This is a genomic window from Pseudoalteromonas sp. SR41-1 (genome assembly GCF_014164015.1).
In the GTDB taxonomy this organism is placed as follows: domain Bacteria; phylum Pseudomonadota; class Gammaproteobacteria; order Enterobacterales; family Alteromonadaceae; genus Pseudoalteromonas; species Pseudoalteromonas distincta.
The window spans coordinates 1-57,671 of sequence record NZ_JACJEK010000012.1 but is presented as its reverse complement, the minus strand read 5'-3'; the positions used below and the strand labels follow the sequence as shown (position 1 = coordinate 57,671).

Sequence of the window (57,671 nt, the reverse complement as noted above, 5' to 3'; positions counted from 1 at the left end):
TGGTGATGAACTACAACAGCTAACGCCTCTGGCCTTTTGTCGACAATAAAGTCAAAGTACTCGCCTATAGTTGAATTTGTTAAAGGTGTGCTTTGTATACCTTTAAAGTAGCTTTGGGATAACGGCAAGTGATTTGTTTGCTCTACTTCTTTTACCGGGGTAGTGTGTGTGTGCATTGCTCTCTCCATGAAAATGTGTGTGAGTTATGTAAACTACAAAGTTAAAATAAACACATATTGTCGACAAAGAGAAGTGCAGTTAGACTAATGTATTATTAGATTAATAAAAGCTAATACTACTTTTTAGACACAAAAAAACGCGTCTTACAATGTAAGTACGCGTTTTTAAACGAGTAATGAGTTTACATTTCGTCGCTGCGGTATGTTTTTTTCATGATATAAACGTAAGCGTTTACAAAAGCATTTTCTTGGTACTTTTTAAGGCCCGTTTCTTCAAAATCAATAGGGATGGGGTTGCGTTTTAACTGCTCTTTAACTTCAGTTGTAGTAAATAAACGTACATCTAAGTTGTCAATTAATTGAATTGCAGTTTCCATTTTAAAGCCTTTTGCACTGCCAGCAAATTTACCTTTAGGCTGACGCTCACGAATTGCAACAGAATCAATTTGGTAATCTTGCATTAGTTTTGCAAAATCGAATTGAAATTTACGCATTACTTCAGTGTCGTTACCGTTACCTAAGGTAAAGCGTGTTTGGCGCACATCGCGAATATCAAATACGTCATTATCTTTACTTAAAATACAAAGTAGTACATCACTACCGGTAATTTCTACACCACATGTTCTCATGTCTATTCTCTAAAATAACTTAATTACGCAGTATTATACGCAACGCACATTAAAATGCGAGTGTGGGTATAGCTGTAGGCGCGTAATTAATGCATTGATGCTTTTATATTTTAATAAAATGATTTTTTTGCTTTAAAAGCTACATTTTGTGGATAAAACGGGTCGATTTCACCCCTTTAAACTTGTAATTAAATGCGCGGCACGCGACAATATATCTTTGTAGTTGAATAGACTCCTCATCTACATATATTAGTCAATGCTTATTCGTAAAAGCGTTGTCGAGTCATTCTCATTTAATTTATTAAAAATACACGTGATACATTGTAGGTGTCACCACTGTAGCAAGGATTTATAATGCCAGTTATTACTCTTCCAGACGGAAGTCAACGTAGTTTTGAAAACCCTGTAAGCACGCTTGATGTTGCAAACGACATTGGTCCTGGTTTAGCTAAAGCGACCATTGCGGGCCGTGTAAATGGCGACCGTGTTGATGCATGTGATTTAATTAGTGATGACTCTCGTCTTGAGATCATTACCGCTAAAGACGATGACGGCCTTGAAATCATTCGTCACTCTTGTGCTCACTTAATCGGTCATGCAGTTAAGCAACTTTTCCCAGACGCAAAAATGGCAATTGGTCCTACCATTGATAACGGTTTTTACTACGATATCGATATGGAACACTCACTATCACAAGATGATCTTGAAGCAATTGAAAAGCGTATGCTGCAACTTGCAAAAACCAACTACGACGTAGTGAAAAAAACAGTAAGCTGGCAAGAAGCACGCGATACATTTGAAGCGCGTGGCGAAACATACAAAATAGAAATTTTGGACGAAAACATCGCTAAAGATGACCGTCCTGGGTTATATCATCACGAAGAATATGTAGACATGTGTCGTGGACCTCACGTTCCTAACATGAAATTTTGCCAAAACTTTAAAATAATGAAAGTGGCGGGTGCATATTGGCGTGGTGATTCAGAAAACAAAATGCTACAACGCATTTACGGCACCGCGTGGGGCGATAAAAAGCAACTTAAAGCGTATTTAAAGCGCCTTGAAGAAGCTGAAAAACGCGATCACCGTCGTATTGGTAAAGCGCTTGATTTATGGCATTGGCAAGAAGAAGCGCCAGGCATGGTATTTTGGCACAACGATGGTTGGAGCATTTACCGCGAGCTTGAAGAATTTGTACGTGAAAAATTACGCGAATATGAGTACGAAGAAGTAAAAGGTCCAATGATGATGGACCGTTCACTTTGGGAAAAATCAGGTCACTGGGAAAAATATTCAGAAGCAATGTTTACCACTGAGTCTGAAAAACGTGAATACGCAATTAAACCAATGAACTGCCCTGGTCACGTGCAAATCTTTAACCAAGGTTTAAAATCGTACCGTGATTTACCACTTCGTATGGCTGAATTTGGTTGTTGTCACCGTAATGAACCATCAGGTGCGCTACACGGTTTAATGCGTGTACGTGGCTTTACACAAGATGACGCTCACATTTTCTGTACTGAAGAGCAGATAATGGACGAAGTGTCAGCGTGTATTAAGATGGTTTATGATACATATGAAACATTCGGATTTGAGAAGATTGTAGTTAAGCTATCTACTCGCCCAGAACAACGCATTGGTGAAGACCATATGTGGGATAAAGCAGAGCTTGCTTTAGCTGATGCACTTAAGCTAAACGATATTGAATTTGATTATCTTCCGGGCGAAGGCGCGTTTTACGGTCCTAAGATTGAATTTACTTTGTACGATTGTTTAGACAGAGCGTGGCAGTGTGGTACAGTGCAATTAGACTTTGCATTACCGGGTCGTTTAGGTGCTACTTATGTAGCAGAAAATAACGAGCGTCGTACACCTGTAATGATACATCGTGCTATTTTAGGTTCTATTGAACGCTTTATTGGCATTTTAACTGAAGAGTACGCTGGTTTATTCCCGACGTGGCTTGCACCAAAGCAAGTGGTAATTATGAATATTACCGATAAACAGGCTCCTTATGTTAAAGAAGTTGTACAAAAATTAAATAAACTTGGAATTAGAGCCGCTGCTGACTTGAGAAATGAGAAGATTGGCTTTAAAATCCGTGAGCATACACTGAAGCGTATTCCATATTTACTTGTTGTTGGCGATAAAGAAGTTGAACAGCAAGAAGTAGCAGTGCGTACTCGCACAGGTGAAGACCTTGGCAAATTTAATGTTGATGATTTTGTAGCTAAAATTAGTGAAGAAATTAAAAATCGACAGTAAAAATCGAGCGTGTAAGGCATTAACAAACAGCCATTTACACGCTTATATTATTGATATTCTTGGAGGAACGTACTATTAGAGGCGGCAAGAAAGGGCAACAAACAGCTCAAAAAAATCGTATTAACGAAGAAATTACAGCGCAAGAAGTTCGTTTAATTGACATTGAAGGCGAACAAGCTGGAATTCAGTCATTACAAGACGCGCAAACTATGGCCGATGCAGCGGGTGTTGATCTTGTTGAGATCAGTCCAAACGCTGAGCCGCCTGTTTGTAGAATCATGGACTACGGTAAGTTCATCTTTGAAAAAAGCAAAGAACTAAAAGAGCAGAAGAAGAAGCAAAAGCAAATCCAGATAAAAGAAATCAAATTCCGTCCTGGTACGGATGAAGGTGATTATCAGGTTAAGCTTCGCAACTTACGTAAGTTCTTAGAAGCTGGTGATAAAGCTAAGATTACTATCCGCTTCCGTGGTCGTGAAATGGCTCACCAAGAAATTGGTATAGAATTATTAAACCGTATCAAAGCCGATTTAGAAGAGCTTGCAGTAGTTGAGTCTTTCCCAAATCGTGTTGAAGGCCGCCAAATGGTTATGATGATGGCGCCTGTTGCTAAAAAATAATTTTTAAGCGATAATACGCACCGAAATTAGCTCAGGTCTGCAAGCAATATGCGAATATTCACCTGAGTTAACCGGTCTTAAAGCAAGATTGCGGCATTTATGTTGGGTCTTCACCGGAACATGGCAGTAAGTTAGGCCTAAAAGTGGAGCTATAGAAATATATCTCACGCCTGCTTACTAATTTAAAAGCAATACAATTGGAGTTATTGCAATGGCTTATAAGCTAAAAAGTCACAGTGGCGCTGCTAAGCGTTTCAAAAAGACTGCTTCTGGCGGTTTCAAGCGTAAACAAGCGCATCTTCGTCATATTCTGACTAAGAAAACTTCTAAGCGTAAGTTACACCTACGTCCTAAGATGATGGTTCATAAAAATGACCATGGTCTAGTTTCACGTATGTTACCGTTCGCTTAATAGGGGTTTTTAGAAATGGCAAGAGTTAAACGCGGCGTTGTCGCACGTGCACGTCACAAAAAAGTTTTAAAACAAGCAAAAGGTTACTACGGAGCACGTTCACGTGTTTACCGCGTAGCTTTCCAGGCTGTTACTAAAGCGGGTCAATACGCTTACCGTGACCGTCGTGCGAAGAAACGTACTTTCCGTCAATTATGGATTGCACGTATCAATGCTGCTTCACGTCAAAATGGTCTGTCTTACAGCCGTTTTATCAATGGTCTTAAAAAGACTTCTGTAGAAATCGATCGTAAGATCCTTGCAGATATCGCTGTTTACGACCAAGTTGCATTCGCAGCGCTTGTAGAAAAAGCAAAAGAAGGCCTAGCCGCTTAAGCTTTTTTATATAAGTATTAAAAAGGAGCCTATGGCTCCTTTTTTTGTGCCTGTAATTTAGTAACTTAACCCAATGAGTAATACTAATTCGCTTAATTAAATGATCTATTTTGAGGGCGGAAAAACGTGTTGATAGCTAGGTAAAAAATTCGCTATTTAGTTGTTCTCGGCAATTGCTCCTGCATTGCTCTACCTTCTGCATCCATGCAGTCATAAATGAGAGTTTTTTAACGCAGGTAGCGACATGTTTAGCCCCGCAAAATGATTAAGTATTATTGCACATTGGTATAATACTTAATAAGGTTATAAAGCCTAAAAAAACAGGTGTGAATGATTGAAATGTATTTTGCTGCATTTTTTTGTTGAATCACCGCAGTTTCCTCATTATAAAAAATTTAGTTGATATAATTTATATAATTAAGGCGTTTGTTAGAGAATTATATGTTTGCAAGTTTACTAATTTTATCTGCAAGTGTGGCGTATGACGCACACTTACCTCCACTCATTGAGTGGCAGGGGAAAAGCGTAGAGCTTTTACAAAAACAAGGCCCGTTAACTACTGACTTTGAGTTATCTGCAGGTGAAGCGTCGCCCGATTATGCAAATACAATGGCATTTGTAGATAGGTTAGTTGCTGCAAACCCTACTCAGTTTCAATCTCAAACCATTGGCTATAGTAATAGTAAGCGTGCAATAAAAATGCTAATTGCCAGCGAGCAAGGTTTTTTTGAAGCAAGGCAAATGGCTAATAGCACTAAGCCAACTATTTTTATCCAGGCAGGAATACATTCTGGTGAAATAGACGGTAAAGATGCCATGTTCATGTTACTCAGAGATATAGCGACGGGTAAGCGCCGTGACATTTTAAAAAAGGTAAACATATTATTTATTCCTATTTTAAATGTAGATGGCCACGAACGTAGCAGTGCGTTCAATCGCATTAATCAACGGGGCCCTGCAAAAATGGGCTTTAGAACAAATGCTAATAACCTTAATTTAAATCGTGATTTTACTAAATTAGATACCCCAGAAGTTAGAAGTGTTTTAAAGGTTATTAACGACTACAACCCAAATTTATACATTGATGTACACGTTACCGACGGCGCAGATTACCAATACGATGTGACTTATGGTTACAATCCGGTATTTTCGAGCGAATCGCCTGCGGTATCAGATACATTAAACCAGTTTTTTAAACCTCTCATTGACGATACGCTAGCGAAGCAAGGACACATCCCAGGACCACTTGTTTTTGTTATGGACAAGCGCGACTTTAAAAAAGGGTTAGCGGGCTGGGTTGCTACGCCACGTTTTTCAAATGGTTGGGGGGATTTAAAGTCATTGCCGACTATTTTAGTCGAAAATCATTCATTGAAGCCTTACAAGCAACGTGTATTGGGAACTTATGTATTTTTAGATGGTGCTATTACTGCGCTATCAAAGCACAGTCATGAATTAGCTAATGCAGTAAAGAAAGAACAAGAATTTGTTCCTAAACAGCTAATAGTAAAGCGTGGCTATGCCAAGCAAGCTGATACGATTGCGCAGTTTAAAGGCATTGAATATTCATCAAGCATGAATTCACTTTCGGGTCAAAATGAAGTGAAATATTTGGGTAAAGCACATACATATACTGACTTACTTATTTATTGGCAAAAAGATGTACAGCATACAGTTGAAGTACCTAAAGCTTTTTTTATTCCTCCTGTATATAGCAACATTATTGAGAAACTAAAGTTACATGGTGTCTCTATTAATAAACTTGAAGGGGCAAACACACAGCCTTTGAAAGTTGCAAAGGTGGCTGAATACACGTTTGATAAAGCACCATTTGAAGGGCGTTTTAGAGTATCAGCAACTTTTGATTACGTCCCTGCTATAAATGTAGATTTAGATGGTTGGTATCAAGTCAATACTCAACAAAAAGCAGGTGAGCTTGCTGTGCATTTATTGCACCCAGAAGCTCCTGATTCATTTTTTGCGTGGGGTGAGTTTAATACTATTTTTCAGCGTACCGAGTACATGGAAAACTATGCGCTAATTCCGTATGCACGCCAAATGCTAAAAGATAACCCAAAGCTTGCGCTTAAGTTTGATGAAAAACTTAAAGATAAATCATTCGCGAGTGACGCAGAAGCTCGATTAAACTGGTTATATGAACAAAGTCCATTTTATGATCAAGCCTACTTAAAGTATCCAATACTTATGTCATTCGAAGAAGAAGTTGTTATTCCAGATCAAAAAAGTAAAGAAATTTAATATGGAAATCATAACTATACCTGTCACTGCCTTTGCACAAAACAGCCGTATTATTTGGTGTAGCGAAACTAAACACGCTGTGGTTATCGACCCAGGTGGCGACACTGATAAAATAATAACGGTCCTTAATGAGCATAAACTAGCATTAAGTGCTATTTGGTTAACGCACGGGCATTTAGATCATGTGGGTGGGGCTGATATTTTACGAAATCAATTTAACGTACAAATTATTGGTCCACAAAAAGATGAGTACTTTTGGTTTGAAAACTTACCTATGCAAGCACAGATGTTTGGATTTAAACCCATTGAACCGTTTTATCCGGATATTTGGCTAAACCATAATGACACCGTGAGCGTAGGTAAACTTAGCTTTTTAGTGAAACATTGCCCGGGGCATACACCCGGTCATATAGTGTTTTACCAACCAGACTATGAGTGCGTTATTGTCGGTGACGTTATTTTTAAAGGCTCAGTAGGGCGCACTGACTTTCCTAAGGGGAACAGTGAACAACTTATAGAGTCGATTAAGACGCATATTTTAACCTTACCTGATAATACTAAAATATTGGCAGGACATGGTAGCGACACTACGGTGGGGTTTGAAAAGAAAACAAATCCTTTTATAAGTGGTAAGTTTGGTTAAGTTGCTTATTTTAAGTTTACAAACTGCATAAACATTAAAAATAAGCAGACTGAGTTTTAAAATGGTTGTATAATTTAACCAGTTTATTTGATAAATAAGAAATAAAATGTCTCTAAATCACGTAGATCGCCAAATATTGGCACTTTTACAACAAGATGCTAGTTTATCAACCGCAGAAATTGCAGATAAAGTAGGCTTGTCTCAATCTCCATGCTGGCGTCGAATCGCTAAGCTAGAGCAAGATGGTTATATAAAAAGCAAAGTGGCTCTTTTAGATGAGAAAAAACTTGGCTTTGATATGCTTGTATATGCACATGTGCGTTTATCAAATCACGGTAAAAAGAATCTTGCTGAGTTTGAAAAGCTGATCATGAGCTACGACGAGGTAACAGAGTGTTACACTATGGCTGGTACCATGGACTTTATGCTACGCATAATTTCACAAGGCATAGAAGGGTATGAGCATTTTGTGCGCGATAATTTACTAAGCTTAGAATACGTCCAAGAAGTACATTCTAATGTAACAATGACATGTGTAAAACGCAGTACTTCCCTTCCTTTGTAAAAGCACTTCTTTTAAAAGCTAAACCATTTTTAGTTTAGCTTAACCACATAATGATAATTGTTAACTGAGCGCTAATTTGGTAGAATTTAGCGCTTTTTTTGATACCCATTACACCATTTGAGGACCTCAATGTTTAACTTACTCAGTAGGGCGCCTAGCTCTGCTAAAAACGATATTCTATCTGGATTAACTGTGGCGTTAGCCTTAGTCCCAGAAGCAGTTGCGTTTGCCTTTGTTGCAAATGTAGAACCTTTGGTTGGTCTATATGCCGCGTTTATCGTTGGTTTAATTACGGCTATTTTTGGTGGTCGCCCTGGTATGATTTCAGGTGCAACCGGTGCACTAGCTGTTGTTATGGTAAGTTTAGTGCTTGATCATGGTGTTGAGTATTTATTTGCGACCGTATTGCTCATGGGCATACTGCAGATACTCGCGGGTGTATTTAAACTCGGTAAGTTTATACGCATGGTTCCTCATCCGGTAATGCTTGGTTTTGTAAACGGCTTAGCTATTGTTATATTTTTAGCCCAATTAGGACAATTTAAAGTGCCTGATGGTATGGGCGGACAAGAGTGGATGACAGGTAATCCATTATTTATCATGCTTGGCTTAGTTGCATTAACCATGGCAATAATCCACTTTTTGCCAAAATTGACTACAGCAGTGCCTTCATCTCTAGTTGCTATTGTAACTGTAACTGGATTAGTGATTGGGTTTGATTTAGAAGCGCATACAGTATTAGATTTCTTAAAAGGAATGACAGGCGACGAAACAGCAACAATCGCTGGCGGCTTACCTGAATTTCATATTCCTATGGTACCGTTTACTTTCGAAACGCTACAAATTATTTTTCCTTATGCACTTATTTTAGCGGCTATTGGTTTAATTGAATCATTATTAACGCTTAGCTTAATTGATGAGATTACAGAAACCCGTGGTCATAGTAATAAAGAATGTATTGGTCAAGGTGCTGCAAATATTACCTGCGGTATGTTTGGTGCAATGGGTGGTTGTGCAATGATTGGTCAATCAATGATCAATATAAATTCAGGTGGTCGCTCTCGTTTATCAGGTATAAGCGCTGCACTTATGCTACTTGGTTTTATTATTTTTGCCTCTAGCTTAATTGAAATGATCCCATTAGCCGCACTTGTTGGTGTTATGTTTATGGTAGTACTTGGTACATTTGAATGGGCAAGCTTTAAAATGATGAAGCGCGTACCATTATCTGATGCATTTGTAATTGTTCTTGTGTCGGGCGTGACGGTTATTACTGATTTAGCGATTGCTGTATGTGTGGGTGTTATTGTATCGGCTCTAGTATTTGCTTGGCAGCATGCGAAGCAGATATATACAACTAACTACATTGATCAGGAAGGCGCTAAGGTGTACGAACTACATGGTCCGTTATTCTTTGGCTCTGTTAAAAACTTTTCTGAGTTATTCGATGTGAAAAATGATCCTAAAAATGTGATTGTTGAATTTAAACACAGCCGCGTATCTGACCACAGTGCAATAGAAGCAATTGATACACTTGCTGACAAATACACAAAAGCAGGTAAACAACTTCATTTACGTCACTTAAGTAAAGACTGTACGCAGTTGCTTCATAAAGCACGAGATTTAGTTGAAGTGAATGTGATTGAAGATCCAACCTACAAAGTAGCATCAGATAAACTAGCTTAATTTACACAAGGCTATTGATATTTAAAAAGCGGAAGGCGGATAACCTTTCGCTTTTTTAGTGTCTCGACTATTTGTTTGCGGTAAGACTCTTAAAAAGCAAGGCAAGCTGTAGTGCTATGCAAACTCATAAATCTATATAATAAGACTACCTAATTTTGTGAAAATTAGCCCTACATAGGTAAAAATAATAAAAATAACAAACGCCTATTTTATGGAATTAGCTTTAACTTTAACCATACGGAGTAAACATCTATTTTGAACTGGCAATCTTTAGTCGATAACAGGCAACGTTTTTTTTGGCTTTTGCAAATCGCGGGCTGGATTGGTTACGCGTTAGTAAATTATATCGGCTCTAAAGTATTTGAAATGCGTGATATATATGTATTTGTTATTTTATTGAATGCTTACGCTGGTTGTTTGATGACAGTGCCGCTTAGGTATATTTACCGTAAAATTTGGAATGCCTCGCCTTGGGTGTTAATGATTGTAGTATTTGGTGCCTCTTATATAACGGGCACTCTATGGGCTGTCGTTCAAAAATTCAATCTATGGGAAATATACCGCCATGGTTATAGACCAGAGGAGTGGTTTTATTACCTGCAGCAAGGTTTAGATTCGGTTTATATTATTTTATGTTGGAGTGGTTTGTACTTTGGCGTTAAATATTATCAGTTATTACAAAGTGAGCGACAAAAAGCATTAAAGGCCACAACGATGGCACACGAAGCGCAACTAAAAATGCTCAGGTATCAGCTCAACCCCCATTTTCTATTCAATACACTTAACGCTATTTCTACTTTAATTTTGGTTAAAGAAAACAAAGATGCTAACTTAATGGTAGCAAGGTTAAGTGACTTTTTACGTTACACACTTAATACCGATCCAATTAAAAAAGTACCGCTTGAGCAAGAGCTACATGCTCTCATGCTTTATTTAGAAATAGAGCGCGTCCGTTTTGATGAGCGATTGAAAGTAAATGTAGATATTAGCGAGCAAGCAAAAGAGGCTTTAGTACCGAGCTTAATTTTGCAGCCAATTATAGAAAACGCGATTAAATATGCCATTGCCCATCTGACAGAAGGTGGTGTAATTGATATTAAAGCACAAGTATTTGCGAATGAATTATTACTAGAAGTGGGTGACAACGGCCCAGGCACTGAAATACTTGATGGCCAATTAGTTAACGCTCAAGGTGTAGGTGTTGCTAACACCAAAGATAGATTAAAAACGTTGTATGAAAATAATTATTCGTTTGTATTATCACATAATACGCCAAGTGGATTAAAAGTTAATCTGCGAGTACCTTTTGAGAAGGCTGTGAAAAATGACTAAAATAAAAACACTCATTGTTGATGATGAACCGTTAGCGCGAAAAGGTTTAGCGGTAAGACTTGAAGAATATTCTGATATTGAAGTAATTAAATTGTGTAGTTCAGGCGCTGATGCAATTGAAATGTGCCAAAGCGAGAAAATCGATTTGGTTTTTTTAGATATTCAGATGCCAGGTATGAATGGCTTTGAGGTGGCAAGAGCGCTTAGCGAAAGTACAAAAGTATTACCTGCTATTGTATTTGTAACTGCTTTTGATCAGTTTGCTGTAAAAGCATTTGAAATTCATGCTCTCGATTACATTTTAAAACCCGTTGATGATAACAGATTAAAACAGGCGGTAGAAAAAGTGCATACTTATTTAAAAACGCAGCAAGACAACGCCCATAAGAAAAAACTAGCGAGTTTTGTAGCAGGTATTACTGGTAATAATTGCGAAGAAATATTAAAAAAATTAGCCACTGGCGATACCTTAACAGATAGACGTTACCCAGAATCGCTTGCAGTAAAAGAGCAGGGTGAAATTATACGGGTACCTGTAGCGACTATCCAATGGGTTGATGCTGCAGGTGACTATATGTGTTTACATTGTGAAGATGGACAAACGCATATACTTCGTAAAACAATGAAAGAGCTTGAGCAAGAGCTAGACCCTCAGTTATTTGTGCGTGTACACCGCAGTGCGATAGTAAACACAAAACAAATTAGTAAGCTGGTTACACAAGTAAGTGGCGAGTATTTATTAGTACTTGAAAACGGACAAGAATTAAAAGTGAGCCGTAGCTATCGAGATAAGGTTAAAGCGGCATTAGCAAGTTAAAGCCAACGCTTTTATTACAGGTACAAAAAATGCGAGCTAAGCTCGCATTTTTTATATTTAGTAATTATACCAATCCGCAACAATACTTAGTTATTTTGCGGGGCTAACGTGTCGCTACCTGTGTTAAAAAATTCTCATTTACGACTGCATGGATGCAGAAGGTAGAGCAATGCAGGAGCAATTGCCGAGAACAACTAAATAGCGATTTTTTGAATAGCTATCAACACGTTTTTCTATCCTCAAAATAGATCACTTAATTAAGCGAATTGGTATTAATTATGCGACAGTTACAATTTTCATTGTGTTAGTTGCGCCCACAGTTTCCATTGAGTCACCGTGAGTAATAATTACTGTATCGCCAGACTGTAAAGAACCTTGAGAAACTAAAGTATCAAGTGCCGCTTTTACCATACCGTCTTTTTCAGTTTTTGTAGAATCAAAAAATACTGGGTAAACACCACGATAAAGTGCTGTTTGACCTAATGTACTCGCATGGCGTGAAAGCGAGTAGATTGGTAAGCCAGAGCTGATACGTGACATTAATTTAGCCGTGCTACCAGATTCAGTAAGCGTGATGATAGCTTTAACAGAATCTAAGTGATTAGCTGCATACATAGCAGAAAGTGCGATAGATTCTGCATTGTTAGAAAAACGACTATCTAAACGATGCTTAGAAACATGCGTTTCTTTTTGAGATTCAGCACCTAAACAAACACGTGCCATAGTCGCAACTGTTTCTTCAGGATAATCACCAGCAGCTGTTTCAGCTGAAAGCATTACAGCATCTGTTCCATCAAGAACAGCATTTGCAACATCCATAACTTCTGCACGTGTAGGCATAGGGTTATCGATCATCGATTCCATCATTTGCGTTGCTGTTACTACAGTACGGTTTAATGAACGAGCACGACGAATAATTAGTTTTTGCTTGCCCATAAGAGCTGCATCACCAATTTCAACACCTAAATCACCACGGGCAACCATTACAGCGTCAGACGCTAGAATGATGTCATCAACAGCTTCTTGTGTTTCAACGGCTTCAGCACGTTCAATTTTTGCAAGTAGTTGTGCTTTTGAACCAGCAGCTTCAGCAAGTGAGCGTACGTAGCGCATATCGTCGCCACTACGTGGGAATGATACGGCAATGTAATCTACGTCAATTTCAGCGGCAGTTATTAAATCTTCTTTATCTTTTTCAGTAAATGCTGGAGCAGTTAAGCCACCACCTAAACGGTTAATACCTTTATTGTTAGATAAAACACCGCCAACAGTTACAGTACAATGTACTAAGTGCCCAGCTACTTCATCAACAGTTAGTTGAATAAGGCCGTCATTTAGGAGTAATAAGTCGTTAGGGCTAACGTCGTTAGGTAATTCTTTATAATCAATACCTACAGAGTTAACATCGCCTTCGCCTTTTTCCATTTTTGCATCAAGAGTGAACTTTGCACCCACAGAAAGCGTTACTTTACCTTCTTTAAAAGTAGAAACGCGGATTTTAGGGCCTTGAAGGTCAGCAAGAATAGCAATATGCTTGCCTAATTTTTTTGCAATATCGCGTACAGCTTGCGCACGGTCTTTATGATCTTGGGCAACACCATGTGAGAAGTTTAAACGTACTACATTAGCCCCAGCGATAATAATTTTTTCTAAGTTGTTATCTCTATCGGTAGCAGGTCCAAGGGTAGCGACTATTTTCGTGCGTCTTAGCATCAATTTCTCCTGTTTGCTTGGTGAAAGCATGTTGACGTTATTTTGTTGAATTAAAATATCTATATTAGATTAAAATATTTTAATTATGTGCAAACTTCAAAGGTTTGCCACTATTTTATACAAAACTATTGTGTCATCATTATGACACCGGTGTCAGAATGCGTCAATGATCTTAATTTCAATTAGCGTTGCTTTTAGTCACCCCGAGAGCATTGATGTTTGATATAATTACGTAGCTTATTTATCTGTAATAAAAAAGCATGTTGTATGGGCTCATAGTTAGTATTTTATGACTGTATGAGTATAATGCACGCGGTATTATTTAATTTATACACTGAATTTTCTAACCAAATAGTTGTTACCGAGGAGGACACTAGATGCAAGTTGCATTAGTAGGGTTAGGCGTTATGGGAAAAAATCTTGCCCTAAACTTGATTGAAAAAGGGATAACGCTAGTCGCTTATGATAAAAACCCACATGCGGGTGAAGAGTTACTAAGTTGTGCCAAATCACAAGGCATGGCTGATAGGCTTCACATTGTCTCTGATTTAAGTGACATGGTAAGGCGTTTAGAGGCACCTCGTTCTATTTTATTACTTGTTCCAGCTGGTGAGTTAGTTGATACAGTTTGTAATGAACTTGTAGAGGCCGGCGTTAATTGTAACGATATGATAGTCGATTGCGGCAATAGTAATTATAAAGACGGTATAACGCGTAAACTCAAATACCAAAATAAATTTGAATTTGCCACTATGGGAATTTCTGGCGGTGCAGAAGGCGCTCGCCATGGTCCTGCAATGATGGCAAGTGGTTCTGAAGGTGGTTGGGAACGTATTGAGCCATGGTTTGAAAAAGTAGCTGCTAGCTATAATGGCGATTCATGTTTTGCACGTGTTGGCCAATCAGCAAGTGGTCATTTTGTAAAAATGGTTCACAACGGTATTGAATACGCACTGATGCAACTTATTGCAGAAGTGTACCAATTACTTCGTTTAGGTACTAATCGTTCTCCAAAAGAAGTAGCTGAGATATTTAATGACTGGTCAGAAGGTCAATTAAATAGTTACTTACTGTCTATTTCTAGCCATATATTGTCACTTGAAAATCATAATAATGTACCGCTTGCGGACTTAATTGATAATAAAGTTGGCGCTAAAGGCACTGGTCTTTGGACTGCGCAAAATGCACTCGAACTTGGTATTGCTGTCCCTTCACTTGTTGCTGCTGTTCAAGCTCGTCATTTAACTAATGCATGCAACACAACGGCTGCACAAGAGATGACATATGCATCTAAATCAACGAACAATGTTGAAATTGATTTAGAAGAGCTAAAAGACGCGTTCTTACTTGCAAGCTTACTTGCGTATCGTCAAGGTCTAGCGCTAATTAAAGGTGCATCACGTACTCATCAGTGGAAAGTAGATTTATCTAAAACGCTTCAAACGTGGCGCGCTGGTTGTATAATTCGTGCTGACTACCTTGATAGCGTTGCACAAGGTGTTGAATTTATTGACACTCTTGAAAAAGAGTCTAACTCTTTGCGAAAAATTACCGGTCAAGCAATAATGACTGGTTTAGCATTCCCTGTATTGGGAGCTACACAAACGTATTTAGCAACATTAACTACACCGAGTAATGGGCATTTAGTTCAAGCCCAGCGTGATTACTTTGGTGAGCACGGCATAAAAACCCACAGTGGTGAAATGTGTCATTTAACTGATTTAGTAGATATAGACGCTAAAGTTAGATAAAAAACAGTTGTTTAAAACTATAAAGGCACGCTATTTAGCGTGCCTTTTGTATTTTTAGCCTGTAAAAATTAACGGCTCAACTCACCACGTAAGTTATCTTGCATTAAATGACGAATCGTTTCGATTTCAAGCTTTTGGCTAAATAAATAATGTAACTTAGTTAAACATGCTTCAAGGGTCATATCGTACCCACTAATTACACCAATATTTAATAGCGCATTACCTGTTGCATAGCCACCCATGTTTACATGACCTTTTAAACACTGAGTTAAGTTAACAATTACGACGCCACGTTTACTTGCTTCTTCGAGTATTGACAAAAAGCTCGGATCTTGTGGTGCATTACCTACACCAAAACTCAGTAGCACCAGTGATTTGATATTGCCATTGACCAAGCTTTTAACTACCTCTTGGCTAATGCCAGGATACAAATAAAGCACCCCGATAGGTTGAGGTGTAATAGGTGTAACTTGCAGCTCATTTTCAACATATGGGCTAAGCTGACCTTTAATAAGTTGAATATTAATACCCGATAACGCGAGAGGGTCTAGATTCGGCGAGGCAAAAGCATTAAACCCATCCGCGTGTGCTTTAGTTGCTCTATTACCTCTAAACAGTTGGTTATTAAAAAAGAGACTTACTTCAGCAATAGGATAATTTGCAGCTAAATACATGGCATTAAGTAAGTTTACTTGGCCATCAGAACGTAATTGTGAGAGCGGAATTTGTGAGCCGGTTACAATCACTGGTTTAGTCAAATTTTCGAACATAAATGACAGCGCTGAGGCTGTATACGCCATAGTATCAGTGCCATGGAGCACCACAAAACCATCATAATCTTGGTATTTATCTTTGATATCATTAGCAATGAGTTGCCAATGCTCTGGTGACATGTCTGAAGAATCTATAAGAGGGCAGTATTCGTGAATATCAAACAAAGGCATTTCATCACGATTAAATTCTGCGTTATTCACTACGGTTTCTGTTAAAAAACCTTCAGCTGGAATATAGCCTCGACTCGATTTTTTCATACCTATAGTACCGCCAGTATAAGCGATATAAATGCGTTTACGTTTCATAAAAAAAGCCCAGTAAAAAAACTGGGCCTAGTATAACGTTAAGCAGCTTTAAATACAGCTGATTAGGTGAAGCTATGCACTTTTATTGTGCAACGTTACACACTAAACAGCGTGCGTATACACCTTGTGGATCGTTGTAATCTTTAAGGTTTTCAACTTCAGTACTTAATTGGTTAATAACACTTTGTAAATTAGCTTGTGTTGCTAACACAGATGTTTTTTGTGTTTGCAAACCAAGCATTGATTTAATAGACGCATTACCAAAAATGTTTTGAATCATTTTTTCTTGCGAGCTTAAATCTTGTTTAATAGTTTTAACTTCATAATGATTAAGCTTGGCAAGTGCAGCAGCGGCTTCAATCGCACCTTGTTTGTCGCCTAGCTTATCAACCAAACCTAGTTCAAGTGCTTGAGATGCAATCCATACACGGCCTTGGGCAATTTTGTCAACCTGCTCAGGCGTCATATTACGCGCATCAGCAACAACATTTAAAAAGCGACCGTATGCTTCCTCAACGTTCATTTGAATTACTTGACCCATCTTTTCATTTAGTGGACGAGTGATAGAAAAGCCAGCCATTTCAGTTGTTGCAACGCCATCTGAATAAACACCAATTTTCGATAAGGTTTTCTCAAATGTCATAAAGGTACCAAATACACCAATTGAGCCTGTAATTGTACTTGGTGCTGCCCAAATTTCGTTTGCAGCAGAGGCAATCCAATAACCACCTGATGCAGCCACAGAACTCATTGAAGCAATAACAGGTTTACCAGCAGCCTTAAGGGCTAATACTTCAGCACGAATAACTTCAGAGGCAAACATACTACCGCCACCAGAGTCGATACGTAGTACAACCGCTTTAACTTTATCATCAAGGCGTGCTTTACGAAGTAGGGCAGCTGTAGAGTCACCCCCAATTTCGCCCGCTTTACGCTCACCATCAACAATCGTACCTTTAGCAACAACTACCGCTACTTTTTCGGTAATAGGGTTATCAATTTCAATAGGCGGTTTAATTAAGCTTAAGTATTCACGAAATGAAACTTGCTTAAATGTCTTACCATCTTCTTGTGTGCCCACTAAATCAATTAATTGTTTGCGAACTTGCTGATTTGTTTTTAAAGAGTCAACCCACTGGTGATCAAGTGCATATTTACCTGCATCGCCATCGGCAGCTTTCATTTTTTCTAGATATACGTCCATTGTTTCGTCAAAATTTGACTCATCAAACGGGCGAACAGCGGCAACATCTTGTTTGTATTCGCTCCAAAGAGCGCCTAACCAAACGCGGTTAGCTTCTTTGGCTGCATCGGACATGTCGTTACGAATAAAAGGTTCTACTGCTGACTTAAATGTACCAACACGGAAAATATGCTGCGTGACTTCAAGCTTTTCAAGTGCATCTTTAAAGTAAAGCGGGTACATGCCATAACCTTCAATACCTACGCTGCCGTATGGGTGCATAGCTATTTCGTCAGCATGCGATGCAATATAGTATTGTGCTTGAGTATAGTAATAACCCGATGCAATTACTTTTTTGCCAGCTTGCTTGAAGGCATCAATAGCCTTTGTAATTTGCTTAAGTTTATTTAAATGTGCTTTAGGCATCTCTTGTAAATCAAGCAATATCACCGAGATACGATCGTCTTTAGTCGCTTCGTTTATTACTTCAACAATATCGTCGAGTAATATTTCGCTTGGTGCTTCAGAACCAGAAGTTGCATCACTAATTGCGGCTTCAACTGGGTCTATATATGTTTTCTCTTCAACAATAGGGCCATTTAAGTTAAGCCTGAGTACAGAGCCATTTTCAACTATTATTTGATCATCGTCACTTGAGAGTGACACAAAGAAAACAATTACCAGTAATAAAAACAAAATGTTTAGTATTAAGCGACGAGAAAAATTAATTCCAGCCCAAATACCTTTAAATACCTTTGCTATCAAAATAGCTCCTTAATTTGGTACAGTTAATACATTAGTTCCATCTTAGCCTAGAATAAAAATAAATTTAACTGCTAAATCGTAACGAAGTGTTTATGAACCTATATAAACGTAAGTTTTTACTGCTATTTTTAATTAAATGCATGCACATATTGCTTATTACTTGCCATTAAAGCAGAATTAGCTAATGTATACAGGTTAGACCAGTTAACGGGGCACAAGATGTTAGAACAACAATTACAACTAAAACACACACAATTACGTAACCGCTTGGTTATGGGCTCAATGCATACAGGCCTTGAAGAGGGCTGGCATAACCGCAAACGCTTACGTGCATTTTATGAAGCACGTGCAAAAGGTGGCACCGCGATGTTAATTACAGGCGGATACAGCCCTAATTTACGTGGCAAGCTAACACCAATTTCTTCTTCATTTAATAGTTATTACGATGTGTTTAAGCATCGCGCTTACACAGATGCTGTGCATAAACACGGTGGAAAAATTTGTTTGCAATTATTACATGCTGGACGTTATGCATACCATCCTTTCAATCAAGCACCAAGTGCAATAAAAGCACCTATTAATCCTTATAAACCTAATGCGATGTCGCTTGGCTCGATTAAAAAAACAATTAAAGACTTTGCGCATTCTGCCTATATGGCTGAAAAAGCCGGCTACGATGGCGTAGAAGTCATGGGTTCTGAAGGGTATTTGATTAATGAGTTTATGGCGCCTCATACCAATAAACGCGATGATGAGTTTGGTGGCAGCTTAGAAAATAGAATGCGACTTGCACTTGAAATAGTTAAAGCTGTAAGAGCAAAAGTATCTGAAAAATTCTTAATTATTTTTAGATTGTCGGTCATTGATTTGATTCCAAACGGTTCAACACCAGAGGAAGTTGTTATTCAGGCTACCGAACTTGAAAAAGCGGGTGTTGATATATTTAACACTGGCATTGGTTGGCACGAAGCGCGTGTACCGACTATTGCGAGTATGGTGCCACCGGGTGCATTTAAAGAAGCATCAAAACGTTTAAAAGACGTGGTGAGCGTGCCAGTTATTGCTGTTAACCGAATTAATACTCCAGAAATTGCTAACGATATTTTAAATGCGGGCGAGGCTGATTTAATTTCGATGGCACGTCCATTATTAGCTGATCCTGAGTTTTTTAATAAGTACGTAAACAATCAATCTAAACAAATCAATATTTGTATTGGCTGTAACCAGGGTTGTCTAGATCACGTATTTAAAAATAAACGTGCTACGTGTTTAGTTAATCCACAAGCTGCATTTGAGCTAGATTACCCGCTAGAGCAAGCAGCTAAAGCTAAAAATGTATTAGTTGTCGGTGCAGGTCCTGCTGGTTTATCAGCAAGTTGTTACTTGGCTCAAAAAGGGCATAACGTCACGTTAATTGATCAAAAATCGCAAATGGGCGGTCAATTTAATTTAGCCATGCAAGTACCGGGTAAAGAAGACTTTAACCATACACTTACTTACTTCACTAATGAGCTCGAGCGATTAAAAGTAACTGTGGAGCTTAGTAAAGCTTACGACGATTCAATGCTTAAAGATTATGATGATATTGTTTTTGCAACAGGCGTTAGGCCGCGTGAAGCCTCTATTAAATGTAGTGATGATAAGCGTGTGTTTGCTTATGACGAAGTCATACGCGGCGAAGTAGAACTGGGCAAATCAATCGCTATTTTAGGTGCTGGCGGTATTGGTTTTGATATGGTTGCTTTTTTAAGTGAACATAAATCACAATCTATTAGCGAGTTTAAAACGCAATGGGGGATTGAGTGTGATGCACAACCTCATAAAGACGAGCGCCAATTGTATATGTTAAAACGCAGTTCGGGTCGTTTTGGTAGTGAGCTTGGTAAAACCACTGGTTGGATACATCGCCAAGTTGCTAAACAGCATGGTGTTAAACAAATTGCTGACTGCCAATATCAAAGTTTTGATAAGAATGGGTTAACAATTAATGTTGCTGGAGAAGTTCAAGTACTGCCGGTAGATACTGTTATTGCGTGTATTGGTCAGGTTTCTAATAGCGAAGTGCTAGAAGGTTACACAGATAACGCAAAAGTGCATGTGATAGGCGGAGCTAAATTGGCTGCTGCAATTGATGCTAAACGCGCTATTTTTGAAGCTCTACAAGTGGCGAGAAGTATTTAACCTTTGTAAATAAATTGAAATAGTTTATCAATCTATACGGTCTTTTTTGTTTATAGTCTATAACTTAATAAACATTGAACACACAGGATACGCATGAATAAACTAATCAGTTTTTATAACACAATATTGGGTAAACTATCGTTTTTAGATGGTTTACCTGCTTTACTATTTCGCTTAATTTTAGCTCCCGTTATGATCATCGCAGGTTATAACAAACTTGCTATAAGTACTGAAACAGAAGGCTTTCTAAATAACTTTTTAGCATCGCCTGATGTCGTTCAATGGTTTGGTAATAGTGAATGGGGTTTAGGCTTACCATTTCCTGATTTACTAGCCTTCTTAGCTGGATGGAGTGAATTTTTAGGTGGTTGGTTGTTATTATTTGGCCTTTTAACTCGCTTAGTCAGTATCCCGCTTATGTTCACAATGGTTGTAGCGGCTACTTCAGTACATTGGCATAACGGGTGGTTTGCAATAGCGCCGACTAATCCAGAAACAAGTGCTGCGCAAGTACTTGATTGGTTATCTATCCCAGGTGCAAAAGAAAGCCTCGAAAACTCATTAGAAGTACAAGACAGGATAGGAAAAATTCGAGACTTAGTTGAAGAGCACGGCTTTCCTGATTACCTATACGAAAAAGGTAAACCATCTATTTTAAATAATGGCATAGAATTTTCGGCAATTTATTTTGCTATGCTCTTAAGTTTATTTTTTATGGGCGGTGGGCGTTTTGTTAGTTTTGATTACTGGTTAAAGCGAAACGTTATAAAAAAATAGCGCATTAAATGTATTTTATTAACGGCTGCATAGTTGACCCTTTGCGGCCGTTTTGCATTTTAATTTCTCGGTATTTATTATTTAAGGTTTTAAATGTTACTCTATCGTTTTGAATTTTGAGGAATCGTTATGAACGCTATCGAGCTTTTACTTACTCGCCAATCAGACTCTAAACTAACAGAGCCGGGCCCTACGCCTGAGCAGCTCGACATAATTAAGCAAGCAGCATTACGTGTTCCTGATCATGGCTGTATAGCACCGTGGCAGTTCATCATTGCTCAAGGTGATGCACGCAATATACTGGGTGAAATTTACCATCAAAGTGCAGTGGCAGAGCAACAGACAGAAAAAGTAATTAACCGTGCTAAAGAGCTTCCCCTTCGTGCGCCTATGATTGTAATAGCAATTGCTAAATATCAAGAACACCCAAAAGTTCCTCGTATCGAGCAGGTACAAAGTGCAGGCTGCAGTGTATTAGCAATGCAACAAGCTGCATTTGCTCAAGGTTTAGGTGGTGTTTGGCGCACAGGTTACTTTGCACAAAGTAGAGCAGTCAAAAAAGCGCTTAACTTACATGAGCAAGATGAAATTGTAGGGTACTTATACATAGGTACTCCTCAAGTTGAGTGTAAAAAGTCACCTCGCCATAAACCAGAACATTATTTTAGTAATTTGTGAAATAGTATGAACTTTATGCAATTTGCATAGTCATAATTCATTAAGGTTACAAAGAGTAATATAAAAGAGTTAGTGGTTTGGCTGTGAGAAGCGCTTGGAAGCACAAAAGTTAATAATTCTTCTTCAGTTTGTTTTTTAATCGGTTGTTTTTTGATACATTATGGAAAGTCTTAATAAAAATAACGATAAAGAAGACGAAAACAATGGGAAATTTATTTTTACAGGAAAAAGAAAACTGGCTTGCGTGGTCAATTTGGGGAATTGTTGGTGCTTTTGTAACCTTGTATGTTGCAATGAGTACAAATGCAGCGCATTTTATAGCAGGCTCTGCAATAGGTATGCTAATACTGTTAACTTTGTGGATGCAACAGTCTAAACGTTTTGACTTTGGACGGGCATTTAAAGTGTGTTGTTATGTTTTAGCGCTAAGTGTACTCCCCGCTTTTATGTTTGTAATAGTGCCAAGTGATGATTTAAATCGATTTGACTTAATTTTTCAAAGTGTAACATTCGCGGCATTGAGTTTATTGGCTTGTTTAATTTGTTCTTGGATTGCTCGCAGGCCTAAACAATATTACTGAGTATTGAATTAATAAGCGTGTTGAAGTAATTAGCTTAACAAAAGAGCAATGTGACTTGTTTTTAATCGTTTAATTATTATTTACGATTAATTTATATTTAGCTCTTTACAAGTAACACGTTTAACCATATTATTCGCGCCGTACGGAGAGATGGCAGAGTGGTCGAATGCACCGGTCTTGAAAACCGGCATGGGTTTATAGCCCATCTAGGGTTCAAATCCCTATCTCTCCACCATTATTTAAAAAAACCGCCTTATAGGCGGTTTTTTGCTTTGTGGAGTTTAATTAATGACTAAAGCAACAAACCTATCAACCTCACAGCTATTAATAAAACATCTTTTATTATGGGTGGTATTTGGTTACTGCTATCAAAGTGCTATTAGCTTGTTGGCAAAAATGGCGGTCGACGCACAACCAGAATATCCATTAATTACCGCTTTTGCTTATGGTCTTGGTTTTAATATTTTGGCTGCCCATCTTATTACTAAATATGATAAACATTGGCCAGTAATTGGCTCTGCTTTTATTGGTTTAGTAGGCTTAGTTGCAGTGCCATTTTTATTGTCTGGTGAATCTGGATTATTAGCTATTCCTTTACTTGTTGGAATTTTATTCACTTTACCGCTTTGTAGTTATATTGTTGGCCTAATTAAGCTAAAACTCAGCAAAAACTAGCCCCAAACGGGGTTTATTTTGTGATAGCATATACGTGTCTTTTAACTAACAAAACGTGAAAAACACATTATGTCAGATAATTTTACTACAGATGCTGAAAAAGCAAGTTACGGTATTGGCTTACAAATGGGTGAGCAACTTAAGTCTAATCCTTTTGAAGGCTTAAACCTAAATTCAGTATTTGAAGGCATGAAAGATGCGTACGCTGGTAGCGCATTTCAAGTTGAGATCCCTGAGATTCAAGCTGCATTCGAAAAGATTAACGAAGAGATCCAAGCTCGTCGTGAAGAAGAATCTAAAGTACTTTCTGCCGAAGGTATTGCATTCTTAGAAGAAAACGCAAAACGTCCTGAAATCACAGTAACTGAGTCTGGTCTTCAATATGAAGTACTAGCGACTGGCGAAGGCGAAAAGCCAACAGCTGAGTCTACAGTACGTGTTGATTACCACGGTACACTAATTAACGGTACTGTGTTTGATAGCTCATACGAGCGCGGTCAACCAGCTGAATTTCCAGTTGGTGGCGTGATCAAAGGCTGGACTGAAGCATTACAAATGATGCCTGTAGGTACTAAATGGCGTATCTACGTTCCTCATGAGCTTGCTTATGGTGAACGTGGCGCAGGTGCTGCAATCGCACCTTTCTCAACGCTTGTATTTGACGTTGAACTACACGAAATCATTTCTTAATTTAAATAAATTTTAAAATTAAGAGTTTAAAAAGCCGTATTCAATCTGAATACGGCTTTTTTGTGTCTGTAATCTAAGTGTTTTATACCAATTCGATTAATTAAGTGATCTATTTTGCGCTAAGAAAATAGGGTTGATAACAAGGCAAAAACTTTTTTAACTAATTGTTATCACTAATTGCTCCTGCATTGCTCTACCTTTTGCATCCATGCAGTCGTATATCATAATTTTTTACGCAGTTAGCGCAAAGTTTAATCCCTTGAATTGATCAAGTATTATTGCCGATCGATATTATATATTCTAAAAATAAAAAAACCGCATTAATAAAATGCGGTTTATAAACTAAAACTACTTTTAATTATTAAAAATAGCCACGAACACCAAAGCGGAAGTTTCTGCCTGGTAGTGGGGCTTTATCTTTAATAAATGAGCTATGTACAAAACCTAACTCATCAGTAATGTTATCAACGTTTATATACAGCTGTGCATCGACACTGCCTAAACCTAATTGGTAATTAGCTTGTGCATCAAATAACGTATAGCCATCAGTTTGAGTTTCAAAGGCAGTTACATCGTTTTGATCAAAGTAATGAGTACCCGTTAATGTTAGTTGTAAGTCACCTAAATCGTACTGTAACTCAGAGCCTAATTTATTGGCAGGGATACGTGGTAAATTACCTTCGTCGTCTTTTAGTTTTGCACGAGTTGAGTCACCAAATACTTTAACCATAGCGCTTGGTGTTACTTGGTAATGCGCGTCAAACTCAATTCCATAAAGCTCTGCGTCTTTACTTGTAAACTGATAAACCGCAACAGCATCGTCATGTGCACCAATAGCTGATTCTAAACCATCTTCTTCATCGTAAACTAACCCCGTATTTTCTTGAAAATAAAAGTTTTTGATATCGTTATAGAAAAAGTTAACGGTGTAACCAAAATCACCGCTAAAGCGTCTAAAGCTTAAATCTAAGTTTGTTGAAGTTTCCTGCTTGATATTTTCTGGCTCAAAATGCGCTTCATTATCTTCAATATTGTAACCAAGGCCTAGCTCGTAAGTGCCAGTTGCAATGTGTAAACCGTTAGATAAAAGCTCTGCCGAAAGTGGTGCTCGTTCTGAATGAGAAATACTCGTAGCGATACTATGACCCGGCTTGTATTGCCAAATGGCACCAGCAGAGGCACTTAAATTGGTAAAACTTTCATTATACCCAATGGTTTCTTCGTCGCTGTGATCTATTTCTACTTCATCGTGGCTATGCTCGTGTGCCGTGATTTGGCTTTCAATTTTGTAATCTTCAACACGTGCGCCAAGTTCAATTGTAATGTCGCCAAATTCACGCTCTTCTAGTAAATATAATGCGTTAGTTGTAGTTACACTTGCGGGTGTAAAGGCTTCTTCACCAATTGCATCGTAGTCAGAATCGCTGTAGTGATAGCCCATCATTCCGTGCCAATCAGCAAACTTATGCTCTACATTTAAACGTGCTTCAGTCGTTTTATTTTTAAAAGTAGTACCAATTTCGCCATCTTCAATTTCGCTGTGCGAGTAATCTGTGTAGCCAACACGTAGGTTGATGGTTTCAATCCAGTTATTATGAAGGGCGTAACTTACAAGCCCTTGCCAGCGATCTTGCTCTAAATGTGCATAAACCGGCTCTTCAGCTGCTTCGTCTTCATGTTCTGCATGCTCTTCTTCAGTTTCACCTTCGTGATCGTGATGATGCTCATGCCCAGGAATACCGTAATCGGTATCAATGCTACCGTACGAAAAACCAATCGTTAAATGATCGCCAACATAGCTAGTACCAAAGTTAAGTGTTTCGCTATCAATAAAAGTATTTTCTACAGAATTCTCTGTTTCTACATCGCCATCATCGTCGGCAATAGTGAAGGTAGGTGTTTGGTAATCATCGCCACTGCGCTTAGTGCCATCAAAATGAAAGTTAAAGCCTTCATTACCTGTTTCTAGTTTTGCAGCTACTGTGTTTGAGTTTGACACTGTATCGTGGCTGTATTCAGCAGCACCCGTAAGCTCGTCGATATTGTCTGTAGGAATGCGGTTATCAACCACGTTTACAACACCGCCAATTGCACCAGAGCCATAAAGTAGGGTACTTGGGCCACGTAATACTTCAATTTGTTCTGCTGCTAGGCTATCGCTTGATGTCGCATGGTCTGGGCCAATACGTGATGCATCGCTGGCATCTAATCCGTTTTGTGTGATTTTAACGCGAGGGCCATCTAAACCACGAATAATTGGGCTTGATGATACAGGGCCAAAGTAACTTGCATTTACGCCTGGTAAACCTTTTAGCGTTTCACCAAGAGTTGGTTTAGATTTATTTCTTAATTCATCACCTGAGAGCACGCTTACTGGCGATATCATCTCGAGGCTATTTTTATGAAGTGCAGAGGCATAAACAACCACTGTCTCAACTGATGTTGGTTTAAGCGATACAGACAGGTTGTTTGAAGATTCGCTAACAGCAATACGAGAGTCTACGTAGTTGTCTTTACTAATATGTAATTGGCTATTTGCATCGATTTCTATAGCAAATTCGCCTAAATCATTACTTTTAACGCTTTGGTTTTTACCATGCACATGAATTGAGGCATTTTTAATTGGTTGATTTTTATCATCCATTACTTTGCCAGTAACAGTGGCAGCCAAAGCTGATTGAGAACATAAAACAGAAAAAATAGCAGAGGAGATTAATGTTAACTTTGTCATGGATATATTGGTTCGCGGTTATTATGTTGTGATATAATATAACACCGCAAAATCAGTGAATCAACAATGTTATAGTATAACTTTGTATTTTGCGATGAATGATCTAAAAATGACGATTAAACCAATTTTATAAAAATTATAATAATAGGTATGTTAATAGAAATACCTATTTATTTAAGTGCGAGACTCATAGCGCTGTAGGTTTATCTGGGTATTTAAGAGCGGCTATCTATCATTATAAAATCTAGTTTATGCTGCGCTCTTGTCTGGTTTGTTATATCTATAGATTCAATCATTTCGCATTCGTCGCGGATCATCTCTGAAATAAGGCTAGGGTAGTGGCGGCAGTCTTCTGGACGGTCAAGGTAAATACTGCAGGTATACATATTTTTAGCGAGAGGCTCCTTTTTAGGCGCAATTTCTAAAAATGGGCACACTTGAAGTCTTAAGCCTGTTTTTGGGTCAAACCAAATTTCGTTGTTTTTAACGTACTCATAAATTTCGGGGTTAAAGAGCTCCCATAAATCTATTTCTTCTTTCGTTGCGCTTAAGTCGCCGCCACCATATTTAATACAGCATTTACCACACTGGTTGCACTCTTTCATAATTTGCTAATTTAGTTGGCTGTTAACACATTTAAGTTAGCTATTAGTGTAGCACCAAATTTATTATTAACGCTCTACTGAATTGCCCCATTGTTTGCTTTTTGGGTGTGTAAAAAAGTTAGATACAATAACTTAAGTTAAAACCCCTTGTTACATTTTATATAGTACAGGCTTTATTTAATGCTTTACTCTAAGGTGGCGAAAAATATTATGAAACCTGCTTGGGCAGCTGTGTAGTTATTAAATGTTGCTGAGCGGGATCCCTAAGTAGGATGTAATTATGAAAGAAGCTGTTACTAAGTTAAAAACAGAATTTAATGCAAAGTTATTATATTGGAACAACCTCAAAAGTAGCAAAGCCAAAGCGGCAATCATCTTATTATTTATAGTTGTCATTGCACTTAAAGTGTTTACGACCATCTTTACGTTGGATTGGGTTGCAAGTTTATTCAGTGTGTGAGGTTACTAAGAGTAATTGCGATAAAGTTTTATTACTGTGTGTTTAACGCCTACGCGATGTTCATTATTAATGTATTATTACGCTATACACCAAATTAAATAAATCAGTTGTTTAAATACATTTTATAATGACTGTAATGGTACATTTTAGCTAAATTGAGTCAGTAAATTAGTTTAGTTGCACTAAAGGATAACCAGTGATGATGAATACAAAAATATATAAAGCGGTACATGACCTAGCAGAAGATTTAATGGCGGCGTCTAACAAAAATAACCGAGAAAAATTTGAATCTTTATTTGCTCAATTAAAAGCGATTTGTATTGAAAACGAAAATACCTCAAAAGATCACCCAGTACAATGGGAAACTTTGGCTGATTTTACCGAAGAGCTAGAAGAGGCAATCACGACTTATGAAAAAGCATTAGAAAAGTCTGTTGCGATTAATAACAAAGATCACATGTCATCAGTTTCTTTTTCAATGGCTACACTGCAGCTAGAACTTGGTCAAAAAGACGAGGCTATTAAAAATCTTCAAAATGCTAAGGTTAGTGCTAATAAAATTGAAGATAAAGAGCTTAAAGCTGAAATACACGATCTACTAGAGTTACTTATTGAAGAAGAAGGTTAAATACTTAAAATTTACTAGCTCAGACTTGATCTGACAGTTACCCATATTAAATACTATTTCTTTGGATTTAGCTTAAGTTAGTACAATTTAATGAAACGCTGATGGTTTATACCCTCAGCGTTTTTTATTTCCGCTATTTATAGCTTATCCATAAAGTTCACAATGTACTTTGCAATCTCAACTGGTTTTTCTTCAACACTAAAGTGTCCTGAATCGAGTAAATGTATTTCAGTGTTCGGTACATCTTTTAAATATGCTTTAGCGCCTGCGGCTATAAACGCAGGGTCGTTTTTACCCCATACAATTAATGTTGCTGGTTGGTACTTGCGTAAATAAGCTTGCCATTTAGGGTAGTCGAGAAGGTTATTGTAGTAATCTTGTAGCAATTGTACTTGAATTACTCTATCGGATTTAGTTTGTAAAAAGTGAAGATCGTGCGTCCAGCTATCAGGGCTCATTACTTCTGGGTTACTTTGTACGTCTCGTAAATATTGCTTATTAATAATGGCTTTATTAGACGTGAACGAATAAATTTTATCACTCTGCGCTTGTGATTTGTCCTCATTCGCGGCTTTAAAAAAAGCTTGCCTCGGTAGGGTTAGCCCCTCTAAATACGCATTACCATTTTGTACAATAAGTGCATCAAGTTTATTTGGGTTATTTAACAACATTCTAAAGCCCACAGGAGCTCCAAAGTCCTGTATATAAAGGCTGTAGTGCTTTACTTTAAGTGTTGTTAGTAATCCTTCAACGTATTGAGCTAGAAATTAAAAAGTATATTTTTGAGTTTTTGGGTTTGGGCGTGCGCTATAACCAGAGCCTAAATAATCAGGTGCAATCACATGATAACGACCTGATAAGAGTGGGATGAATTCTCGGTAGCTGTGTAAAGACGACGGATACCCATGTAAAAGTACAATGGTTTGCTTATGCTGCGCGCCAGCTTCTCGGTAAAATATCTTTTTACCATTTACATTTGCATATTTGTAAGTGGTTTTTGAAGGCCATACAGCATCAGCGGCATATACTTGAGCGGTAAACGTAGATATTGAAACTAATAAAAACACAATAAATGAGACGATGTGAGCAGGTTTTACTTTAAGGCTTTTTTGTATATCTGGGGGCATAGGTAAACTCGTTATTTTTGGTAATGTCGCTTTATTTACCAGACCTGTTATTTACACATTTATATTCAGATAATAACGCTGTAGTTTCACAGCAAAGAAGTGCACAGCTGGAGTAAGTGCAGCTTCGGACCTTACAAGATACTGATGAGCCAATAGTGGGCTAGGGCGTTAGCTCTTTATTGGCCGCTTTTTTGTATTTGAAATAGCTTATTAAATAAACGGCTATTGGAATCGTTGGGCTTAAAAATATGTGAGGATGGAAATAGATACCACGTTCGTCATATAGAAACATATATAACGCGAGCGCAAACGTTGAAGGTAAGGGGAAGGTGATTGCACCGTGCCCAACAGCAGCAAATAGTGTCCACGAGAAACACTAGGCCAAAGCACAGCTCTGATGTAAGCACCTTTATTAGTCGCTTTAGCCTTTTTAGCGTAATTACGTGAAACAAAATAAGATATTACCGTTGGAAACAAAGTTAAAATGACACTTAACAGTATAAGCATAGTGATTCAATTCCTTTTGATATTATTTGCATAACCCAGTTTTTCACAATGTGTTAATTGGTTTGAGTTAATACCGTTTTTAAAGCAGCAATTTGCTTAATTTCATCAGCTGTTAATGCTTGATATAACCTAGGATAGGGCCAACCATAGCCCCATCTGAAAGTCGATGGTATATAAGGGCTGCCACCAAATCGAACTCCAGCAAGCATAATGTTCGCTATACTCGTTTCGCCGGCTTCAATAACACACTGTTGCAAGGCTTTATCTGCTTCTAAACGTTGCCAATAAGTGCCACCTTGCCAGTAGGCGTAGTCGTGCGCTTTACAACATGCAAGCCACAACTTTTTATCTTTTGTGGTGCCGTCCGGAAAAACACTACAGCCATCTGATGTGAACGGTTTTATATTTTCAGCATTTACTGTATTACTTAATATGACCAGTAAGACAATGGAACTGAAACGCATTATTTTCATACGAAAGAGTGTATTAGTAAAATTATACATGATTTTAAGTGTTACTGTTTTAGTTACAAATAATAACACTTTAAAAAGTATAAAAAAGGTTTTTACTGTTTATAGACCGGTTATGCTTATATGATAATTTTGATTTAGAGCTTTTTGTTTAGATATTCTATGCGTTCTATTTTCTTCGCTAGTTGCGAGGTGTTAATACTAAAAGTGCTGGTTAAAAAATTTACTAAAATATTAGATTAAGGTTTACACATGGTGTGTTGCATTTGTACTTTAGGAGAGGAGCTGTGCTAGAACAAATAGAAAATTGGATTGACGCTACAAATTTAAAATACAGCAGTCAAAAAGTGAGTTGTGATAAATTCAGTAATGAATTTTATGGGTTTTATTCTAGCGAGTTTTTAAAAAACGCGTATTACGTTGTTGTAGACCAAATACCAAAGCCAGACTTTGCGGGTCTGCGAGAAATGGGTCTAGGTGATTTTGTCGATATGGACGCGGCGGGTATAACGTATAAAAATACCTATTACCTACTTCCTGAGGTTGCAAAAGATTTGAGGGTTCATTTTCATGAGCTTGTGCATGTAGCGCAGTGGCTTAAACTTGGTCCTGACGCGTTTATGATGCGTTACATTAGCGAAATCCAACATGTAGGATATAACGACGCTCCGCTTGAAAAAATGGCATATGCGCTGGATACGCAATTTGCAAGTAAAGGCAATAAAATAGAAGTTCTTAGGCACGTAGCCCAAACGCTGTAACTCAATTTTAGATTTAAAGGAGTTTATATGTACAGAATTATTGGGTGTTTACTTACTTTAGCGTGTATAAATAGTAATGCAGCATCGTTTGAAGAAGATATTGTTTCAGCTCTGCTTGAGCGTACAACTCATGATGTGACTTACGACGGCGCTTATCGCTCTATTGGCTACCCTGGTGGGGATGTACCTAAAAATATAGGTGTGTGCACCGATGTAATAATTAGAAGTTACAGAAAGTTAGGTGTTGATTTACAGAAGCTCGTGCATGAAGACATGCAAAAAAACTTTGCGCTGTATCCATCTAAACGTATTTGGGGCTTAACTAAGCCTGATAAAAATATAGATCATCGACGTGTTCCAAATTTACAAGCTTACTTTGAGCGCCATGCAAACGTATTGAGTAAATCCAACAAAGTGAGTGATTATAAAACCGGCGATATAGTAACGTGGATGTTACCAGGTAATTTACCTCATATAGGTATGGTGATTAATGAGTTATCTCAAGATACGGGTAACCCACTTATTGTGCATAATATAGGGCGTGGTCCGCAAAAAAGCGATATGCTTTTTGATTATAAAATTACCGGACATTACCGGTTCGTTCCACACTATTGATAAGTTTAATAAACGATAGATGTAAGTATTGATTTTTATTTCAGATCAATACTTACATTGCCATTGGGTTTACAGCAGCACAACAGTATTTCGCCTTCGCGTACAAACGCAAGTGGCTCTGCGTTATACTCAACACTGCCTGACACTAAAGTTGCTCTACAAGCGCCGCAATAGCCTTCACGGCATTGGAATGCGACGTCTATTTTCATGGATTCTAAGCAGTGTAGAAGAGAAGGGCAGCCAGCGATAAATTCTATACACTGGCTGTTTTCTGCAAGCGTTATGCTTGCAGTAGACTTGTCACTCATTATAAATCAAAATCACCAAATTCTGATGCATCAACTTGAGAGTCTATTTGACCAACAAGGTATGAGCTTATTTCTGCTTCTTGTGGTGCTACTTGCACGTTATCAGACACTAACCACGAGTTTATCCACGGGATAGGGTTACTGTTATTTTCAAACTGTGCTGGCAAGCCAATCGCAGTCATACGTGCATTGGTAATGTATTCAACGTACTGACATAAAATATGCTTATTTAAGCCAATCATTGAACCATCTTTAAATAAATACTCAGCCCACTCTTTTTCTTGCTCTGCAGCATCAACAAACATTTTAATTGCTTCGTCGCGGCACTGGGCAGCAACAATCGCCATTTCTGGATCGTCCTTACCGTCTTGCATAATGTTTAAAATATGCTGAGTACCAGAAAGGTGAAGTGCTTCATCGCGTGCAATTAGCTTGATGATTTTAGCGTTACCTTCCATTAGCTCGCGCTCAGCAAATGCAAACGAACATGCAAAACTTACGTAAAAGCGAATCGCTTCAAGAATATTTACTGACATCATAGCCAGGTAAAGTTTCTTTTTAAGCTCAAATAAATTAATGATAACTGTTTTACCGTTAATCTCGTGTTTGCCTTCACCGTATAAGTTGTAAAGCGATACAGAGTTAATTAAGTCATCGTAGTATTTAGTTACGGCATCAGCACGTTCGCTAATTTTATCGTTGCTAACAATGTCATCAAAAATAAGCTCAGGTGCTTGTGTTACGTTACGGATAATATGCGTGTATGAGCGGCTGTGAATTGTTTCACTGAACGCCCACGTTTCTATCCATGTTTCAAGCTCTGGTAGCGATACAATTGGAAGTAGAGCCACGTTTGGCGAACGACCTTGTACACTATCAAGCAGTGTTTGGTATTTTAAGTTGCTTAAAAATATATGCTTTTCGTGATCTGGTAATGCTTGAAAGTCTAAACGGTCTTTACTTACATCTACTTCCTCAGGACGCCAAAAGAAAGACAGTTGCTTTTCAATTAACTTTTCAAAAATTGGGTATTTTTGTTGGTCGTAACGAGATACGTTTACAGTTTGGCCAAAAAACATTGGCTCTTGCATTTGGTTATTATGGTTTCGGCTAAAAGTAGTATAAGACATGTTTATCACTCAAAAAACTATCAGAAAAAGCGGGCTAAATGCCCGCTTAAAATAAAAATCAGCAGTTATATTTTATTATAGCCCGTGTTTTTTTGTAACATCGTGTGGGTGGGTTGGTTGAACCCCACTAAGAATAAAGTAACTATTGTCATTTGATGTATCACGAGAAATATTGTTTGTTACATTGCAATATTGTAACACTAAAGCAAAGGAAAAAATAAATGAAATATCATTTATTTTTGAAATTGGTACAAACCATAATGTTACAAATTTATAAGTATAATAAATCATTTACAAATCACATTTTTGAACAATAGACCCATTTTAATTTATTTAATTAAAATGGGCCAACACAGTCTTTGGGGTACCCAATGTAGCATACTGTAATATTTTTGAAAAAGATCAAATTTTTCCACATTTAAACGCCGAACAGCGTGAATTATATTTTTTGTGTTGTCAATTTTGTTATTTATGACCCTAGTGATGGGCATAACCTAAAGTACTTTTTTGAAGTCGATAATTTCTATCATGATCGGCAAGAGGCGATTATTATGGACGCTAAAAAGAATGCTATTTTTAATTCGGCTAATATAATGCTTCATAGGATTCGCCCTAATTAGATTCATTAACAACGCAACATGATTTCTTTTGCGAAATAAAGAAATTGGTAAGAGAAAACAACATATAAGCTGTTCAACAGGTACATAATAAGATGGCTATTTTTCGTTCCTCAATATTTTAGCCAATTAAATTTCCCTCTTAACAGGCTCGTTATATTTTCATCATAAATTGAGAGGTAATTATCAGTAATTCTAATTTTACAGGAAGTGGACCTGTATGGGCTAATGTTCGCGTCGGAGATAATGGGAATCCGGGGTACGTCCATTACTCAAAAGGTTTCTCGTTTGCTGCTAATATTTTACTTCAACGAGTTATGAGTTCACACGGTGATAATGTTGATAACCTAATTTATCCAATTTGTTTTAATATGCGCCACTCAATTGAACTAAGATTAAAAGGTGCCATTCAAGAAATTATAAAAATATCGAAGTTAAAAGGAGTCAGTCTTAAATTTGATTTATGTGGTTCCCACGATATAGGAAATATCTGGAGCTTTTTTCAATTCAATTGAACCAATTAGACCGAAGGTTTGTAAAAATAAATTCGACCAAAGAATAATGAGTTAGTCTGACCTTTGAGGTGTTTTCTTTAAAATGTTTTAATTTCCTTTGTAAAATCGCCGAAAATTATGTTTTATTGTTATCATTAATGCAGTTTGAATTTGTTCTTGTTGCTCTTTTATACCTTTTTTAAGATAAAAGGGGGGTTATTCTCGGTGATTAAGTTAAGGTTAATGGAGATTTTGAACTTATTTTTAATGTTAAAGAGATGGAGTTGCATATGAAACACAGGCCAGAAGGCTGGGTTGTTTTAACGTTTCAAACAATTCATAGTAAACCCTGCTATGTGTTGTTTTGTTCGTGGAGAGATGATAATGAATGGAGAGTAAGCTCAGGTTCAATGGTTCTACCTCACTTATCACAATGCGGGAATTATTGGATTTGGTCTCAAATATCAGGCTCTGTATACGAGCTTCCCGTTGATGAAGAAAATGGCTACACCTTTTACACTGGCGCTGTATTAGATGATTTTTTAGTAAAAGGGTATCGCGATGGCACTCAGCTAAAGCGCATTGCACTTAAAGATATTATGGAAGATAAATAAGGCGATTAGCGCCTTCTAATCTGTCTATTTACTTTACTTTTGAAGGTCATAGCTCTACATAACTGTAGATACTTAGGGGCTTTGGTAAGCAAAGGTGAGAAATTTTATGATGTAAATATTGCTAGTTCTACATTAAAAGCTAATGAATGAATACAGTAAAAGCTAATGAATGAATACAGTATAGGTATAACTAACGCGTACTCCCATAGTAATCCAGCCTAATAAAATTTGGCTAATATCCAATGAGATTTGGCTCGCTTTGCCGAAGATGTTGATATTCTGGCTTCAATAATTTTTAATAAGCACAAATATTACTTCACAAAGGATTACTTATGGGAAAGGAACTCGATATTTATAAATTACATAAACCAGATAGAACATACGATATTATTGACCTAGATATTGTATCGATGGCAGACCAAATTGCCGAAGAAAATCATCTCAGTTTTAAAGAAGCAGTAATATTAGCCAAGTTTGGTTTTCCAAGCGGCAAAACTAAAATAGCGGATATAGTCAAAAAAGGGTTTAGCTGCAAAGTTGAAAAAGAAGCTTTAAAGCAAGCCTACGACGTAAACTTATTTTTGAATTACCTTGTTTTGAACGAAAAGGCGTATATTGCTCTAGGAAACTATTTAAAGGTTTGCGGGGAATTTACACCTCTCAGGTGTGATAAAAAGCTAATTTAATTTAACCCTCTCGTTTTCGAAGATGAAGACGAAGCTCTCATTGAAAAGGCTTACCTAAATGGTATTGAGGATGGCCTCAAAACCTTATCATTTAAACCAGACAAAAATCTTTTCTTTAAATCCTGCATGCAAGGTGGGACAGCACTTTATTGCAATGCTGCGTTTAAATCTCTGATTAATGAAAGTAACTTAAGTGGCGCTGGCCACTAGTTATTTTTGTTGATTACAAAAATCATCAGAATAATAATTGAAATACTGAGAAGGTTTATTCTTAAATAACTCAATATATAAACTAGTAAACCGATACTTTAAACTTCTGTGAGACTGACAATATTTCCGTGACCTAGTACTTCTGACGGGCATCACTTTCGGTATAAGTGGATACATGAATCGTTTTACCATTTTGATCTATAGCTATATATGTTGTCATATTTATTATCCTCAATAAAAGATGAAGTATATCGGACAAGTTTTATTGTGATAACAATATTTTATAAATTAATGTAGCTACACCTATTTTATCATAATAGGAATTTAATATTAGTATCTGACTTGTCATAGTTAAAAATACCATCGCTTTCCATGAAAATTTTGCAGTCTGACAGATATAATATTTTAAAGCGTCAGTTCAAATTTGAGTTACTACAAACTAACTACTCCAATTAAAGGCGAAGGTCAGTACTTTACTCATAAAGCACGTAATTATTTTCTGCCATTATTTATTAAAATGATGTGTGCTAACGAAACTGAAATTCTTCATTAGTTTTAAACGCACACAAAATAAGTCAAGCGTAATGGCTGGCATAAATTATTCCCTACTCATAAAAATACTTCTGAAACCCAACAAACGTGTCACGTATTGCTATGGGTGAACCAAACAAGGAGTTTTTGAGATCGAACTTGCCATCAGCATCTTTTGGTGCTGCCCATGCGCTCCAACGATAAGATTTGTCGATGATCTATTCATAGCTTTCCATTATCATTTCAGTTTCTTGAGAGTTGATAAATTAAAGATCGTCAAGGTACTTTAAAAAAGCATCCATGATGATTGTTCGGTGTAATCTAGCTCGGAGGTGCAACCTGCGTTTTTATGGAAGATGTCATCTATATTTTTGAATACTTGTTCAAACATGTTGGTAAAATCCTTGTTAGCTATTGAGTGAGAAAATATTACGATATTTTGTTATCGGAAAGAGACTCGATAGCTTATTTTTTAATAATTCATTAGGGTAAATATACCTGAAAAAAACTTATTTTAATCATATAAATAACCATGAATATGTAACCAGTGCGTAATTGAGTAGATTTACGTTAATCTAAATTAATTTTATGTTTTAATCTTGGTGGCATTATTTCATCAAATTCACAATTTAATGCATTAGTTAATTTGTACAACGTTTCTAATTTTATATTAACTAAGCCTCGTTCCATCTTGCCGTAGTTGCCTCTTTCGATACCCACGTAGGCGGCAAAACCTTCTTGAGAGTACCCAGCAGCTTTACGTTTTATACGCAGCATTTTACCAAATTCTTTAACTAAATCACTCACCTTATTTTTCCTTTAGGCAAAATGATTACAATTTCATGTTGAGCACTAAAGAACCACGCCCTATAATACCCTTTACTATTTTAAGTTGATCAGGATTTACTTTGAAATTAGACCCTTTTGTTGCTCAAATTATCGTTGGTAAAAACTTTGACCATTTCACGACGAGCGATGTCCGATCAGCTTATTTGGTCCTAAAAAATGACTCTACATTAGAGCCTGCGACTGTTAGACGAAAAATTTATGCTGAACTTTTAAAGTTGGTGAAAAAACGCTGGCTTAAAAAAAATATATCGAAAAAGAAGGGGTTGACACGTTTTAACAAAACAGCGTTGTTTGACGTTGAAGTAATAACATTACAAATAAAATGTGAGCCATCGAATTTACTTCAGCAACATGACGATAAGCAGGAACAATTACTTAGTAAATTGAACCATTATAAAGCAGAACTTTTGTTGAATATAGGGGAGTCTGAAGCATATAAAGAGCTGTATTCTGAATTTCCAGATCTCGTTGGTGATATACAGCCGCAGTATAATAAAGCGAGGGACAACAACACGAGAATACTAGGAAAAATTAGAGCGATAGAAGGCTTACTTAAACAATACAAAGCATTAGAGAACATATGAAACTAAGACAATGGCAAAAAAGCAGTATAAATTTAGCGTTAACACAATACTTGAATGGTAATAGTCATTTTTTAACCTTAGCCACTCCTGGCGCAGGAAAAACTTTGATGGCGTCTGAATTGGCCGATCAGTTATTAAAAAGTAATTTGATTGATTTAGTCATTTGCTTTTCACCTTCATCCATTGTTTCTCAAGACTTCAGTCAAAGCTTGCAATTGAGAATTAATGAACGATTTGATGGTTTATTAGGGGCTAAAGGTCATTCACTAACTTACCAAAATTTACAGTATCTCGATGAAAATTTTTGGCAGTTATTTCATAGGCATCGCGTATTCGTGATCTTTGATGAGATCCACCATTGTGCTGGGTCTTCTATTGATAATGCAAATGCATGGGGCGAACAAATAATATTAAACATTCAAGATAAAGCTAAATATACATTAGCGTTAACAGGAACACCTTGGCGCTCAGACACTGCTCCTATCGTTCTTTCTAAATACCTACACCCTGATAGTAAAATATCATGTGATTACATTTATGGGCTTTCTGAGGCGATTAAAGATAAAGTTTGCCGTGTTCCGCAGATAGTCGCTATCGATAATAATAACATTTCTGTTGTTGATGACGATGAAACTAAAATATTTACTAGCTTTAAATGCTTATTATCGCAATCAATCATTCCGTATCAGGAAATTCTAGAGAATGAGAAAGTTATTAAATATGTAATTTCTTCGGCTCAAGTAAAACTAAATGCAATTCGAATTAAAAACTCTGAAGCGGCCGGATTGATTGTTGCCTCCTCTGTTGAGCATGCAAAGCAAATTGCAGCGTTAATGAATGCCTGCTTCAACGAAGATGCTGTTGTTGTTACGTACAAAGAAAATGAGCCAACAAGCATTATTCAACAATTTAGACATGCAAAAACTAAATGGATTATTTCCGTAGGAATGATAAGCGAGGGAACTAATATCCCTCGATTACAGGTTTGTTGCCATCTGACTAATATAAAAACAGAAATGCATTTTCGGCAGATTTTAGGACGAATTTTAAGAATAACATTTTCAGAGAATCAAGAAGCAGTTATGTATATGCCTGCTGAGCCTAAACTGTTGGAATATGCATATCGTGTTAAGCAAGATGTGCCTTTTGAAGCTGATGTGGTTAAATTTGAGAAGATGAAAAGCAGTGCTGATAATGATGATGGCTCAGAGTTTTCAGACCAAGTTACATTCGACAAGGTGAAAAAAGCTAGCTCTAAAACTGAGTTGGTACTTAGTGTATTTGATAAAGTTATTAATCATCAAGCCTTTGACGAAACTAGTAGCACCGTGGAAGAACATTTTTTAACAAATTCATATGAGAAAGTCGTTAATATTTATGGTCGATTTAAACAAGAATCTATCGCCTTGGGGCTCAGTGAGTTGAGGTGATAGCATCTCTAAAACAATTGTAAATGCTCACGAAAGCCTTTGAAGTCAAGTGACACAATTGCAGAAACAATGAATGTTTACTACTTTGATGTATGGCTAGCGCCACTTAAGTTGAGAATTCGCGGCAGCTTGAGAATATTTTGAATTTTAAGCAAGGTGTTGCACACAGATTGAGATTTATTAATAGAGCCCACCTTAAATTTAAATGGTTTAGATTTAGTAGATAGTTGAATGATTAAATTAATTACATTAAGGCTGTAGAAACCTTAATGTATAAATATAGAATTAATGATGAGTGGGCTACTTCCGGTTTGTGCCATAAGCCGACTATTAGCCGTAACTCGTTTCTGCCCCTTTCTGTGTTTAGACTGATTAATGTCTCATTTCAACAAGCCGCAATTTGACCAAGTTTTCCTCATGTATGTAAGGTGCTCACAGAATCGAGGGAACATCAGTATAACTTTGATTATTTACGACTATTAATCAATGTATAATGTTTTTATTAATTTCAGTAAAACCTTAGGAAGTGGCATGTTCGAGGTCAAATCAAGCGCAATAACTTATACAGGATATGAATATCAAACACTACATGGTGTTAAATTGTTAGCTAGTTGGTTAAATTCTCCAACTAGATACAAGCGCATTGGTTTCGAGGTCGATGACTCTGAAGACTGTATTCCCCAAGGTATTGATGACATCGTTTGTGAGCGACAAAATTTAAAGCGTGATTATATACAAGTGAAATTCACCCCAAATACTGATAATAATCTGCTTTCTTGGGAGTGGTTACTGAAAAAAAGTGGAAAAACGGAAAGGTCACGTACTTTACTTCAAAAATTTTCAGATGCAATTGATGATATTTCAATTGAAAACACAGAAAACGTTATTTTACTCACGAACAAAATACCAGAAAGAGACGTTGAATGTGCGTTAAATGATAATAAAATTATTTACGATCTAATACCAATAGAAACACAAGATGAAATAGTAGTGCAACTTGGTAGTGAAGAAAAAGCTAGACTCTTATTTTCTGTTCTAGACGTTCATCACAGTGACCTAAGTTATAAAACATTAAGTATCGATATAGAAGAATCATTAAGAAAGTTAACCGATGAGGCTGGCGTACACCGCCTAATTAATAAATCTAGGGACTGGTCTAAATTTAAAAATCAGCCGACTGAAGGTGGTTGGATTACGCTCGAAGATATAAGGGGCGTGATATCTACGAAACGTCCAGAACCAATACCTCAAAGTTTTATTATTCCAGAGCACTATGTGTTACCGGATGAAGATTTTCACCAATATTTTCTACAAAAAATCATCCAACTTGAATCGAATATACATGTACTTACAGGCTCCCCTGGTAAGGGGAAAAGCACTTATTTAAGTTATTTCTGTGAGGAATTAAAAGAGCATAAAATCCCATATGTGAGACACCACTATTTTCTTTCGTTAGACGATCGAACCAATGACCGTTTAAGTCCAAGGATAGTTTCTGAAGATTTGATGACTCAAATTACGAGTAAATATGATGTTGTAGATTTAAATAAATATGAATCGGAAAATTTAAATTTAGCTTTAAAAGAATGTGGCGATTTTAACAAAAAAAACAAAACTCCTTTTGTGGTTATTATCGATGGTTTAGATCATGTGTGGCGGGATAATAATAAAAACAAAAAACCACTTGATGAGTTATTCAATCAGTTAATTCCCACCCATGATAATGTTGTTTTAGTTATAGGCACGCAACCTGTAAATGAAGCCATGCTGCCAGATTCATTGATTAGAGAATGCCCAAAAAGTGAATGGGATGAGTTACCTGCAATGACAGGTAATGCAATAAAATGCTATTTGGAGTATCAATTAAAATCAAATCGTCTTAAGCAAACGTTCCATGAGGAAATCAAAGGTGAAGTTTTAAACGAATCTGCCGAAGCTCTCACATCAATTACAAATGGTTACCCACTGCATGTTATATATTCGTGTGAATATTTAATCTCGTCAGGAAATGGGCTTTCTAAATATGCAATAGAACAGCTTCCTCCATGTGAAGACGGTAAAATTGAAACTTATTACAAATCGATTTGGCGTACATTGAATGGTCCTCAAAAAGATATTTTACACTTATGCTGTGACTTTAATTTTCTTTGGCCACAGAATTCATTTTCTGACCTGTTGGAAGAGAACCCTCTTAACACTCCTAGTGTTGATAGCGTTGTACATTTACTTCATGATTCATTATCTGGCTTGAGACCTTTTCATGAAAGTTTAATTGTATTTGTTAAAACCGTTGCTGAACATGAAGCTAGAGTTGATAAGCTCTTACCCAAAGTATGTCATTGGCTTGAAAATAGTGCTCCAGAACATATTAATGCATGCTGGCTTTGGCTATGTAAAGGACGTTTAGGTGACGAAATACCTCTTAGAGAAGGCATAACTAGAACGTGGGTACTTGAACGATTATCTGAAGGTTATGATGACAGTAGTATTTTAAGGTTACTTGAATGCGCGGAGCATTATGCGTTTATGGAGTTTAAGTTCGATGAAGCTTATAGCCATCGTTCTTTAAAAGCGCGGTTGATTAATGGTCCAAATTTTCAGCTCGAGGACTTATCAAAATTGAAGATAAGCAGTTTAGTTTCTGCTCATTCGTGTTTGATAAATGAACTAATAGCAATGAAAGCTGAGTATTCACCTAAGATGCTGTCTATCTTAGCAATTACTCTTTGGTATAGAGAGGATGAATATAATGCTAAAAAAATTACTGAACTAGCCCTTAGTCGTCACCACAGTGAATTAGATATATATAGCTCGAGAATGCAAAGTAATAGCCGTTCTGACGATTTACTTCTTATTCGAGCATCTGTGATAACAGAGTGTTTTGATGGAGCATGGTTAAGCAATAATGAACACATACTTAAATGGCCTACCGAATATATAAATGAGTTTATTACTGCTTTAAAAATTAAGGGTGACTTAAGATTATTAATCAAGTTGCATAGTAAGGTTACCAATGAAAACACTAAATATTTAATCGAAACTGCGACGATCATGTTAAGTATTGTGGAAGAGGTAGATTTAACAGCTTGGAAAGAATTTAATAATTTTAAACATAGTCATCTATCAATCTTATATAAGGAAGTAGGTAAAGTTAAACAACTACCAATCTCTACAATCTACAGTGTCGGGGGGGGTAATATAACGCCTAAAGTTTCTTACGATGAGTGGTTTTATGAAAGTTTACTTGTTCGCTTAAATGCCTGTGGTGACTTCTGCTGGCTTTCTGTAAACGTAGAACGTGAACGAATCGATCTGTCTAAATATTACAAACAGCTTTGTATTTTTGCTGATATGTTCTCTGAGATTTTTATAGAACACGGAGAAGTAACTTTTGATGACTTATGTTTCATGAGCACTGCTATAGAAGAAAGCACCTCAACAAATTGGAACATAAGGCGAGAAGATATTAAATTTAAGCGAGATTGGATACGTATCGCAGCAAATTGTGCAGTAGTGTTCAGTCGAAGTAAGATTGATTATACCATATTAAAAAATGCATTCGAAATTGATGTATTAGACATTGAATGGTTTAGGCTTTGGTACTATGAGAGTGGAGACAACTTACTTACTGATGAAGCTGTAAATCTATTAATTGAAAAAGATATTACTCACCAAGCTCATACATTAGAGGATACGAATGCAAGAACAAATAGAAATGTGGAACTAGCTTCAATTGCTTTACGTCATGCTAATTATGATTCGATGAAATGGCACACTAAGCTGTCATGGGATTACGTATTAGGCTATGTACACCATAAAGACATGACGATTAATGATACTATAGAAGCTATAGAATACATTGCGGATAGAGATCTTGACAAGGCTGTCAATTTATTAGAGCGGGTAGCTCCTTTAGCCTTTAATGTGTGCGAGTTTACTGATGGTGACCATACTCGGTTTGCTTTATCTGATATTGCTAGGATTAGCGCTAAATACAATATTTCTGCAATAGCTTCAAAATACAATCAAGAAGTCAATGACGGAGAGTGGTATCACGCAGATACTTCTCTTGAATACTTTTTGAAGTACACAGATCTTTCATCAATTTTCGCGAAAGCACTTTCTTTCACTGGGTTAACGAATGACCAGTTGAAAATCATATCGAGTCGAGCAGGTGATGGGGATTTATCTGCTCAAAATATAATTGACGAGTTAAACCGCTCTGGTATTGAAATTTCCATAGACGAAAATAAAGAAGAAGATGTAGCGAAGGATGAAAGTAAGTTAAATCCTGCTGATTATCTTCCTAGCCAATTTGATATTCTGTTAACTTGCCGACCTTCGAAAGAGTTTTATTTAATGTGGTATAACTTCTGGCTTACTAGAGGAGAAGAGTCAGAGTTAGTAAATCATCTATATTCTATTTTATTGGAAAAAGAGCTAGATCTAGGGAATTCTAAATATCTTCTAGACCCTTTATTTGTTAGTTGTAGACAAATATATGGACCTCGGAAAGCGTTTAACGTACTTGTGAAAGCTCAAGTCGAAATGCGAGGTTGGTCTTCTTGGTATGAGACTTCAGAAGCTTCACTTGATAGACTTAAAAAGGTGGCTAAACATTATCCAAGCAGAGTTAATGAATTCTTGTCTAAAACTACCACTCAGATTGATCCTTGGAGCAAAGAGGTAGGTAATTTAATCATCCCTAATAAAACATTAGCATTCCTCTTAGCCGAAGCTAATAGAGTAGATGAAGCTAATTCATTAGCTTTATCAATGATTTGTGAAATTGAAAAAGAAACTGCTAATTTACCTTTAGTACAACCTAATTGGTCATGGGTGGTTGGGGAATCCGAAGATTTAAAAAATGCAAATATATTGATTAGTCGACTTGCCTGGCCTGTACCTAAAATTAAACTCCAAGTTGCTAGCCAAATAGCTGGTTTACTCTGTGACAAAACTCATACAGTTAACATCGAGAGGCTATTGCTTGCTGAATTAGCAAGAAAATTATTAGAATCAGAAGTTGTTGAAATACTCGTGGTATTCTGGTTGGCAAAGCAGAAAGGCTATGAAGCAAAAGAAAATATAGCTTTTTATATAAAAGCTCGCTCTAGACTCTCAGATATGATTTTAGATGTAATACTGTTGAAAATTGATGGCTATGGTGAATATGCAAAAGAACTCGTACCTGATTTTAATGATTATGCAAATGATTTTGGCTTTCAGAAAGCGCAAGGAACCGAAGTACCACTAGCTTTCCATTCTAAATTAGAAAATCTAGAAGAAAAAACTGGAATTCCTTTCTTGATTTTATATCACTCAGAATGGATAAACAGTTGTGAGCGAATAAAACCTCGTTGGGATAATATTGATTATTTCCTGAGTAGTGATCGTAAAAGTACTGGTAATTTTTTTACTCGTAATAGTCATCGAGGTCGGTCAGCATTTCTCAATGTTCTAAATATAGCGGAAAACGTATTTGGCATGCCTCGTGATTATTCAGAATCTGTTTCTACTCTTGCTTTTCCTGTAGAGCCTGTATATGTAACATCTATTCAGAATAAGCCAGTTTGGCTACCTGAATGGGAGTTTGGTCAAGATGTATCTGAAAGTAATATACGTAAATATTTAGGTAATTGTATAACTAATTATAGTGAGGTTTTGGATCTTGGAGCGTTGTCGTTTCCTCTCAAGATTGATTCAAACAAGTGGATCGATATAACGATTCTTTTAGCGAAAAAAACAAATCAATATGATGTGGATTTTAATATATCACGTGGTGATATTGGATTTAGTTTTGGAGATAAACTAAGGACTGATTTACAATTTAAGACCAAACTTAGCTCTTACAGTAAGTATGATAACTGCCACCCATTATTTGGTACTATTCATCCTCTTACAAGGATAGGGTATTGGCAAATTGATCTTGAATCGAGAGGGCTGTATATACCGCTTACTGATGAAAAAATCAGCGCTAAGCATAATGCTTTTCAAACATCACTTTTTTTGGGTGAGAAACAGATTGCAGAATCTATATTTTGGCCTTCAGTACATTCTTTATCTCACCCCAAAAAAATCAAATCACTTTATGGCACGTGTACCATATTCGATCACAATAATAATGCATGGTTAGAAAGAGAGTTACAAGATAAGCCAGATATTTATCTCTGTTCTGTATCAGTTTTAACTCGAGAAAATCACTATGATGATTTCAATATTGATGAATATAATTTTAGTCTTGACCAGTACTAGCTAATGTTAATCAGGGCGAGGTAATCAGCTAAGTTCCCTCGTTTCCCCTACAAAATCTAATGAGTATTACTATTGATTAATATAATAACCTTAAGTTCTTTTTGTCCAATAACGAGCGAAAAACTGTCAGCCTCAGCAACGAGTACTGGTTATTTGCAATATCAGAGGTTATTTGAAGCCAAAAAATAGAGCTGATGATCTAACTCAGAAATGTCCAAAAACGAGTTTAACCGACCGTCTGCTCATCGCTCAAATAAGACCCTAAAGGTTGCTCATATAGCTATCTAGGTTAACGTTAGCAAAAAACAGAAGTATATTTCCGATAACTACCTTTGAAGTCCTAGAAACGGAAGTTTGCTTCCGTAATATAGCAATATAGGCTTACAAACCGGAAGCTAACTTCCGTTTTGTACTTTAAGATTATAAGCCGGTATCTAGTGAAAGCAGGGAAGTCCAAGCTCATTTCTGCCCCAAGACGTGTTTAGTTCATTAAAAAATTAAACCTTTATTTGTTTCTAATATCTACATATGCTGCCAAAACTTATAGAACTTGATTTCCAACACATATATGTGTAATTTTTTTTGTTAAATTTATACGTCGCTTTTAGTAGTAACCAAGGATTAGGTATATGATCGAATCAATTTCTATGCAAGGAGTAGCGAGCTTTCAAAATCCTACCTCTGTATCTTTAAACACAAATAAAAAAGTAGTATTGTTTTATGGTCATAACGGTACTGGAAAATCTACAGTAGCAAGATATTTGCAAGACACAACACACAGTAATTATAGCAATTGCAGTCATGTGTTACCCAACGCTCAAGACTATCAAATTCAGGTTTATAACACAGACTTTGTTGAAAAAAACTTCTCTCAAGATAGCTTTGAGGGAGTGTTTACTTTAGGTAAAACAAATGTAACGGCTGAACAGACTATAAGTGCTGCTGAAGAAGAAATAGTAAGATTAGAAGAGCAAAGAACCCTAAAGCAAACGCTTAAAAAACAGCACGAAGATAAAGAAATAGCTCAAGTTAAAACAATTAAAGATAATTGCTTTGAGATTAAAAAAAAGCATGACAAAAAAGATCTGGACCACTGTTTAATTGGCTTTAAAGGTTCGGCTTCTGCGTTTTATGATGAACTTCTAAAAACAGACCTCATCGAAACACCTGAGTACACGTTTGAAAGTTTAGCGACTGAATCTAAAGAGTTAAATAATAAAAGTGCTGTACCAAAAAGTATGATTCCTAATGTTGTTTTAAACCTGGCATCAAGTGAATCAAATACCATTTTAACTGAGGTAATTGTTGGCTCTAGTGAAAGCTATCTAGCGGAGCTAGTGAAGAAATTAAAAAACTTTACCTGGGTTGATAAAGGGCGCATTTATCTCGATGATGCTGAAGGTAAATGCCCGTTCTGCCAACAAGCTATAGATGAGGATTTAATTGAAAATATAAACAACCTTTTTGACGTATCATATGAAGGAAAAAAGGATGAATTAAAGACTCTAAAAAGCGGATATGAACAATCTATCGAAACTTTAAACGAAGCATTATCAGCTACTCACTATACAGCTCTTAATGATACAAAGTTTGACCTGGCAAAAGAAAAACTTTCAGGTGTACTGCAAGCAAACCTTACTAAGCTAGTACAAAAGTTAGATGATCCAAGCATCAAAGTTAGCCTGGAATATACGTCTGGTTTAGTTCAGGCTCTCAATGATATTATTAATGATAAAAACACTTCTAGAAGGGCTTTCAACACTAAGCTCAGCAAGAAAAAAGAGTCTCTCGCAGCTATTAAAAAGAAGTTTTGGTCTTTGGTTCGTATAAAATACGATGTAGCTATAAAAGCTCACGATACTTTAATTGAATCTATTAAAACTGATGTAGAAACAGTTAAAGGGGGAGAAGAAGTCCTCACCATAGCTATTCAAACTCAAAATGACGTTATCGCTGAAAATCGTAAATTAATTACCAATATTGAAACGTCCGTAATCAGCATAAACAACCAAATAAAATCGATAGGTTTAGAAGGTTTCGAGATTAAACAGAAACCAGGAGAAAGTAACCATTATTACTTATGTCGAGGTGTTTCTTCGAGCTGTCACGACGTATATAAGTCGCTCAGTGAAGGAGAAAAAACGCTCATTACTTATCTATACTTTTTAGAATTGTGCCAGGGAAGTGTAAACAGTGACTCCTCAACCCCAAAAAATAAGAAAATTATTGTTGTAGACGATCCTATATCGAGCCTTTCTCATAATTACATATATGAAATAGGCGCTCTCACACACAAAAGACTTATTAAAGGCTACCAATATGCACAAGTGATCTTACTTACTCATAGCCTCTATTACCTGCATGAAGTGATGAAATATTTACCTAAAGGGAAAGATAATGCAGGTAATGACAAGTTTGATAACAAATGTAGTTTGTTTAGGGTATTAAAAAATACGAACAGTAACATTTTACCTATGGAGAAAGGTGATATAAAAAATGATTACCAATCATATTGGCAGATCATAAAAGATGCTCAAAACGGCACTACAAATAACATTGTTTTACCTAATATTATGAGAAATATTCTCGAGTATTACTTTTCTTTTGTACATAAGACAGATGCTTTAAAAGCCGCCTTGGATGAATTAGAAGAAACGGATGCACAATTTTCACCTTTCTTCAGGTTCATAAATAGAGAGTCTCACTCTGACTCCGTAAACATTACAGATCTTGGAGAAATCGATTCAGAGAGATTTATTGCCAAATTTAAGGATGTATTTATCAGAACAGATTTTGAAGAGCATTATAACAAAATGATGCTTTGACAAGATTGTTGGCACTATAACTTTCTAAGTTCAAATAAATCAATTCATTATTTGTAATAGCTCATATCTGATCTTACAGTTTAAGTGAATAAGTTTAGACTTCATTAGACAGACTGCTATGAGCGAGAAGCAGTCAATCAAAAGCTTTGATGCTGAAGTCAAGGTTTGATCCTCGGCTTTTCAGCCCAAAAGTGCACTGACATTGGTAATCAACAATGACTGAGGCGAAAGCCACTGACCTTAATTCATATGAGTGACTGGTGCATATTCACACCAATCGACGCCATTACTAGATATATATCCATATTTAAAGTGAGTTCAAAAAGTAAGAACATTTGTTTTTTTTAAATGAAAGACAAAGTAAACACAGATGTCTGCTTGATAGGAACTTTCTAATGGGTGAGCCTCGTTTGCTCTGTTCGCTGGAATTACCTCTACAGCTCAAACTGAATAATATGTCAGACACAGCTAACAATAAGTTTAGCAATCTGCTAATCTAGGAACATTAAATATATATCTGATTTCTATTTACAACTATCCCAATGCTGTTTATTTCCTTGCCAATGCAATATCTTCATGCCATCGGAACATTCCAAGGGGCTTTATTAGCAGCAATGCTCTTGTTTAGTGCTGGCGTTAACAATGCTGGGCGCATAATGGGCGTTTGGTGTCTTTTTCAAGCATTTTATTTCTGCAGCCCTTTGATTGTAGTGCATGCTGATGATACTTTTTTTGCCAATTTAATTGGATGGGGCTACTTTGTTCCCGCCAGTTTTGGTGCATTTTTATATTTGTATTTTCGGTCATCGATAATTAAAAAGTCATTCCATATAAAGGATTGTATTCATGCTACGCCGTTATTACTTTGTCTTCTCTTAAATATAGATTTTTTATTTTCCACCCCTGCTGAAAAAATCAACATCGCCAATAACGCCTTACATAAAGAAAACATTCTACTGCTGACTCAGATTATTATGTTCGTACAGGCATTTTTTTATTTAGCATTGAGTGTCAAACTGATAACCAAAAGTGGACGCCATGCACGTGACACGCTTTCCAACTTTAATCCCAAAATATTTACTTGGTTATGGATAGTATTAAGTTTGTACGCAGGGATGTTCTTGACAGAAACTGTCAGCATAATAATCGGCGCAAATTATTCTTTGGGTATTGTAAGTGATCTCATAGCCTTTACATTGATATACAGCGTTTCGATGGCTCAATGGCGTAAGCCAAACTTATTTACGATTGATAACTTGAGTGAAACTCCAACGAAAGTTCTCAACTCGACAACCAAACCACAATACTTTGACTCTCAAACTAAAACCAAATTATTAGAAAACATCGTTCAGTATATGGAAGATGAGCAACCTTATTTAGAAAGTGAACTTACCTTAGACGCGCTAGCAAAGTATACCAACCTAAGTAGTCATCACTTATCTGAAATCCTCAATCAACAAGCAAATAAGAACTTCTATCAATTTGTCAACGAATACAGAATAAAAACAGTCTGTTCTCAAATTTCTTCTAATCCCAACGAGAGACTTTTTGATCTAGCTCTATCTGCTGGGTTTTCCTCAAAAAGTACCTTTAATGCCGTTTTCAAGCAATTCAAAGGAATGACCCCAAGCCAGTATAGGAAACAGCTGAAACTCGATAGCGAATGAGTGCGAATCGACCGAATCGCACGTCCAACTCGTCCAAATCAGACGATTTTTCTCTTAGACTCCTCTTTAATGCAGCTTCTAATCGCCGTGGATAACAATATTCATCAGACGATTTAATTAGTGGAAAATAGAATTGAGGACAAAAATTGAAGACTATAATTTTAACTTTTTTTATTGCGTTTGTAATTGGCTGCACTAGCCTGAATGAACCAAAGTCAATTACAAAAAACACAAAAACGCAAGAAGGGAATACTCATACTAACCTGCCTTCATCTGGCAAGATAGTGAGCATTAAGGCATTAAAAAGCAACCTGACTGAGCTAAGTCAACGCCTTGATACGATCCACCCAGACCCGGGCTTTACTATGGATGTATCTGAAGTTAAATCGCAGATAGAGTCCTTGTCAGAAGGTATAACTTCACCCATGACACATTATGAAGCATGGAAATACTTCTCTCAGCTGAATCCTTACTTTAAAGATGGACACATGCTAATTGCTTCGCCACAGCTTGATGATCAATTTAAGAACCACATTCAGAACGGTGGTCGGCTATTTCCATTTGACGTAATGATAGATGCATCCCAACGTTTGCTTGTGGCGGAAACTATTGAGGGCCATTCAGATATTAAAATCGGTGATGAGATTACCTCAGTCAACGGAGTTAGGGCATCAAAAATAATTGAAACTATGTTGGCAAGAATGTATGGCGACTCATTAGAGTTTAGGGCTGCTTTTACTGCCAGTCGATTTAAAAAAATCTACTGGTTACTGTTTGGTAGTAGCAAAGATTATCAAATTGAGTTTATGCATAAAAATAAGCGCAAGCAATTCTCTATAATGGGTGTCACTGATGAGCCGGAAAATCACAATGCTGATGTGAGGGAATTTGTCCAAAGTCGAATACTAGACAATGACATAGGGTATTTGCGTGTCGATCGCTTTTTTTATTCTCAAGAACAAGAACAACCTTTTTTCACATTTCTAGATGAAACGTGGCAGGCGTTTAAGGATGCGAACGTCAAAGATGTGATTATCGACGTTCGCCATAACCCTGGGGGGACCGATCACTATTGGCAGCAAGGTATTGCACCATACATTGCGAGCAGGCCATTTCCATTTCTGTCAAACTTTAAAATTCGTATGACGGAACGAAATATCAAACTAGGACCTATTAAAGGTAATCAAGGTGAGGTTATTGAAGGCACATTTAATCAATTAGTGCCTGTCGACGCGCATAAGGGTTTAAAGATACCTGGACGGGCATATTTACTAATGGGGCCGCTCAGTTATTCATCCACTATTTTGTTTTTAACCTCACTACAGGACTCTCGTCAGGCTGTCATCGCGGGTCATTCAAATGTAAGGTCTTGCACTACTGGACGTATACAAACTCATGTATTGTCTGGTTCTAATTTAGAACTAACCATGCCGACACTTATCTTTACTCGCCCATCAGGAAAAGAGCATTGTCAGCAACCTATCGAACCAGATGTTTATGTGTCGAACGAAGTAATAAATTCGAATGAGGCAGTGAAACACTTAGCAAAATATATTACCGCTAATAGGTAGACGAATATAGACGGGTTACCCAACATTTAAATAAGAGCGGTTAACGTGCAGGCTCAATCAAATCTGAGGGTTTTACCAACCCCGTCTTTAACTCAACACGTTAACCTAATTCGTTTTAGGAGTGAATGGGGTCAAATTTTGACTTCAGACATTAAAAACCTTCGATGTCTGCTCATGCCACATATACGAATATCAGATTTGAGCAAAATCTAAAAATCAAATCTGAAATAATAGTTAAGAATTATTCAATTAATCTTTGCTTTAAAAGCGCAGCGCCTCTTACCCTCTTTATGAATCGTTAACTTTAATTTGCCTCAACCATCAAGTTGAAAGTATTCGTTTTATTCTGGCAAAGACAAAACATATGGCACAAAGAGAAATGAATTAAGAGTAAATGAGAAAAAACGCAAACCAACTATTGCTTTAAATTAATCTTTCCTAGCTCATATCTGATCTTACAATTTAAGAGAATAAGTTTAGACTTCATCTGACAGACAGCCATGAGCGATAACCAGTCATTGATATTGGCTAAATATAGTCGTTAATTGATTGGTCAAACTACTTTTTGCGCATATATTCATGAAAATGAGCGCTGCGCGCATATTGATTCGTTTAACTTTACCTAAAAAATTTAGAAAACTTAGTGATAGTAATGCCTTAGGTAATTTGTTAAAACTATATAAAGTAGATAAATGAGCGTTAAGTCGGCAGAAATATGCGCGACGAGCGCACTATTAAATTGTTGAACTAAGCCGCTACGCGGAGATCCTATTCTGACCATTTGAGCCACACTTACCTTGGGGTTATCCCATAACTTGGAGGTAAGTCATGAATACACTCATTGAACAAGTCAAAACTGAAATAGCCTATCTTGGTTATTCACAAAGTACCTGTAAAAGCTACTGCGAGCATTTGCTTAAACTCAGCCATTATTTTAATAAACCACTCGATTTAATTACTGATGATGAGCTGAATATCTTTTTTAAAGATCCCGCTATTCGCAAGCTCTCCAGAGCGAGTCAAAAAATACAAATAAACAGTATCTGGTTTTTGTTTAAGAATATTTTACACCGCCCACTGAACTTAGACATAGCCTTGCCTAAAGCGAAACCTCGGGCACCTACTTATTTATCGCGTGATGATATTCGACGACTTATAGAAAGTTGCACGGATATGCGCTTAAAAACATTGATAGTGGTGTGTTATGGATGTGGTTTGCGTATTGGCGAACTGCTGCGCATCAAAGTGCAAGACATCGATGGACAGCGTAAAACCATTTTAATTGAACATGGTAAAGGAGATAAGTCACGCTATGTTGTTGTATCAGATAGCGTGCTAAATCAATTACGTTGCTATTGGAAAATGTATCACCCAACGGGCTGGATGTTTTATTCACGATGGTTAATGGATAAACCCATGTCACCCTCAAGCTTCAGAAAGGCATTGAAAAAACATGCACAAATGTGTGGTTTAAAGCACTGTAATCCACATGTATTACGCCATGCTTATGCAACAAATCAACTTGAGTTAGGGATGCCGCTTCATCAACTTCAACATCAGCTTGGTCACAGTGACATTAGAACCACGCAAAGTTACTTACACTGGTTACCTGAATCAGGGCATGGTGGTATTGATTTACTCGCAAGTTGGGGGAACCAATGAGCGGCTTGCACCTCGCTGATATTTTAAATTCTGGCCTTGGGAATTATCGGCAGCACCACATAATGAGTTATCAACAGTTACGAGTCTGCCAACACCTTCAATCGTCAGCATATTCACCTGCATTGCTTGATACCCGCAGGCGCGCTTGATCAAGCGCACTGGCATGAAATAGAAAAAGGCTATTTATACCCCGTTAAAGCATTATCAACAGTGTTTAGAGGGAAAATGCTCGCGGCGCTCAATGAATGCGATAGTTCATTCGCGAAGGTAAGCACACCAACCAAATGGTGCGTGTATAGCAAAGCCTGTTTAACGTACAGTGAAAAGTTAGTCAGTTACCTTGCACGTTATACCCGAAAAGGCGTGATGTCAGAATCGCGATTAGTGTCAGCGACTGAAGAAACAGTGAGCTTTAAATATCGCGATTATGCAGATAACAACCGCGATAAAGTCATGACTCTGAGTTGTGATGAATTTTTACGGCGCTACTTACAACATGTATTGCCCAAAGGGTTTATGCGCATTCGCCACTATGGCTTTTTAGCTAATGCATGTCGCAAGCGAAAGTTAGGGTTAATAAAGGCTCAAGTATCAGCAACCCCATGCAAAGCGGTGAAGCCGAAGGTAGAGCAAGAACGATTAATACCCCATTGGTCTTGCCAGTCATGCAAGACGGGTACCTTACGATTTATTGGTGTGATGAATTTAGGTGAGGCGACAAATAAAATAGCGCGAACGAGTTAGCAGCCTTGCTTGCTGCATCAAATCAATAAGTTAACCTGCTTAATTGCTCAGGCTAATAGCGACTGTGCGAGCGAAAAATATCCTTGCTTAACGGTTAAACATTCGGTTTAATGAATAGATAATAAACGCTGAGCAATGCAGGGAAAGCTTAAATTATAATAGGTAAGCTTATTAAATTAGCTGATTTAGCTAGAGCCTCTAAAAAGCAAATTCCCATAGCATAAACAACACCAACTCTGACACACCGAGCAGGTAGCGGCTCAGTCCAACAAGCGATTATGCAACACAAACAGCGTGTCGCATAAATACTAAAATGTTATATGCCTAAGAGAGTTATGTGAATATTACTATTTTTGTAGTTTCATTTGTGGTCTATGTTTGGCTCTGCTTGGGTATCGTAAAGTTCCATAAACATTTAGCAGATAAACTTAAACTGGTTAATCGTCGTAGTTTGTTAAACGTGTTCAGCCAATATATTTGGTTTCTGTTGTTTATCGTTACCTACATCCCGTTTAGTATATTCTTCCCTGCATGGTTAAATGGAAAACTTGGCATTGTGCAAGAGTCCCCAAATGTAACAGCTATTTTCATTTTGTTGGGATGTTTAACGCTAGCAATTACTATGTGGCTAGGTTATAAAAAAACTAAGCAGGCGAATTGGTAATCGGCATATAACAAAGCAAATTAAAAAGTGCGGACAAAAACTAGTTGGCTTTGTTCGTACCTCACAAATTTTTAGCCAACTAATTTTGCCGTTTATTTGCGGCGTTGAGTGTTCAAGGAGGAAACATGGTCAAAGCTACTTGTCATTGCGGTAATATCGTTATAACAGCAGACATGCTACTAGAATCCATTACCAGTTGTAATTGTTCAATGTGTTACCGGCTGGGTGCTCTTTGGGCTTATTACACTGTCGATCAAGTTGATATTAAAGTAAAGTCAGAGGCTACTGTTTATTTGTGGGGTAGCAAAGTTCGCTCATATCATTCTTGCACTTTTTGTGGTTGTACGACTCACTACACACAAAAAAGAGATGACGGTACAAATAGGGTCGCAATCAACACTAGAATGGCTACTCCTGAGCTATTTAAGTCCGTTCATGTTAGGTTTTTCGATGGTGCTGATACCTTTAAATATGTTGAGCAATAGAGCACTTACAAGAGTCTAAGGTTACGACAGTCCGCTCATGGCACAGAGCCGTCCTTCGGCTCTAACTCATTTTTGTCCAAAAACGAGTTTACCCGACCGTCCGCTTATCGCTCTAAGCTGAACTATGCGATATGGGTAGTCTAAAGCTATTGATTGTTATAAAAACTACGGCTTGTTTTTACTATAAAAAGTAGTTGGGCTTACGACTATAAATGACATAAGCCAAAAATATAGTCGAAAAGCATTGTTTTGACTGTTTAGTTAACTAGCGATGGATATATTTAAAGCACGGATCTCATTCTCATTTTTCGAGTTTTTCTCGTCAAATTGGAACTTGATTATTGAGCCTGGATTTACATTTTTCCAATCTTCAGGGTTAATGAATTCACTTTTATGAACAAAAAACTTACTTTTATTATAATTAGCAAAACCATACCCTTGACCTTTAAAACATTTGGTAAGCTTCCCTTCGACACCTTCTAATTTCATCTTAAGAGTGAAATAAAAGCGATCATTAGTCTCTTGGGTAATATGGAAAATATCATCACAGCTTTTTATAAGCTTTTTGAGACTAGCAACTTGATAATTACGATAGTCGAAAGAGGGGTCAATTCGTTTGATTGCAGTTCCAAAATTACCTAGGTAAGCTTCTCCATCAATTTCGGCACGGTTATATACTTTTATTAATAAAGCCTCTAAATCGAGATCTTTGTCAGTTTCAATTGTATCGTCAAAATCTATATTATTTATATCGACAAAGTTTTCACAAGCCCTAATTAATCTCTTAGGTGATTTTTTCTCACCTATAACCATACTATAAATACCGTATTCTCTTATACGTTGGGCTAAACTAGCGAAACCGCCATCACTGGTTACCAAACACACAGAGTTTATACGCTTGTTATTATTAATTAACTCTATTGCGTCCATAATCAAGGCATGGTCAGCATCACCTTTTTTAGTATAGTGAAATTGTTGTTTTGGCTGAGAAGCGGTTATTTCTAGAACATTCTCCCATGATTTACTACAACCGTTCGTCCAGTCAGCTTATACCCACTTCAGTGCTACTGAGCCGTGCTTTCCAACTTCGGCTAGCACTCGTGAAAAGGCTTCTGACTTAAAATTTTCACCATCAACTAAAACTGCAAATACTTTTTCCATAATATATCCTGTTTATTCCTTTTATTAGGTTTAGTAAAACTTAATAAATCTATAATTTCAACTGCTTTCATCACAATTAATCAGTAAACTATAGCCTCTGAACTTTCGGTTTTCCAACTGCCACCACTACACTTTAAGTCCAGTTATTTTTCACAAAAAGGTGGTTAATAATGATTGCACTTAATACTTGAATTCAAGTATTAAAACAAAGCTAAGTTTAACTTTTTTATCAGTATTCACTAATCGCAATGTTTAAGTTAATGCACAAAATAAAAATAGATTTTTAATAAAGAAAATACTAATAAAGGTTCTCCGTGTTCGTATAGAACAATTACGCTGTTATTATATTCAATACTTGGTTTAACCTAATTAATTCAATCACATTTAATTATAGGGATATCTGTCCAACGAGTCGTATAATGTGGCGATAAGAAAGCCCGCTTCATATTCCACTTCTGTGTTAGCTTTTCACTGCCTATTGATAAAGTCCCTACGCCATAGCGTTTGTTTATCGCATCTAAGCATTCCATCATTTTAGGTTTATCCTCACTCACAGAGAACATATCGGCTTGTTTAAATAATTCACTTTCTAACTCTATCGCTCCTATACCGCAGCGATAAAAGCGCGTATCCGGTTTATAAATTTCATCAATAACCATAGACACAGCCTTAGCTATAACGCTGGTGTCTGATGTCGGTATAGGAAACTCATATAGAAGTGATTTTTTATAGTGCACATCTTCATGTGGCGAGCTGGCAGCAAATATAACAATACGCTTTGTTAATGATTGTTGCCTTCTAAGTTTTCGCCCAACAATTGCGGCATGCGTTACTAAAGCCGATTTTAATGTCGTTAAATCAGTGACTCTTTCACCAAAACTTCTAGTTGAGTATATTTCTTTTTTATCTTGCTTTACTTCATCCCAACTTAAACAGACAATACCATTTAATTCGCTAACAGTTCTCTCTACGACAACACTGAACATGCGCCTCATAGCTTTAGGGTTTTGGTTTGCTAAATCCCATGCACTTTTAATCCCCATTACCTTAAGTTTTCTACCGAGTCGAGAGCCAATACCCCAGACATCGGTAACATCCATACGCATCAGGACTTCCTGGCGTGAGATATCATCGTGAATAACAGCAACCCCGTTATAACCAGAGAGTTTTTTTGCCGCATGGTTGGCTGCTTTAGCTAACGTAGGCGTAGTGCCAAAGCCTACACCAACAGGCAATCCTGTCTCACGCCATACAGCTCGTCGTATTGTGTGTCCGTAGTCAGCCCAGTCATCAATGATTTTAGAAAAACCAGTAAAACGTAAAAATGACTCATCAATACTATAAACATAATGGTCATCACAAAAACGATTAATGACCGTCATCATTCTCTCACTCAAATCAGCGTAGAGTTCATAATTTGAAGAG

Annotated in this window: 44 protein-coding genes, 1 tRNA gene and 2 pseudogenes (1 of these 47 running past the window's edge); 32 read left to right on the top strand and 15 right to left on the bottom strand. The window is 37.0% G+C overall.

Features of this window, described 5'->3' with window-relative positions; all coding sequences use genetic code 11:
• Together H5118_RS11985 and H5118_RS11980 are read right to left on the bottom strand one after the other, a co-directional pair.
• Positions 1-176, bottom strand: partial view of an AMP-binding protein gene (locus H5118_RS11985; RefSeq protein WP_182748947.1) — the 5' end (the start) only. The gene continues 1,558 nt to the left of window position 1, outside the view; 176 of the gene's 1,734 nt are visible here — the first part of the coding sequence; it begins with the start codon at positions 174-176; its stop codon lies beyond the left edge, outside the window.
• Positions 177-361: 185 nt separating this feature from the next.
• Entirely contained in the window at positions 362-808 is a 447-nt protein-coding gene (locus H5118_RS11980) for a DUF3010 family protein (RefSeq protein ID WP_002960715.1), read from the bottom strand.
• A gap of 354 nt (positions 809-1,162) precedes the next feature.
• On the opposite strand from H5118_RS11980, the gene thrS reads away from it, so the two are divergent.
• From thrS to H5118_RS11930, 10 genes are all read left to right on the top strand, one after another.
• Positions 1,163-3,073: a threonine--tRNA ligase gene (gene thrS, locus H5118_RS11975; protein WP_024595638.1), complete on the top strand. Its 1,911-nt coding sequence runs from the start codon at positions 1,163-1,165 to the stop codon at positions 3,071-3,073.
• Positions 3,074-3,132: 59 nt separating this feature from the next.
• Positions 3,133-3,693: a translation initiation factor IF-3 gene (gene infC, locus H5118_RS11970; protein ID WP_002960714.1), complete on the top strand. Its 561-nt coding sequence runs from the start codon at positions 3,133-3,135 to the stop codon at positions 3,691-3,693.
• A 211-nt stretch (positions 3,694-3,904) separates the two neighbouring features.
• Positions 3,905-4,105 (top strand): 50S ribosomal protein L35, encoded by a 201-nt coding sequence (gene rpmI, locus H5118_RS11965; protein ID WP_002960713.1) that lies wholly within the window; start codon positions 3,905-3,907, stop codon positions 4,103-4,105.
• Between the two features lie 15 nt (positions 4,106-4,120).
• The gene (rplT, locus tag H5118_RS11960) at positions 4,121-4,480 is read left to right on the top strand and encodes a 50S ribosomal protein L20 (protein WP_002960711.1); all 360 of its coding nucleotides are present in this window, start codon (positions 4,121-4,123) and stop codon (positions 4,478-4,480) included.
• Between the two features lie 441 nt (positions 4,481-4,921).
• Positions 4,922-6,739 carry a M14 family metallopeptidase gene (locus H5118_RS11955; protein WP_182748945.1) on the top strand — a complete coding sequence of 606 codons (1,818 nt, stop codon included), beginning with the start codon at positions 4,922-4,924 and terminating at the stop codon, positions 6,737-6,739.
• Between the two features lies 1 nt (position 6,740).
• Positions 6,741-7,382, top strand: a complete 642-nt coding sequence (locus tag H5118_RS11950) for an MBL fold metallo-hydrolase (protein WP_024596639.1) — start codon at positions 6,741-6,743, stop codon at positions 7,380-7,382.
• A gap of 106 nt (positions 7,383-7,488) precedes the next feature.
• Complete coding sequence (locus H5118_RS11945; protein ID WP_002960703.1) at positions 7,489-7,947, top strand: Lrp/AsnC family transcriptional regulator; 459 nt, start codon at positions 7,489-7,491, stop codon at positions 7,945-7,947.
• 129 nt (positions 7,948-8,076) lie between these two features.
• Positions 8,077-9,633 carry a SulP family inorganic anion transporter gene (locus H5118_RS11940; RefSeq protein WP_002960702.1) on the top strand — a complete coding sequence of 519 codons (1,557 nt, stop codon included), beginning with the start codon at positions 8,077-8,079 and terminating at the stop codon, positions 9,631-9,633.
• A 255-nt stretch (positions 9,634-9,888) separates the two neighbouring features.
• The gene (locus tag H5118_RS11935; protein ID WP_024596641.1) at positions 9,889-10,965 is read left to right on the top strand and encodes a sensor histidine kinase; all 1,077 of its coding nucleotides are present in this window, start codon (positions 9,889-9,891) and stop codon (positions 10,963-10,965) included.
• A complete protein-coding gene (locus H5118_RS11930) occupies positions 10,958-11,782 on the top strand; it encodes a LytTR family DNA-binding domain-containing protein (RefSeq protein ID WP_024596642.1) in 825 nt (274 codons plus the stop codon). The genes H5118_RS11935 and H5118_RS11930 overlap by 8 nt, the downstream gene beginning before the upstream one ends.
• Before the next feature lie 276 nt (positions 11,783-12,058).
• On the opposite strand, the gene pyk is transcribed toward H5118_RS11930, so the two are convergent.
• Positions 12,059-13,495: a pyruvate kinase gene (gene pyk / locus H5118_RS11925; RefSeq protein ID WP_024596643.1), complete on the bottom strand. Its 1,437-nt coding sequence runs from the start codon at positions 13,493-13,495 to the stop codon at positions 12,059-12,061.
• Positions 13,496-13,872: 377 nt separating this feature from the next.
• Between pyk and gndA the strand changes: the two genes are divergently transcribed.
• Complete coding sequence (gndA, locus tag H5118_RS11920) at positions 13,873-15,246, top strand: NADP-dependent phosphogluconate dehydrogenase (protein ID WP_024596644.1); 1,374 nt, start codon at positions 13,873-13,875, stop codon at positions 15,244-15,246.
• Positions 15,247-15,314: 68 nt separating this feature from the next.
• Here the strand turns inward: gndA and ansA are convergent, their stop codons facing one another.
• Together ansA and sppA are read right to left on the bottom strand one after the other, a co-directional pair.
• Positions 15,315-16,325: an asparaginase gene (ansA, locus tag H5118_RS11915; RefSeq protein WP_182748943.1), complete on the bottom strand. Its 1,011-nt coding sequence runs from the start codon at positions 16,323-16,325 to the stop codon at positions 15,315-15,317.
• A gap of 82 nt (positions 16,326-16,407) precedes the next feature.
• Complete coding sequence (sppA, locus tag H5118_RS11910; RefSeq protein ID WP_182748941.1) at positions 16,408-18,273, bottom strand: signal peptide peptidase SppA; 1,866 nt, start codon at positions 18,271-18,273, stop codon at positions 16,408-16,410.
• 219 nt (positions 18,274-18,492) lie between these two features.
• Between sppA and H5118_RS11905 the strand changes: the two genes are divergently transcribed.
• The 7 genes from H5118_RS11905 (at position 18,493) to H5118_RS11875 (ending at position 23,855) form a co-directional block, all read left to right on the top strand.
• Positions 18,493-20,454, top strand: a complete 1,962-nt coding sequence (locus H5118_RS11905; RefSeq protein ID WP_182748940.1) for an FAD-dependent oxidoreductase — start codon at positions 18,493-18,495, stop codon at positions 20,452-20,454.
• A 93-nt stretch (positions 20,455-20,547) separates the two neighbouring features.
• Complete coding sequence (locus tag H5118_RS11900) at positions 20,548-21,231, top strand: DoxX family protein (RefSeq protein ID WP_182693918.1); 684 nt, start codon at positions 20,548-20,550, stop codon at positions 21,229-21,231.
• 129 nt (positions 21,232-21,360) lie between these two features.
• Positions 21,361-21,909 carry an NAD(P)H nitroreductase gene (locus H5118_RS11895; RefSeq protein ID WP_182748939.1) on the top strand — a complete coding sequence of 183 codons (549 nt, stop codon included), beginning with the start codon at positions 21,361-21,363 and terminating at the stop codon, positions 21,907-21,909.
• 203 nt (positions 21,910-22,112) lie between these two features.
• Positions 22,113-22,490, top strand: coding sequence for a hypothetical protein (locus tag H5118_RS11890; RefSeq protein ID WP_024596649.1), 378 nt, complete (start codon positions 22,113-22,115; stop codon positions 22,488-22,490).
• 144 nt (positions 22,491-22,634) lie between these two features.
• Positions 22,635-22,725, top strand: a tRNA-Ser gene (locus tag H5118_RS11885).
• A gap of 53 nt (positions 22,726-22,778) precedes the next feature.
• Positions 22,779-23,165: a hypothetical protein gene (locus tag H5118_RS11880; protein WP_024597253.1), complete on the top strand. Its 387-nt coding sequence runs from the start codon at positions 22,779-22,781 to the stop codon at positions 23,163-23,165.
• Positions 23,166-23,234: 69 nt separating this feature from the next.
• A complete protein-coding gene (locus H5118_RS11875; RefSeq protein WP_002962890.1) occupies positions 23,235-23,855 on the top strand; it encodes an FKBP-type peptidyl-prolyl cis-trans isomerase in 621 nt (206 codons plus the stop codon).
• 361 nt (positions 23,856-24,216) lie between these two features.
• Here H5118_RS11875 and H5118_RS11870 read toward each other — a convergent pair whose 3' ends face one another.
• Together H5118_RS11870 and H5118_RS11865 are read right to left on the bottom strand one after the other, a co-directional pair.
• Positions 24,217-26,586: a TonB-dependent receptor gene (locus tag H5118_RS11870; RefSeq protein ID WP_182715352.1), complete on the bottom strand. Its 2,370-nt coding sequence runs from the start codon at positions 26,584-26,586 to the stop codon at positions 24,217-24,219.
• Between the two features lie 215 nt (positions 26,587-26,801).
• On the bottom strand, positions 26,802-27,191 hold the full coding sequence (locus H5118_RS11865; protein WP_182672598.1) for a YkgJ family cysteine cluster protein: 390 nt from the start codon (positions 27,189-27,191) through the stop codon (positions 26,802-26,804).
• A gap of 280 nt (positions 27,192-27,471) precedes the next feature.
• Here H5118_RS11865 and H5118_RS11860 point away from each other — a divergent pair, with 280 nt between their 5' ends.
• Together H5118_RS11860 and H5118_RS11855 are read left to right on the top strand one after the other, a co-directional pair.
• A complete protein-coding gene (locus H5118_RS11860; protein ID WP_002961145.1) occupies positions 27,472-27,651 on the top strand; it encodes a hypothetical protein in 180 nt (59 codons plus the stop codon).
• Between the two features lie 199 nt (positions 27,652-27,850).
• Positions 27,851-28,279 (top strand): tetratricopeptide repeat protein, encoded by a 429-nt coding sequence (locus H5118_RS11855; protein ID WP_182748938.1) that lies wholly within the window; start codon positions 27,851-27,853, stop codon positions 28,277-28,279.
• A 137-nt stretch (positions 28,280-28,416) separates the two neighbouring features.
• Here H5118_RS11855 and H5118_RS20925 read toward each other — a convergent pair.
• Positions 28,417-29,406, bottom strand: a pseudogene (locus tag H5118_RS20925) (alpha/beta fold hydrolase).
• Positions 29,407-29,966: 560 nt separating this feature from the next.
• The gene (locus H5118_RS11845) at positions 29,967-30,377 is read right to left on the bottom strand and encodes a hypothetical protein (protein ID WP_182748937.1); all 411 of its coding nucleotides are present in this window, start codon (positions 30,375-30,377) and stop codon (positions 29,967-29,969) included.
• Between the two features lie 293 nt (positions 30,378-30,670).
• On the opposite strand from H5118_RS11845, the gene H5118_RS11840 reads away from it, so the two are divergent.
• Together H5118_RS11840 and H5118_RS11835 are read left to right on the top strand one after the other, a co-directional pair.
• The gene (locus H5118_RS11840; protein WP_182748936.1) at positions 30,671-31,144 is read left to right on the top strand and encodes a hypothetical protein; all 474 of its coding nucleotides are present in this window, start codon (positions 30,671-30,673) and stop codon (positions 31,142-31,144) included.
• Between the two features lie 27 nt (positions 31,145-31,171).
• Positions 31,172-31,759, top strand: coding sequence for a DUF1287 domain-containing protein (locus tag H5118_RS11835; RefSeq protein WP_182748935.1), 588 nt, complete (start codon positions 31,172-31,174; stop codon positions 31,757-31,759).
• 35 nt (positions 31,760-31,794) lie between these two features.
• Here the strand turns inward: H5118_RS11835 and yfaE are convergent, their stop codons facing one another.
• Positions 31,795-32,067: a class I ribonucleotide reductase maintenance protein YfaE gene (yfaE, locus tag H5118_RS11830; RefSeq protein ID WP_182748934.1), complete on the bottom strand. Its 273-nt coding sequence runs from the start codon at positions 32,065-32,067 to the stop codon at positions 31,795-31,797.
• Positions 32,067-33,197 (bottom strand): class Ia ribonucleoside-diphosphate reductase subunit beta, encoded by a 1,131-nt coding sequence (gene nrdB, locus H5118_RS11825; protein WP_002961159.1) that lies wholly within the window; start codon positions 33,195-33,197, stop codon positions 32,067-32,069. The genes yfaE and nrdB overlap by 1 nt, the downstream gene beginning before the upstream one ends.
• A 1,401-nt stretch (positions 33,198-34,598) precedes the next feature.
• On the opposite strand from nrdB, the gene H5118_RS11820 reads away from it, so the two are divergent.
• Positions 34,599-34,922 carry a hypothetical protein gene (locus H5118_RS11820; protein ID WP_182748933.1) on the top strand — a complete coding sequence of 108 codons (324 nt, stop codon included), beginning with the start codon at positions 34,599-34,601 and terminating at the stop codon, positions 34,920-34,922.
• A 332-nt stretch (positions 34,923-35,254) separates the two neighbouring features.
• Positions 35,255-35,608, top strand: a complete 354-nt coding sequence (locus tag H5118_RS11815; protein WP_182748931.1) for a hypothetical protein — start codon at positions 35,255-35,257, stop codon at positions 35,606-35,608.
• Positions 35,609-36,919: 1,311 nt separating this feature from the next.
• Here H5118_RS11815 and H5118_RS11810 read toward each other — a convergent pair.
• On the bottom strand, positions 36,920-37,156 hold the full coding sequence (locus tag H5118_RS11810) for a helix-turn-helix domain-containing protein (RefSeq protein WP_182748929.1): 237 nt from the start codon (positions 37,154-37,156) through the stop codon (positions 36,920-36,922).
• Between the two features lie 101 nt (positions 37,157-37,257).
• On the opposite strand from H5118_RS11810, the gene H5118_RS11805 reads away from it, so the two are divergent.
• The 8 genes from H5118_RS11805 (at position 37,258) to H5118_RS11770 (ending at position 53,936) form a co-directional block, all read left to right on the top strand.
• Positions 37,258-37,782 (top strand): hypothetical protein, encoded by a 525-nt coding sequence (locus H5118_RS11805; protein ID WP_182748927.1) that lies wholly within the window; start codon positions 37,258-37,260, stop codon positions 37,780-37,782.
• Positions 37,779-39,212, top strand: coding sequence for a DEAD/DEAH box helicase (locus H5118_RS11800; RefSeq protein ID WP_182748925.1), 1,434 nt, complete (start codon positions 37,779-37,781; stop codon positions 39,210-39,212). Before H5118_RS11805 ends, H5118_RS11800 begins: the two co-directional genes overlap by 4 nt.
• Positions 39,213-39,743: 531 nt before the next feature.
• Positions 39,744-45,467 carry an ATP-binding protein gene (locus H5118_RS11795; RefSeq protein ID WP_182748923.1) on the top strand — a complete coding sequence of 1,908 codons (5,724 nt, stop codon included), beginning with the start codon at positions 39,744-39,746 and terminating at the stop codon, positions 45,465-45,467.
• A gap of 629 nt (positions 45,468-46,096) precedes the next feature.
• Entirely contained in the window at positions 46,097-48,292 is a 2,196-nt protein-coding gene (locus tag H5118_RS11790) for an AAA family ATPase (RefSeq protein WP_182748921.1), read from the top strand.
• A gap of 542 nt (positions 48,293-48,834) precedes the next feature.
• On the top strand, positions 48,835-49,959 hold the full coding sequence (locus tag H5118_RS11785) for a helix-turn-helix domain-containing protein (protein ID WP_182748919.1): 1,125 nt from the start codon (positions 48,835-48,837) through the stop codon (positions 49,957-49,959).
• Between the two features lie 146 nt (positions 49,960-50,105).
• A complete protein-coding gene (locus H5118_RS11780; RefSeq protein WP_182748917.1) occupies positions 50,106-51,530 on the top strand; it encodes a S41 family peptidase in 1,425 nt (474 codons plus the stop codon).
• An 828-nt stretch (positions 51,531-52,358) separates the two neighbouring features.
• A complete protein-coding gene (locus H5118_RS11775; protein WP_182748915.1) occupies positions 52,359-53,192 on the top strand; it encodes a tyrosine-type recombinase/integrase in 834 nt (277 codons plus the stop codon).
• 126 nt (positions 53,193-53,318) lie between these two features.
• The gene (locus H5118_RS11770; protein ID WP_259397980.1) at positions 53,319-53,936 is read left to right on the top strand and encodes a transposase; all 618 of its coding nucleotides are present in this window, start codon (positions 53,319-53,321) and stop codon (positions 53,934-53,936) included.
• Positions 53,937-55,346: 1,410 nt separating this feature from the next.
• Here H5118_RS11770 and H5118_RS20845 read toward each other — a convergent pair.
• The 3 genes and pseudogenes from H5118_RS20845 to H5118_RS11760 all read right to left on the bottom strand — a co-directional run.
• The gene (locus H5118_RS20845; protein WP_310736099.1) at positions 55,347-55,808 is read right to left on the bottom strand and encodes an OST-HTH/LOTUS domain-containing protein; all 462 of its coding nucleotides are present in this window, start codon (positions 55,806-55,808) and stop codon (positions 55,347-55,349) included.
• Between the two features lie 36 nt (positions 55,809-55,844).
• A pseudogene (locus tag H5118_RS20840) lies at positions 55,845-56,117 on the bottom strand (NYN domain-containing protein); the annotation flags it as partial.
• 503 nt (positions 56,118-56,620) lie between these two features.
• A partial coding sequence (locus H5118_RS11760) for a Y-family DNA polymerase (protein ID WP_259397979.1) occupies positions 56,621-57,671 on the bottom strand: 1,051 nt, incomplete at its 5' end.

Coding starts and splice junctions, on each gene's coding strand:
- H5118_RS11980 (WP_002960715.1), bottom strand. CDS start 808: ATGAGAACATGTGGTGTAGAAATTACCGGTAGTGATGTACTACTTTGT.
- thrS (WP_024595638.1), top strand. CDS start 1,163: ATGCCAGTTATTACTCTTCCAGACGGAAGTCAACGTAGTTTTGAAAAC.
- rpmI (WP_002960713.1), top strand. CDS start 3,905: ATGGCTTATAAGCTAAAAAGTCACAGTGGCGCTGCTAAGCGTTTCAAA.
- rplT (WP_002960711.1), top strand. CDS start 4,121: ATGGCAAGAGTTAAACGCGGCGTTGTCGCACGTGCACGTCACAAAAAA.
- H5118_RS11955 (WP_182748945.1), top strand. CDS start 4,922: ATGTTTGCAAGTTTACTAATTTTATCTGCAAGTGTGGCGTATGACGCA.
- H5118_RS11950 (WP_024596639.1), top strand. CDS start 6,741: ATGGAAATCATAACTATACCTGTCACTGCCTTTGCACAAAACAGCCGT.
- H5118_RS11945 (WP_002960703.1), top strand. CDS start 7,489: ATGTCTCTAAATCACGTAGATCGCCAAATATTGGCACTTTTACAACAA.
- H5118_RS11940 (WP_002960702.1), top strand. CDS start 8,077: ATGTTTAACTTACTCAGTAGGGCGCCTAGCTCTGCTAAAAACGATATT.
- H5118_RS11930 (WP_024596642.1), top strand. CDS start 10,958: ATGACTAAAATAAAAACACTCATTGTTGATGATGAACCGTTAGCGCGA.
- pyk (WP_024596643.1), bottom strand. CDS start 13,495: ATGCTAAGACGCACGAAAATAGTCGCTACCCTTGGACCTGCTACCGAT.
- gndA (WP_024596644.1), top strand. CDS start 13,873: ATGCAAGTTGCATTAGTAGGGTTAGGCGTTATGGGAAAAAATCTTGCC.
- ansA (WP_182748943.1), bottom strand. CDS start 16,325: ATGAAACGTAAACGCATTTATATCGCTTATACTGGCGGTACTATAGGT.
- H5118_RS11905 (WP_182748940.1), top strand. CDS start 18,493: ATGTTAGAACAACAATTACAACTAAAACACACACAATTACGTAACCGC.
- H5118_RS11900 (WP_182693918.1), top strand. CDS start 20,548: ATGAATAAACTAATCAGTTTTTATAACACAATATTGGGTAAACTATCG.
- H5118_RS11895 (WP_182748939.1), top strand. CDS start 21,361: ATGAACGCTATCGAGCTTTTACTTACTCGCCAATCAGACTCTAAACTA.
- H5118_RS11890 (WP_024596649.1), top strand. CDS start 22,113: ATGGGAAATTTATTTTTACAGGAAAAAGAAAACTGGCTTGCGTGGTCA.
- H5118_RS11880 (WP_024597253.1), top strand. CDS start 22,779: ATGACTAAAGCAACAAACCTATCAACCTCACAGCTATTAATAAAACAT.
- H5118_RS11875 (WP_002962890.1), top strand. CDS start 23,235: ATGTCAGATAATTTTACTACAGATGCTGAAAAAGCAAGTTACGGTATT.
- H5118_RS11870 (WP_182715352.1), bottom strand. CDS start 26,586: ATGACAAAGTTAACATTAATCTCCTCTGCTATTTTTTCTGTTTTATGT.
- H5118_RS11865 (WP_182672598.1), bottom strand. CDS start 27,191: ATGAAAGAGTGCAACCAGTGTGGTAAATGCTGTATTAAATATGGTGGC.
- H5118_RS11860 (WP_002961145.1), top strand. CDS start 27,472: ATGAAAGAAGCTGTTACTAAGTTAAAAACAGAATTTAATGCAAAGTTA.
- H5118_RS11855 (WP_182748938.1), top strand. CDS start 27,851: ATGATGAATACAAAAATATATAAAGCGGTACATGACCTAGCAGAAGAT.
- H5118_RS11845 (WP_182748937.1), bottom strand. CDS start 30,377: ATGCGTTTCAGTTCCATTGTCTTACTGGTCATATTAAGTAATACAGTA.
- H5118_RS11835 (WP_182748935.1), top strand. CDS start 31,172: ATGTACAGAATTATTGGGTGTTTACTTACTTTAGCGTGTATAAATAGT.
- yfaE (WP_182748934.1), bottom strand. CDS start 32,067: ATGAGTGACAAGTCTACTGCAAGCATAACGCTTGCAGAAAACAGCCAG.
- nrdB (WP_002961159.1), bottom strand. CDS start 33,197: ATGTCTTATACTACTTTTAGCCGAAACCATAATAACCAAATGCAAGAG.
- H5118_RS11820 (WP_182748933.1), top strand. CDS start 34,599: ATGAAACACAGGCCAGAAGGCTGGGTTGTTTTAACGTTTCAAACAATT.
- H5118_RS11815 (WP_182748931.1), top strand. CDS start 35,255: ATGGGAAAGGAACTCGATATTTATAAATTACATAAACCAGATAGAACA.
- H5118_RS11800 (WP_182748925.1), top strand. CDS start 37,779: ATGAAACTAAGACAATGGCAAAAAAGCAGTATAAATTTAGCGTTAACA.
- H5118_RS11795 (WP_182748923.1), top strand. CDS start 39,744: ATGTTCGAGGTCAAATCAAGCGCAATAACTTATACAGGATATGAATAT.
- H5118_RS11790 (WP_182748921.1), top strand. CDS start 46,097: ATGATCGAATCAATTTCTATGCAAGGAGTAGCGAGCTTTCAAAATCCT.
- H5118_RS11785 (WP_182748919.1), top strand. CDS start 48,835: ATGCTGTTTATTTCCTTGCCAATGCAATATCTTCATGCCATCGGAACA.
- H5118_RS11775 (WP_182748915.1), top strand. CDS start 52,359: ATGAATACACTCATTGAACAAGTCAAAACTGAAATAGCCTATCTTGGT.